This is a genomic window from Thalassobacillus sp. B23F22_16 (assembly GCF_043496955.1).
Classification (GTDB): domain Bacteria; phylum Bacillota; class Bacilli; order Bacillales; family Halobacillaceae; genus Thalassobacillus; species Thalassobacillus devorans_A.
The window spans coordinates 1-56507 of record NZ_JBIEKD010000007.1; the positions used below are offsets into that span (position 1 = coordinate 1).

Genomic DNA, 56507 nt, shown 5'->3' on the forward strand with positions numbered 1-56507 from the left:
TTATCGATTATTATCCAGAGGTAAAGAAAGCGGTAAAGCTATTACTGCAGTGGCTAGAGAATTAGCTGGTTTTGTTTGGGCGATCACTCAAGAGTTAGAAGATGTTTCAAACATTTGAAATGTAGAGTTTTAACTGAATTCATTATAAGCTTCATTTAAATTAGATAGATGGATGAGAATAGGGCTCGAAGGCAAAGAGTAATACCGGAAAGGAAAACCCACGTGCCTCCTCTGTGCTATTTCTATAAGGATAACGCACGTCTCGAGTTAGTGGATTAGTCCTTTATACGGAAAGATAAATTGTGAAAACCCACGGATATCAGAATGCAAACCGCAGTAGAGATTTTTGCCTTCGTGCCGTGTTCTTACCCTCTATTCAACTGTTTAAAAGGGATAAAAGGAGGGACGAACCGACGTTATCTTTAGCTTTAAAGTAGGGTCTCACCTCGCAGAAGACCAGTCAAGGAATACACTTGACAGCCCTTCTGCGAGGTGAGAGGTAATTGGTAAGCTAAAGGTAAGAGATAATTTAGCCAGAATGGCTAATAAGAGTAACCAAAGAAAGAAGCCAGAACAGCTTCTCTTCTTAAAATTGCCCAAAAATAATTTAAAAAACCTTGGAGAGTGGGAGCCTTGACAGTTTCGTTCATATCAGGAGGCTCATCACTCGCCCACGGAAAGCGAGTTGTTCCCCAACACCTCTTCCCCTCATATAACATCTCGAAATCAAGTCTTCGACTTTTCGGCCTTTTAATTGAATAGGCTGGTGAGTTGATTCAGGAGCGGCGGTTCATGAATCGGTTGACAGCCTGTTTATGTTCTTCTGATTCCCATAGCTGCGCACAGGCACGTACTTCTTCATCCATAACGGGAGACATAGCAAGCATCGATAGTTTTTTATCGTACTGCCTCTTCCATACTTTCATTTGTTCGATGGATTTATCAAGAAAACCGGAGAGCAGCTGTTCCAGGCTCTCAAGCTCTTCACTCTCTATCAGACGATGTGCCCAGCCAATCTCAGCGACACGCTTACTGCTATACATTTCCGCTTCTACCAACCATTGGAAAGCGAATTCGGGGCGGATTTTTTCATATAACAGCGCACCTCCACCCCAGCCAGGGGTGATGCCCAATTTCCCCTGGACAAATCCAAACGAAGCATTTCGGACGACAAAGCGGAAATCACATGCCGTAGCAATTTCACAACCTCCGCCACGAGCCTGTCCATTTAACACCGCAACTGTAGGGACTGGGAAGGATGCAAGTTGATAGAGGACTTCTTTCATTGGATATAAGACCTGGAAGGCTTCACTGGCGTTCAAGTCGCCATGTAAATCTTTTAAGTCTCCTCCAGTACAAAAAGCCCGACCTCCTTCACCGGTAACAACTAGACATTTCAAGCTTTCTTCTTCTCTGGCCTGTTTCAGCACTTCAGAGAGTTCAGCCGTCATCTGCTTAGAAACAGCATTCATTTTGTCTGGACGATTTAATGTAATCTTTGCAAAACCAGACGGAAACTTTTCATATGTAATCGTCTCATAACTCATAGCAATCTCCTCCTGCATACTACTAACATCCATTATATATAAAAAACTTGGCTTCCCGCCAAGTTTTCATCAGAAACTCTATATTTTCAAAGTATTATGTCTTTCTATTTAATCTGTTAACAAAGTTAAACATTGATAAAGGTATAAAAAAGATGTCTGAAATGATATCAGACATCTTTTTCCATGCTTATTGTTCGACAACTTGCTTTCCATCATAATGTCCACAAGATTTGCAAACATGGTGAGGCTTCGTGTATTCTCCACAGTTGGAGCATTCCACCATACCTGGTACGTGAAGTTTTTTGTGGGTACGACGTTGGTTCTTCACTTTTTTAGAAGTTTTACGCTTTGGTACTGCCATGTTCTACACCTCCTTCAATCGATCGAAAATCTCTATAGGGATTTTCTCAGTCTTCTTTTTGGTTATCATTGAGTAATGATTGCAGTTTAGCCATTCGAGGATCCACTTTTTTCTCCTTGGCTTCCTCTGTGACCAGTTGCCAGCCTTGACCTTCCTGTGGTGCCTGATCATATGCTTCCTGTTTTTCGGAAAACACGCGAAAAGGAACCTCCAAGAGTACATTTTCCTTTATATAAGGCGTCAAGTCAAGAACTTCTCCATCAACTGGATGAATTTCTGATTCATCTTCTTCCTCATAAAAAGGTGACGTGGAAAAGACTTCTATGGCATCCACGTGAAATGGATATTCAACATCTACCAGTGTGCGGGCACATGGGAGGATCATCGTTCCATCAATGGTAAATTGAAAAGTAATCTCTTCCCCTTGCATCGTCGCCTGCCCTTTGACTTGGACTGGCGGCAGCTGCCGAATATCATTTTTCATTTCTTCTAATTCACTAATATCTACATCATCTTCAAATACAAACGGCTCATCACCAGCTTGCTTGAGCTTTTGTAGCGGAAATTTCATTAATATCACCTCATGGCAACAAGAGTAATTGTAAATATAATTTAACCTTTTGTCAACATATTTTCTTTACACACACGAAAAGCGGAAGTGCCTGGATTTCTGCCCCGCATTTATATCATGTTTTACTAAAATAACACATCTGAAACCTTATTGGCGAATCATTGCACTACATGGCCTGGATATTTTTGCTACAATAAGTCTAAACAGTCAATAATACGGAATACATACTATTGTAAGGAAAGGAACGGTTATGATGAAAGCATGTGGACTGGTGGTTGAATATAACCCTTTTCATTATGGACATCTTCACCATCTGGAACAATCCAAAAAAGAAACAGGCGCTGCATGTATGATTGCTGTCATGAGCGGGCCATTTCTGCAGCGTGGTGAGCCGGCTATCATAGATAAGTGGTCAAGAGCCAGGGCCGCACTGGAATCAGGAGTCGACCTGGTAGTGGAACTTCCTTCCCTGTTTGCTGTGGAGCATAGTGACTTATTCAGCAAGGGGGCTGTTCTGACCTTAAAAGAGCTTGGTATTGACGCCTTATGCTTCGGGAGTGAACATGGAAATATCACGAGCTTCACAGAAGCTGCTGAAGTATACGCATCCTCTCAAAAAGAATTTGACAGTAAGCTGCATGAATTGTTATCCTCCGGGCTATCTTTTCCGGAGGCGGCAAGACACGCTTACCAGTCTATCGGACTGACCGAGGGAGAAGTCGATTTAGCCAAACCGAATAATATACTTGGTTTTAGTTATGTCAAACAATTGCTCAAATATGCTCCAGAAGTAAAAGCAGCGACAATCCAGAGAATCAGTAGTGACTACCATGATGAAACCATCACCGGCGAAATCGCAAGTGCCACAAGTATTCGTAAGGAGCTTTTGTCTGCCAGATCCATCACGGATATAGCTGAACAAGCCCTCCCTGTAACAACAAGAACTGTGCTGAGCGACTATAAGCGAAAAACACACCAGTGGCATGATTGGGAATTATATTTTCCCTTTTTGCATTATCGTATCCTAACCATGAGTGCGACAGAGTTAAGGAACATCCATACGGTTGAAGAGGGACTGGAAAACAGAATGAAACGGGTTGCCAAACAAGCCGGAACTTTCCGGGAACTGATGGAAGGTATGAAAACAAAACGGTACACCTGGACCAGGCTGCAACGGATGTTCACCCATATCTTATGCAACACAAAAAAAGATGAAGCAGAGGCCTTGCTTTCACTTGAAAAAATGCCTTATGTGCGGATTCTCGGCATGAATGCAACAGGGCAGTCCTATTTGAAAGAAGTACGTAAAGATGCTGACGTACCATACATCAATCAAATCCAGCAAATGGACGACCCGCTATTAAAGATAGATGAACGAGCTTCGAACGCCTACTACAGTATCTTTCCAGCTCGACTGAAACAATATATGCTGCAACAGGAATTACAGCCCCCGCTCCGGGTACATGCCATCCAAGATAAATGAAAAATGACCTGGCATACATAGCTGCCAGGTCTTTTTTCGTTTATGCTTTCGGTTCTAATTGTTCCAGGTAGTCGAGGGCTTCCTGGAAGGTATCAACCGGAACAACTTTCATGGAAGTATCAATCTTTTCTGCTGTCCTCTTTGCTATGTCGTAATTTGATCCTTCTTTGCCACCTTCATTAGGAGCAAAGAAAATATCAACGCCTTCTCTGTCTGCGGCCAATACTTTTTTATCAATCCCGCCAATCCTTCCTACTTCCCCTTCATAGGAAATCTCACCCGTACCAGCAACCATATAACCTTTTGTTATATCCTCATCAGTCAGCTGATCATAAATTTCCAGGGAGAACATCAGACCGGCACTAGGACCGCCTATTTCCCCGCTCTTGAATTGAACTTTAGGATTGACCTCCACACTCCGGTCCGTAACAAGGGTAATACCGACGCCTACTTTTTCTTTCTGATCCGGGAAAGGAGCCAATTCGATTTCTTTGACCATTTCTTCGCCTTCCCTTTCAAGCGTAAGTTCTACAGAATCTCCTGCACCCATTTTTTCTACGTATTCCACCAGGTCACTGGATTCGTTTATTTTCGTATCATCCACTTGAATGATTCTGTCTCCCGGCTTCAATTCCTTTTCGGCTGGCATACCTTTAAGTAAGTTCATCACATAGACGCCTTCATACTGAATGTCGATATCTTTGTCTGCCGCTTGATAGGCCACTACCTGGGCAGCTTCCTGTGAGGTCTCCATCATCTGCAGCTGGGCATGATAATATTCGCTTTCAGAAATGCCTTCCGGCCGGATATCTTCTATCGGATAAATTTGATGATAAGATCTTACCTTTGCCAGTAAGTACTGGATCGGTGTCGCCTGTCCTCCTCTTACTGTCACCAGGTGCATTTCTCCTGAGCTGTCATACGCGCCTTCCACCTGGACGACAGGGTTGAGTTCTTCCGCTCCTCCCGGTTTATAAATATAAAATGGCAGCCGGTAACCACCTAGAAACAATGCTAATAAGATCGTTATGATTGCTGTTATAATATAACGCCTGCTTAACTTCATGCTATGACTCCTTCCAATTTGCCAACAGTCCCTTGATCTTGCTGATTTGGTCTACTGCTGCTTTCTCTCCCTCTGCTACAATCTCTTCAATATCCGTAAATGCTCGTGTACTGAACCTGGAGACATCAGGACGAATCATGATATCTGCTGAAACACCTAAATGACTGACGAGTTCATCCTGCATAATATCAATACTTTGGGTTATTACATCATAGATCGAATGTATTTCAGCATCTCCGCTGAAATGGGCACAGTCTACAGCTATCACCATATCCGCTCCCATGTCCTTTGCGACGGAAGCAGGTACCCGGTCAATGACACCGCCATCTATGTACAATCGACCTTCAATTTTTTCCGGCACAAAAATACCCGGAATGCTAATACTGGCACGTACCGCATTACTCGCATTTCCCTTCGTGAATACTTTCTTGCTTCCTGCATACAGGTCAGTGGCCACCACTCCCATCGGAACAACGAAGTCCTCGATATTCTTGTTGTACGTGAATAGTCTTATATATTCTTTGATTCTTTTCCCTTGAATGAAACCCATTTTCGGGACAGTGAAATCAAGGTAATACTTCCGTTTGAACGTTGCTGCCAACTTATATAAGTCATCAATTTTCTGACCAGCTGCATAAAATGCACCTACAAGTGCCCCCATGCTGCTCCCGGCAATTATATCGATCGGAACATTGTTATCATGAAGAGCCTTCAACACTCCCAGGTGGGCAAAGCCTCTCGCTCCACCTGAACCTAATGCCAGACCAATTTTTGGACGTTTCACTCCTGATCTCTCCCTGGTGTCGTTATTTTACTTCTATTTTATGGCATATCAGAAGGCACTATGTGCATATCTTTAAAAGACGAACGTATGCTTGTCTTAATTGTAAACATTCTACTATGGATAAAAATAGAAGTACAGAAATCTGAACGTTTTTCTTGAGGAGGCGGACATGAAGTCACAAATCAAATCTTTCATACTCGCCCTTATAACGATTCTTTTTGCTATTCTGCTAATTCAATACCCCGACCAGGCTTTATCTGCCAGCATCCGTGGTCTGAATATGTGGTGGGAAATTGTCTTTCCTTCTCTGCTCCCTTTCTTTATCATTTCAGAATTGATGATCGGGTTTGGTGTAGTGACCTTTATCGGTGTCTTATTCGAACCGATCATGCGGCCGCTGTTCAATGTCCCCGGTGCCGGGAGCTTCGTATGGGCAATGGGCATGGCCAGCGGGTACCCTTCCGGAGCTAAAATCACCGCCCGTCTCAGACAGGAAAAACAATTAACCCGAATTGAAGCAGAGCGTTTGGTTTCCTTTACAAACGCTTCGAATCCATTGTTCATTTTTGGGGCGATAGCTGTTGGTTTTTTTAATGATCCTGTATTAGGAATGCTCCTCGCGGTAAGCCATTATGGCGGCAACACGATGGTCGGAATAGTCATGCGCTATTACCACCGTAAAGATAAAAGCTCCAAAGCTAATCATGAGCGTTTCTCGATCAAACGGGCATTCCGGGAGCTGCACGAAACTAGGATAAAGGACGAGCGTCCCTTTGGAAAACTATTCGGTGATGCTGTATTGTCCTCGATTCAGACATTATTGATGATTGGCGGGTTCATCATCATTTTTTCTGTATTAAATAAACTGTTGTTCGTTACAGGAGTCACCGAAATAATTGCGGCCAGCTTTACTTTTTTATTAACTTTCCTGCATTTGCCGGAAGTATTAAGTATCCCGATTTTCTCTGGCTTGATGGAAATTACCATGGGTTCTCAAATGATTTCCCAATCAGGAGTCGAAATGCTGTTTGCAGCTGTCGCTGTCAGCTTTATCCTTGGCTTCAATGGTTTTTCCGTCCAGGCTCAAGTCGCAAGCATCCTGGCGGAGACAGATATACGTTTTTATCCATATTTCCTGGGCCGCCTGATGCATGGCCTCTTCGCGAGTGTATTATGTATTTTACTATTCCAGCCGCTATATGCCTCCCAAACCGAGGGATCGTCAGGTGCTATACCAGTGCTTTCAAAAATTAAAGAATCTGGGTGGCCGATGCATGTCCTGGAACAGCTCTCGCATTACGGTCCTATCATTACCATTGCCAGCCTGATGGCCGGTTGTCTCATCCTTTGGAAACAGCGTAAAACAAGTCATTTCTTTAAATAATCAAGGAAAACCTGCCAATCGTTGACGGCAGGTTTTTTCATTATCAAGAATATTTATTCTTTAACGCGGCTTCTACTGGAGGCGGCACGAGATCAGAAACGGACGCCTGATACTTTGCTACCTCTTTGACTATGCTCGAGCTCAGGAACGAGTATTGATTATTTGTCATCATAAAAAAGGTTTCAATCTCTTCATTCAGTTTCCTGTTCATCGAGGTGATTTGCATTTCGTATTCAAAATCACTGACGGCTCTCAGCCCGCGAAGAATCGCCTGTGCGTTCTTGCTTTGGGCGTATTCCATCAATAGCCCCCCACAGGAATCAACGGAAACGTTTTCAATGTCTTTAGTCACTTCTTCAATCAATGCCTTTCGTTCTTCCACATCGAAAAGCGGGGCTTTTGACTGGTTATTAAATACGGCTACAATGACATGATCAAAAACTTTGGCACCTCTTTGGATGATATCGAGATGTCCATATGTAATCGGGTCGAAACTGCCAGGACAAATGGCTAGACGTGTCATACTATATCCTCCTCATCGGTATATGCTGATGGCAATCGTGCCACCATAGACTTCATGTTTCATTAAAGGTACACCAGCCAGCTCATCAGGCAAGTGTTCATCGGCATCATGTTCACATATGATGATACCTTCGTCTTTCAACAGATCATGTTCCCTGATCGCTTCCACCAGTTTTTCATAGGATACTTGCTGATAGGGAGGGTCAAGGAAAATGATATCGAACTTCAAGCCACGTTTACCGGCAGCTTTCATAGCACGGAAAGCATCTGTTCGGAATACCTCTGCCTGCTCTTCTATATTAAGCGACTTCAAATTCTCGTATATCGTCTGAATTGCTTTTGGATGTTTATCGACGAAAACACAATGGTCCAACCCCCGACTCAATGCTTCGATGCCAAGACCGCCACTTCCTGCGAATAAATCAAGTGCCTGGCCGCCTTCGAAAAAAGGACCAATGATTTGGAATAATGCTTCCTTAACTTTGTCCGTTGTCGGACGAGTAAGGCGGTTAGGGACCGGACGCAGCTGTCTTCCTTTATGTTCTCCAGCAATCACTCTCACAAGATATCCTCCTTATGTAGAACAGTTATCAGCTAATTTCTTTTTTTAAAATAACCTGGAACAAGGATTGGTGATGCCAAGTCATTCTACATTATCCTACCACAAACTTTCTTCTTCGTGAAACTTCTCCCATTGCTAATAAAAATAAGGAAAAATTTTTGTATAAATTCCTGTTGTAGCGTTCATAATAACCAATGAAGCAGGAAGCAATGGCTTACTGCTTTAGAAGACGGAGAAGGCTTACATCCCCATAAGCCTTCCTCCGGTTTCTCCTCTCCCTTTGCTTTTTGTTTCTCCAAGTCAGAAACAAAAAGACGGGCTGTCCGTTTACCGGGCAGCCCTATTTTTGTTTTTCCTCGAAGGTAAGTCGTTGCTATACTTAACCGTTCACAACTTCTGTATTACATGCTAAAGTAAATGCGGGACACATTACATAAAATGAGGTGGCATATACATGAATCAAAAATTCATTGAACTGGGAGAAGGAACCGCTGACTTGTATGAACTGATTGAAATCGGGGACCGGATGGCTGACCGCATTAAACACCTGATGACATTTGCTACAATTAAGAATGGACAGCCTGTCGTTTCACTCGCTGTCGTTCTCCATCCATCAGGCGATGATAAATTCCAGCCGATTTATATCTGCCGGGAAGGTATTCCGGATCCTGAAGAAAAGAAAACACAACGTTATCAAATGTTTGAACAGCTCGCAGTCCGTCTGGATAAGTCTATCATTCCTCTTACAGTGAAGTCTTCCGATCAATTTTATGAGACAGCTCTTTATTATCAGCATCTGATCGGTATCCTAAGGATGAATCGTTATATTGCACCATTAACTTAGATTCATAGTCTACATTTACCGGCCTTTTCATGGCTTGTCCGCATCAAAAAACTGAGTAATCCAGGCCAATAACAAAGCCAGTCTCACCTATAGCAGGCAGACTGGCTTTTTTGATGTCTAGGAAATTATAAAATTTTCTTTTTGTGGATAACTTTACGTGGTTGGTCCCATCCAGCTCCAGCGCCTACCCCCTCGAGGTCTTAAGCCAATCCTCTCTGTGACAAAAAACGTCACGGCGAGGATTGGCTTAAGCTTGTCGGGGGTGAGCAAGGCGCTTGCGCTTTTGTTCTTATATTCCCATTTTGTAATCGTATTGTTTAGCTTTATCTGGCTTTGCGTTTTCGTAGTTTGTTTTTACCTCCGGCTTATAGGAAGGAACCACTCTCGAGACGAACGGAAAACGTTCGAGTTTTTCCATCGTATCTTCGTGTTGCTCTTTATCTACGTATAAAATGGCATACTTGCTCTTTTTGGAAGCATAGATCAAATGACCATGCTTTTTTATTTGTCTTAAGTTCTTCATATGCTGAAAATAAATGACCATACCTTGTCGCTCGACGTTCATAGTTTTTCCTCGCTTTTATAGGCATTTACAGCAAGTGTATCAGAATTATAATTTTCAGGCAATTATTGTGGCATAGGATTTGCTTGTTATTGAAAAACGCAGGTGGGAAAGATAGGATAGAATAAACGCGGTGCAGGAATGGAGAGATGGGAATGACGGATCACGAACGTGCATGGGAGAAATTTATCAACTATATGAAAGAAGCAGAAAGCATCCGTACCTTTGAAGTGAAATCCTTTACCGGCCTCCCTTTCATTTATATCCAACCCCGGCCGGAAACCTCGCAGCAGGAATTGGAAGAGCTCCTGAAACGCTCTGCAGCAGGTGCTATGAAAGGAAAACGCCTGACTCTTGCGATGAGTTTCGTTCGCAAAAGCCAAGCGTTCTATGTGTATAGGGTCCGATTTCTGGTCCCTCAGCGTAAAATGTTCTGTTGCGGAAACCTTTGTGATGACTGCATCCGTTTCACTGATCCCTTATGAATCAGGAGGCGCACCCACAGCCTCCGCCAGTACCGCATCCACAGCCGCTGTCAGTTAGGGCCATGCCATCACGAGGTACCTTGATATTTTCTGAAACACTGAAGGCCACAAGTTGACTCACTTCATCAAGAAGCTTCTGGAGTGCCCGTTCTTTCATCTTGAAAGCGGCAACTTTATCATTCATGTCCATTTCCCGTTTTACGGATCGGACCTCTTTCATTATACGGTAGTAATCAGGATGGTAGCGGCCAAACCGCTCCACATCTTCATATTGATCTTTGATTTGTTGAAAGTCATGAATCAGCCGTTGTGCCTGATCGTCTTCTTCCAGCTGCTTTTTTGCGGATTGGTAGTCCTCCATGACCTCTGATTGCAAAATCATTTGCCCGATTTGCTCAGAGGAATCCAACAAATCGACGATTTCCATCGTGGCCAGCATTTGTTTCACCTCCACTACTATCATATCAAATATGATAGTAGAAAGAAATGCACCAGGTTATTCATCTTTCATAGCTCTGGCCATCTGAACCAGCATATTCATCATTTGCAGCTGGTTCCCGATTTTTTCCACGCGCTGAATCGGTGTCCGTCCAAAGAACCGTTTCATCTCTTTATCAAAGACTGTCTGCTGTCCTGGGTCTCTTGTCAACTTTCTGTACCATTCAGGATTCATGCGAATGAAAGCCAGGCGTTCCTCATTCTCCTGTAAAAAACGATAGTTTTCTGCTTGCAATTCAGATCAGTCCTTTAAAAACGGAAAATTGTTGTTACCTGGGCCTTTAGGGGAGCTTTTCATTTCCTGAAACTGCTTTACCAGTGTCTGCAGATTTCCAAGCGCGCCATTCAAGTGATGGATATGGCCATTGATATTTTCCCAATTGACCTGGTCGACCATGTGTACAAACTGGTTCATCCATTCCTTTTTATCTGTTGACTTCTTCTCTTGTGATTGATCGTGATGGTCATCGCTTCGATAATCATCAAAGAAAGGGTCATCTTCTCCTAATAGAAGCCACTTTTCATAATAGTGTTGGAGATTTTCACGATTACTGCGCAGCTCTTTTTTCAGTTTCGGGTGATTATTTACGAATTCTCGGAACTGTTCAACACTTGGATGAAGCTTGTTGCTTACCATATGCTGCACCTCTTTTACTCAAGGATTACCTGTTATCAGCCTATGCCCACGCCTATAAAATGTGCGGGGAGGACGAGGAGGATTTATATGTTCATTGCATCCGTAGTGGTTCCTATCCTTATTTTTTATTTTTATCTGCGTACAAAAAGAGAACGGGAAAAATATGAACAGGAATGGCGAACATACGGAAAAGTTACATCCGGTGCTATTCTGGAGGGGAGAATCCTCCGAACCGTCTCTTATAAAGAAAAGTTTTACCAGGACCTTTATCTGCTGGTTACGGAATTGTGGGTCGATAGTAAGCAAGGAAGAGTGAAAGCGATAAAAAAAGAACCCGCATCCTCTGACCATGAGAAGGCTGGGTTCCGTACCGGGGAACATGTCCGGTTATCTGGCGAATGGCATCATTCTACATTTTATTTTTAACGAGGCACCAGGAAGTTTTGCGTATAGTAGTCTTTGTAGACGCCGACGCCAAGATGGGAATAGTTATCATGAAGCAGGGCTTCCCGGTGACCTTCACTATTCAACCATCCTTCCATAGCTGCAGCAGCATCCGGATATTGGGCGGCTATATTTTCACCAGCACGCGAGTAGGTCACTCCATCAGCCTGTAACCGTTCCTGCAGCCCAACGCCGTCCGGTGTATAATGAGAGAAATAATTATTATCCCTCATATCCTTACTGTGCTTGAAAGCCACTTCTGCTACAGGCTCCGACCACTCCAACGCACCTTTACCAAACCGGTGCCGGTAGCGGTTGGTTATATCAAAGATTTGTCGCTCCCTCGCTTCTTCAATTGCTTCCCAGTCTTCCTCCAATACTGTTTCCTTGGGCAGTTTTCCCCGATAAGAAATCTGATATGGCTGTTGTTTTAACAGAACTTCATAATTCATGACGCGAATAGATGAAAGCTGTTCAGTAAAGGTGTCGAAATAAAGCTGGGCATAAACACTGTGACTTAATTGTACCAGCGGCCGGGTCTTCAAATCATCCTCGGATAATTGAAAAGTGTATTGTTCCACACCTTTTTTATAAGAGACTTCTTTTTCAAAATCATGCTGGGATTGAACCGCTTGATACTCATCACCAATGGTAAGTGGATCAGCGTTCGTCTCGTCTCCTGTCAGAAACCAGGTCACAATCTTTTCCTCATCGATTCCGAATTGTAAATACTTATCGGAATCCTGATTATAAACCCACCAAGTATAGCCATAAGCGGTTGGGTCTTTTCGCTCCGGCTCTCCGTACTCCTCGATCAAGGATTGTTCGTCTTTACCGATCCATTTATACATATCCCCTTCAATAGACAAGCTTTCCTCTTCTTCGCTTGTATCAGGTGGTTCTTGTGATTGATCTTCTTCTAACATTTCAGCAAGCTTTACTGCAGCATCCTTTCCTTTCTGCAGCCCTTTTTCAAGTTTTCCATCAGCGAAATCTCCTGTAACTGCCAGGTAGATTCCCCCAGCTATCAAAACCAGCAGGACGAGGCGTATCAGATTCATGTCTTCTCTCCCTTATTTTAAATCATGTGGATTCTATCACAGATGCTACTATATTTTTACCATCAGTATAGTCGAACCTGCAACTATTTATGACTATCCTAACCGCATCAGAAACAGTTCTTTATTACCATAACTCTGTTTGCTATTGATATTACCCACGGAAAGCGATCCGTTTTCCCAGCCACCATAATCGCTATCTAAAGTCTCGAAACTGAGCCTTCCATTAAAGGGAGCTTAAATGGAAAATCAACTCTGTAATTTAACATAGCTAGGCACAAAAAAACACGAACCCGCATCACAGGCTCGTGTTTAAGAGATTAATGCACTTCTGGACGTTCGGAGATTTCTTCTAAGGCTTTTCCTGCCGCTTGATCGGACATATCATCCAGTGACAAGTCGCCTAAAGAAAGAATTCCTACAAGTTTACCTTGTTCGACTACCGGCAGTCGACGTACCTGGTGGTCTGCCATTACTTCACTTGCTTCCTGCAAAGTGGCATCTGGCGTAACATGATAAAGCTTGTCACTCATTACTTCCTGGATCGGGGTAGAACCAGGCTTTTTATTGGCATAGCCACGAATGACTAAGTCGCGGTCCGTCACCATACCAAGCAGCTCCTGATTGCTTCCTACTACAGGCACAGCACCTACATTTCTTTCTTTCATCAATGTTGCTGCATCGAATAAGTGATCATCTGCTGTACAGGATGAAATTTCTGAAGTCATCACTTCACGAACTGATTTCATTATTTGTACCCTCCTTCTAATAAAAAGACAGTCATAACTGTCCATTCATCAGGTAGTTTATCCAAAACGAAAGAAAGTTTGCATGCAACGTTAAACGATTTATAGTATAATGAATTGCAACGTGCTCAATTTCATACTATGATAATCTTAACTACATACAATTTTTGAGAGGTGTTTGGAATGAAACTAGAAGGTACTGGTATCGAAGGTTTAGTCATTAAACAAAAAGCTCTTCATCATGTCATGAACAAAGCCGGCTTTATCCGTGGCGGGCAATGGGATTACGAACGCGTCACCTATGATTACAAAATCGGCTCACCTGAAAAGAATATTACTTATTATGTGCGTGTACAGGGTTATGCAATTGAAGGAGATGTAGATGCAGGAAACGCTGTCTTCAAAATGCTGACACCTTTACTAGGCCGCCACTACTATCCTCACGGGGTTGAATATGGAGAGCAGGAAGGCTTTTCTAAGGACTTGATGGACCGTGCAGCTAAGTTAGTCGAAAGAGCTGCCGGGGATATCAAGAATCATCAAGAAGTGGTTTAAGCAATAACTGATACCGCATCCTAACTAACTAGTCAGGTTGCGGTTTTTTAACATCTTACACTCATTAACTGTTCAAACACTCAAGACTTTGCTATATTTTGAATTATAGGTGTTATTTAGGAAAGGAGATACATAAACAAATTGTTCCACTACCTTACAAAACGTCAATGGATCTTGATTGTAATTACCTTACTCTTCATCATTGCGGCTTATTTCCTACTGCCAGTATCTGTCCCTTTAATTATGGCTTTCGTGACCGCTTTGTTTCTTAATCCGGCCATCCGGATGATGCAATTCCGTTTCCGCATGAAGCGGAAATTGGCGGTCATCATCACCTTTCTTCTCTTTTTATTACTGATCAGTATACTCGGTACATTTGTAGTCACCAAAACAGTAACCCAAGTAGCGCATGTGGCAGAAAATGCACCGACATATGTGAAACAGATCAACCAGATGGTACAGAATTGGGAAGAAAGCATCGACCGCTATGCCCAAGACCTGCCGGATGAGTTTGTAACAGAAATCACTGCAGGTATGCAAAGCAATGTGAGAAATCTCAGTGAAACCATAACAGATACGCTTACCATCGAAAACATAACGAAAGTATTTGCTAAAATTCCAGAGTATCTCGTAAGTTTTATCGTCTATTTAATCGCGTTATTCCTGTTCATGCTTGAAATGCCAAGGCTGAAAGAAAATACGTACGAATTTATGACAGAAGAAACATCCGAAAAAGTGAAATTCATGAATGCTCGTTTATCTTATGTGGTATTCGGTTTTTTAAAAGCCCAATTTCTTGTAAGTATCATCATTTTTATAGTAACCTTAATCGGCTTATTGTTTATCTCACCCGAGGTTGCCGTAGTCATGGCTCTAATCATATGGGCTATTGACTTCATCCCGATCATCGGTTCGATTGTCATCTTAGCTCCTTGGTCATTGTATATGTACCTTGCCGGGGACGCAGTGGCAGGTACGAAACTTGCTATCTTAGCCGTGCTGCTCCTTGCCATCCGCCGTACTGTAGAACCGAAAGTGATGGGAAGACATATCGGTCTGTCTCCACTGGCGACATTGGTTGCCATGTTTCTCGGTCTTCAATTGATGGGGATTATGGGTTTCATTCTCGGACCATTAATTTTAATTGCCTTTAATTCAGCCAAAGAAGCTGGCATTATCCGCTGGAACTTCAAAATATGATATAACAGAATATTACTGGGTATAAAAAAAAGCTGATCCAATAAGTCTGTAATAAGACAAAATGGTTCAGCTTTTTTTATCGGTTTAGAAAAAATCAAGAAATGCCGGGTTATTTTTTGGAAGCCAGTTCGTCAGCAGCGTCAAACTGTCTGATGCCCCTGACAATTTGTTCATAAAAGCGGCTTTCTCTACAGAAAGACTTCCTAGGACAACAGCGGAGAGAGTCCGGATGTCCATTTCTATATCCGCACCACCTGTTGTCTTCTCAACCTCCATGTTGCCATCAGTAAGTGTGCATACCCATACCCCTTCATTCCATGGTGCATAGCGGTCTGTGACCTTCAACTTAAGTGAACCGTTCCCCTGTTTCACAAAAGGGTACTCCTCAAAGAATTTAACCACATCTACAATTCTTGCCATAAAGTATGGTTTTCTTACTTCCTTGAAAGAAGGATTGGCAAAATGAAACGCGTCCAAATCACCTGGAAGCATAGAGAGTTCGATATCGCCTGTTATGGAATCATGATTCTTCATCCATTGCAATAGACCTGTGAATGCCTCGTTACTTTGGTAAATGAACTCTTCGATCACCAGGCGGTCTCTTTTCATTTCCGCCAGCAGGTAACCTTCTATTTTTCCATATGCTTCGTAAGCGATGATCTGGGTATTTTCCGAGATGACCCGCCGCTCCCACCACCATGGTTCCCGCTTTAGCATCAGCATATAGTCTGATGCTGCCTGTTCATAAACAGGATTCAACAGGCGGGCTGCATCTTCCTTATGTATTCGCTTCAACTTTCCCTTCTCAGGGGTCTTCCCTGAAATAAGATGTTCCAGTTTCCCTTTATATGTGTAAGTATGTTGCGTGAGCTCAAAGCCATAATTCCGATAAAACGGTATAGAAAATGGATGAAGCATGGAAAGGGATGTTCCCTGTTCGTACATTGTAAGCAAAGCATGCTTCATCAGTGCTCCGACATATCCTTTCCTCCTGTCTTCCGGCCATGTTGCCACACCGGCAATACCACCCATTTTAATCATCTGTTCATTTAATGTTACATGTAACGAATGAAGATGAAGTTTAGCAGCCAGTTTTTCTTCATCAAATATTCCATAAATATCCTGCTTATCCATCTGCCATTTCCTGTCTTCTATTTGAGTTTGCGTCAATGTATAATTAAAAGCGTTCTCACCTAACCTCAAACAATCATCATAGTTCGTGTCTGTGATTTTTTTCAGTTCACTCATCTACTGTTCCTCACTTTCTTAAAAAATAATATGGTATCCTCACGACCATAAATTTTAAAACCTGTGTTCTTTAGTACTCGTAACGAAGGAAGGTTGGATTGATCACATTGAGCAGTAATAACAGCGACTTTTCGCGTGAAGACCCAATCAGATACTGCTGCTACCGCTTCTTGGGCAAAGCCCTTTCCCCTTGCAGATGGAACAATCGTATAGCCTATCTCCACTTGCTCTCCCTTATCTGCACTCTTCAAGTTAACATTACCGATTACTTTCCTGATTGGTTTCTCAATCAAATACCAGGGACCGAAGCCGGCTTCCAGTTCTTTTGCTTCCACGGCTTCTGTATAAAAAGGAAGCAGAGCGAGCAGACCATTACCTGGCCACTCAGTGGTTTTAATCAAGTGATTTTCCTGAAAAAACCTATTCCTTTCATTGATCAGCCATTGTGCATCCTGCTGAGTCATCGCATGAGCCTGAAGCCTTTTTGTTTCTAAAAACAAATGAACCTTCTCCTCTCTTCGTTTCCGGTATTCATTGTTTACTTTACCTAAAGAATAAAAAAATCGCATGAAACCGTTTTGGACTCCATGCGACTCTCCTGATTAGAAACCGAAAATTGCTCGAAAAACATTCGTTGTTTCGCCGGGTTCGTAGATGATGTATAGAAGGAAAAATACAATGACACCGGTAACAGCTGAGAAAAACCAAATCACACTGGTGACTGGCCCTAGTTTACGGTGCTTAGAGATATTACGCTTCAAAGCAAGCCTCAGTGTTACTAAGCCGAAGATCGCACCTGTGGTAGCCAATATGATATGGAAAATCATATAGATGGTATAGTACGTCTCTACCCCTTCAGGTCCGCCGAAGCTTGTATTTCCAACTAAAATAGTTCTAGTTAAGTAAATAATAAAAAATAATAGGGCACTGATGGCCGCGGACAACATCACTTGCCGGTGACGGCGACGGTGTCCTTTAGCAATCAGCACCCATCCAATCGCTACAAGCGTACCGCTTATAGCAATAAATAATGTGCTGATTGTTGGCAGTAAAGGCATAGACGGTCATTCCCTTCAAGCAAAATCCTGATACTCTTTCATACTAATAAAGATAAGTAAAATGCACAAGTTTGTTAAATAACTCCAGAAAATCGCAGAACATTATCATCGTACCGGTTAAGACAACCTTCAGCTTTTCATAAAGTATGAAAAAAAGCTTTCCTGACAAGTCAGGAAAGCTTTCCAGGCTATCAAGAATCTTGGGTTATATGTGCTGGCACCGGATCGATGATGTCCCGCTCTTTGTTGAACCAGGTGAAGAAGATCTTTGCGATAATAGCCCCGAAAATGATCTCCTGGGCAACTTTCATAATAATGCCTGCACTCTGCTGATCATCTAATAAAGATAACGGAGAGAACAGCTCAGGCCCGCTCATTTTCAGTCCAGCCATCCCATTTAATACATCTTGAGGAACACATAGGCTCAAAGCTTGCACCCATGGTCCTCCTTCCGTAAATGTCGCGTATAATGGAGCGTCTGCAAATATGATCAAAGCACATGCCGGTGTAATCAATACGCCATTGGCAAAGATATAACCAATTTTCAATAGCTCACTGAGGCGATCCAATTCTTCCAGTGGAGGAAAAACGGACATCCACATCAAAAAGGCAGTAAACAAAATACCAAGGGTTATGCCTGCATGAGCAAACTCCCCGGTTTTCGCGTAATCGAATACCGATGGCAGGTGATAAAGTGAAAATGAAGCATTGAATAATAACAAGGCAATCAACGGCTTAGAAAGGAGCAATAAAATCGGACGAACTACCGGGATATGGAATAATTTCTTCCACATCCATTTAGGAATCCCTTTAATGATTAATATTGGGAACAATAAGTAATAAAGAGCCATTTGCGTCATATGTGCCGTAAAAATGATGTGGGCAAGCAAATCAATTGGCGATCCTTTGATAATATACAAGACGATTAAACCCGTATAGAACAAGGCCTGCTGCTTCCCAGTCGGGCGCCCTTCATCCGTGAAGTGATGGCGGCCTGGACCGGTAATGTAATAGTAAAGCCCGGCCAATAGCAATATAAATAAAAAATAGTAAGGACTCCACAGTGCCCGGAACCCGAATATCTGTAATTCTAACCACATAATGTTCACTCCATATTGGTCTGTTGTTATAACCCTATTTTAACTAAATCCGCTGAAATTCTCGACTATTTTTACCTGATCGCTGAAATGTTCACAAAAAAGACAAAATCTTTCCCTAATTGAAGAAAGAGATCGGAACAAATTGTCCCGATCTCATAAAGCTTATTCTTACCACCAAATAATCGTTGTGAATGTAAGAATTGTCATGAACGCTACCGCGATTCCTCCATAAATCATCAATGCCGGCATTTCATGGTCTTTATTTTTCATATGCATGAAATAATAAAGCTGGAATACGACCTGGACTACTGCCAACAGCAGAATGATTGGTATCGTGAAATATTTACTGACATCACTGACCACTAACGCAAAAGCTGCGATAGTAAAAATGATCATCATGACAAAACTGATTACCTGATGCTGCATCTCTTGTTTATGTTCTGCTTTTTCAAACTCGTTATGAGTGGAATTGGTGTCTTTTGCCATTGATTAACCCACCTTTCCCATCAGGTATACAACTGTAAAGATGAATACCCAAACGACGTCGATGAAGTGCCAGTACAAGCTGGCAATATAAAACTTTGGAGCATTGTACAGGTTCAAACCACGCTTGGCGTTCCTGCCCATTAATGTAAGAATCCAAAGAAGACCGAATAGTACGTGGCCCCCGTGGAAACCGACGAGTGTATAGAAAGCTGACCCTAACGCAGAAGACCGGAAAGTAAATTCATATTCATGAATATAGTGATAGAATTCATAAATCTCAAATCCAAGGAAAGTAAAACCTAGAGCAACTGTTACTCCAAGCCAGACCATCATCTTGGAAAAGTTATTATTTTTCATGTGATACATGGCATAGACACTTGTCAAAGAACTTGTCAATAACAGCATGGTCATGACAAATACGAGCTCCAGGCCAAACAATTCCTCCGTACCTGGCCCACCAGCAGTAGAATCATTCAATGCCAGATAGGTACCGAATAGACTTGCGAATAAAACTGTTTCTCCCCCAAGGAAAAACCAGAATCCCAGGAATTTATTTTTACCTTCAAGGGTGGCTTTTTCCGGTTCGTGGGGCATTTGTTTCGGATTTAAAATATCTTCGTTACTCATACCTGGCCATCCCCCTTTTCCAGATCTTCTTTATGGATATGATAACCAAGGTCGTCTTTTACAGAACGGACGAACATGGAACCAAGTGTAATACCCATACCAATGAATACAAGAGACAACCAGACAGGATTATCGACTTGGTAGATGAAACCGAAACCTGCAATGAACAGCCCGAAGGACATCACAAAAGGAATGATGGAACCGTAAGGCATATGGATATCTCCAAGCGGCTCAGCTGGTGTCATTGCTTTCTTACCTTCCGACTTCTCAATCCATAACGCATCCAGACCACGTACCAAAGGTGTCTGTTTAAAGTTATAAAATGGAGGCGGTGAAGGAATAGACCATTCCAGTGTACGTCCATCAAATGGATCGGCAGATGCTTTCGGCTCTTTCATAGCTGTATAGATGACATTCCATAGGAAGATGATGACACCAAGCGCCATGAAGAAAGCACCAATCGTACTGATCAGGTTTCCAGTATCAAGCCCTTGCCCATCAAGGAACTTCCAGTAACGTCTAGGCATACCCATCAGACCAAGGAAGTGCTGGATGAAGAATGTCAAATGGAAACCGATGAAAAATGGCCAGAATGCCCATTTTCCAAGCTTTTCGTTCAGAACTTTACCGAACATTTTCGGCCACCAGTAATGCAAAGCAGCGAAAATACCGAATACAACCCCACCTACGATGACGTAGTGGAAGTGAGCAACAACGAAATACGTATCGTGGTACTGATAGTCAGCAGCAGCTGCTGCAAGCATGACACCAGTCATACCACCGATAGTAAATGTCGGAATAAATGCTACCGACCAAAGCATTGCTGTTGTCATTCGAATTGTTCCGCCCCACATGGTAAATAACCAGTTAAAGATTTTAATACCTGTCGGAACAGCGATCGCCATTGTAGTTACAGCGAAAATAGAGTTGGCAACCGGCCCCATACCTGTTGTGAACATGTGGTGAGCCCAAACCATGAACCCTAGGAAACCGATCAACACAGTTGCAAACACCATGGCGGAATACCCAAACAGACGTTTTTTGGAAAATGTAGAGAACACTTCACTGAAGACACCGAACACAGGAAGAATCAAAATGTAAACTTCCGGGTGACCGAAAATCCAGAATAAATGCTCCCAGATAATGACGTTACCGCCGGATGCGACATCAAAGAAGACGGACCCGAACATACGGTCAAACATCATCAAGAACAAACCGACTGTCAAAGCCGGGAATGCAAACAGAATCAATGTACTTGTGACAAATACTGTCCAGGTGAACAGTGGCATACGCATATAGCTCATACCTGGCGCACGCATATTGACGATTGTCACCAGGAAGTTGATACCACCGATCAATGTACCGGCACCTGAAATCTGAAGACCCATCACATAGAAGTCTACCCCATGTGTAGGGGAAGTTGTGGATAATGGAGCATAAGCTGTCCACCCGGCATCAGGCGCTCCACCCATAAACCAGGAAAAGTTAAGGATCAGACCGCCAAAAAAGAACAGCCAGAAACCTAATGAGTTAAGAAACGGGAATGCTACATCTCGTGCCCCAATTTGAAGTGGAACCACGGCATTCATTAATGCGAATAGTAATGGCATCGCTGCCAAAAAGATCATGGTTGTACCATGCATCGTAATCATTTCGTTGTATAAACCTGCACTGATGAATTCATTGTCCGGTTTAATCAGCTGAATCCGGATAATCATAGCTTCCAGGCCGCCCAATAGGAAAAACAAACCACCGGCGACAAGATAAAGATGCGCAATCTTTTTATGGTCGACCGTCGTTAAGTAATCCCACATAAAAGCGCCGAAGCCTTTCTTTTGCGCTACTGCAGTACTCACGCTTTTAACCTCCCTCTAAACTAAATACCTATATCACATAGCTTTTAAATTATTGTGCACTTTCCGGTGTTACCTCTGAAGGCTTCAATTGCATCAAGTATTCAGCCACCTTACCTGCTTCTTCTTCGTTTACAAGGTTTGGAGGCATGGTGTTGCCTGGCTTGATTTCATTAGGATGCAGGATCCAATTTACAATGTTTTCTTTTGTCGGTTCCAGAATCCCTGCCACTTTGGCACGATCACCGAAGTTTGTCAGGTTAGGACCGACACCTTTTGGCTGAGAACCGATGGCGTGACAGCTTAAGCAGTTGTTTTCGAAGATTTCTTTACCTTCTTGTGCAACCTCTGTCTCAGGCTCAGCTTCAGGGTCTGCATTTTGCATATCGCTTACCCACTGTTCATACTCTTCCGGACTAACAACAACGACACGGAAGTCCATCAAGGAGTGGGAAGGACCGCAAAGTTCAGTACATTGTCCCCAATAGACGCCTTCTTCTGTTGCTTCCAGGTACATTGTATTTTCGTTATCCCCCGGGTTCGTATCGATTTTACCTGCAATCGATGGCACCCAGAAGGAATGGATGACGTCAGCTGACTTCATCGTTAAGTATACGCGTTCCCCTTTAGGGATGTATAAATCCTGGCTGGTTGAAATTTCTTCGCCAGCATAATCGAACTGCCACCAGAATTGTGCGGAGGTGACATCAATTCGTATGTCTGCTTCATCTGATGACTCTTCTGCCAAGTCAAAGACAGCCGTCACTGTTGGTACTGCAAGCACTAACAATAGAATAATCGGAATGACTGTCCAGATGATTTCAAGCATTTTGTTACCTTCGGTTTGTTTAGGAATATAATCCTCTTGCCCTTTTTTCTGACGGTAACGAATCAGAACAAATGTGTAAATGGCCATAACGACGATGAATACAAAGATCATAATGGCAATACTCAGAATCATCAAATCGTATAGTAGTTCCGCTCCATACCCTTCAGGTTTAAGTGCGCTGACTTTATCAACTCCACAGCCTGACAGGATCAAGGAGAGCGATCCGAGCAAGAACAAAGCACGGAATTTTCCCATCCATCCTTTCATGAATACAACCTCTCTTTCTCTTTTTAGCTTTACTTTTATTTCATAATCAGATGATGGCTTCTATGCCATCATCTGATTTGATTAATAAGGCAGTGTGACAATAACCATCAATGGGAATAGGATGGTCAGGTATAACAAGGAATAAAGGAACATCCATGTTGCCCATTTAATGTCATCTTTCATCTTGAAACCGGCCAGTGCCAATACCAGCCAGCCTGCTGTCAACAAACCACTGATAATCATAAAAGTGATCCCCAGTGAAGCTAAATAGATAGGCAGTGGCAACAGACATGCCACATAGACGACCATTTGACGTTTCGTGATGCCGAAGCCGTGGACGACTGGCAACATCGGAATATTAGCCGCTTTATACTCATCTTTCTTCTTCATAGCTAGTGCTAAGAAGTGAGGCGGCTGCCAAATGAACATGATCAAAAATAGGATGAGCGCTTCAAGGCGAAGGCCTGGTTCAATCGCAGCCCAGCCGATAAGCGGAGGAACCGCTCCAGAAAAGCTCCCGATGACCGTATTGATCGTATACCTTCTCTTTGACCACATCGTGTACAAAATTACATAGACAAACCACCCAAAAGCACCGAGAAGTGCAGCTTCAACAGTTGTAAATAACAATAATAAGAATCCAACGATGGATACGACGATGCCCATTGTCTTCACATTGGAAAGTGAGATCGTACCAGTGACAGTAGCACGTGTCTGCGTTCGTGACATAACAGGATCGATGTCCCGATCATACCAGTTATTAAGGATACAACCTCCCGCTATAATGAAAGCGGTTCCGACCATCGTAAGCAAAAATGTCGGCCAATGAGCTATGAAGGATGACCCGGTAAAATGCAGGGCCAGCCAAAAGCCTGCAAAGGTCGTAATCAAATTGGAATTGATGATTCCTATCTTGATCAGACTCATGATATCAGCCCAAAGTGATGATTTGCTGACAGTCGAATGGTTGATGGCTTGTGACGATGCCGTCTCGACTGTTCTCGTATTGTTCATCAGTTTATCTTCCTCCTTCAACCTCCCTCACAAAACAATGGTTCGACATAAAATGGAAGCTGTTTTTTTAGGGTGGGGTTTCAAAAAAATCATGGAAGGGGCAAGAACCCTCTCAAATAGCCCTTGGGGCATCAAAGCCATTGTATCACGGAATACCTTTTCAATCTATTTAATCACATTATTTTTGTAAGATGTGACAAATTTGTGAAAACATGCCCCCATAATAAAATAAAAGGCAATCCAGCCTTTCTCCATGTTTTACTATTGACTTGGAAATGCCTTCAGATCAAGGTTTTTACGTTTATTCCGTTTCAATATCCCCTATATATTTCTAGCAAACAACAGCTTCATTTGCAAGTGTTTTTTACATTTCCATGCTGTTAACAATACAAAATAAACAAAAATGTGACAAAGAGATTTCCATTAAAAAAGGCTGGCCTGTTTGATGAGGCCAGCCCTTAGTGTTACCACTTATTCAAATTCAATCAATAGATCCCCTACGTGAATTGCCTCGTTGTTCTTAACATATATATCTTTAATTTGACCGGAAAACGGAGCCTGGACGGTTGTTTCCATCTTCATCGCTTCCGTAATCATCAAGTGATCACCTTTCTCTACTTTCTCACCCTTTTCAGACAACACTTGGATGACGGTGCCCGGCATACTTGCACCAATATGCTTATCGTTGGATTTATCCGCCTTCGGTCGTTCCTGGACAGCTGATTTTATGCTATTGTCCTTGACGACCACTTCCCGTGGCTGGCCGTTCAGTTCGAAGTAAACCGTTCTTGTTGCATCGGCTTGTGCTTCACCAATAGAAACAAGTTTAACGATCAGCGTTTTCCCCTGCTCGATTTCCACTTCGATTTCTTCACCCAGTCTCATGCCATAGAAAAACGTCGGAGTATCCAATACAGACATATCTCCGTATTGTTCATAGAAGCGGTGATGATCCATGAATACTTTCGGATAGAGTGCATACGTAATCATATCAAAACTTGTAACTTGACGATCCAGTGAATGGAATAAGGTGTCCCGTAATTCCTTGAAATCCACCGGTGGCAGCAGTTCCCCCGGACGGACCTGAATCGGTTTCCTGCCTTTCAATACGATACGCTGCAATTCAGCAGGAAAGCCTTGATACGGCTGCCCTAAATACCCTTCAAAGAACTCGACGACGGAATCAGGAAATGCTAGTGAATCTCCTTTTTCATAGACATCGTCTTCTGTGAGATCATTCTGTACCATAAACAATGCCATATCCCCGACTACTTTGGAGGAAGGTGTCACTTTAACAACATCTCCGAACATATCGTTTACTTTCCGGTACATCTTCTTTACTTCATCCCAGCGACTTGCGAGACCGACAGCCTTGGCCTGCTGCTGAAGGTTGCTGTATTGCCCGCCAGGCATTTCATGCTCATAAACTTCCGTATGCGGTGATTTCATTCCGCTTTCAAAGTCAGCGTAATAATTTCGGATGTCTTCCCAGTAATGGCCTAGCTCTTCATATGCTTTAATGTCCATGTTCGGTTTGCGGTTATTGCCTTCTAAAGCATAATATAGACTGCTCGCACTAGGCTGGGAGGTGAGTCCTGCCATTGGGCCAGCTGCCACGTCCACGACATCCACTCCTGCCTCAACGGCGCGGGCATAGGTGAAAATACCATTCCCGCTCGTATCATGTGTATGAAGATGAATCGGGATTTCGATCGAATCTTTCAAACTGGATACAAGCTGATAAGCAGCTTCAGGCTTCAAGAGTCCCGCCATGTCTTTAATTCCAAGAATATGGGCTCCGGCATTCTGCAATTCTTTTGCCATTCGGACGTAGTAATCCAAGTCGTATTTAGGACGGGAGGAATCGAGAATATCCCCTGTATAACAAAGGGCTGCTTCTGCAACCTTATCGTTTTCCCTGACGGAATCGATGGCCAGCTTCATGCCATCAATCCAGTTAAGACTGTCAAAGATACGGAAGACATCGATGCCCGCTGTAGCGCTCTTTTCAACAAACTCACGGATCAGGTTATCCGGATAGTTTTTATAACCTACCGCATTACTCGCACGTAAAAGCATCTGGAATAGTACATTCGGCATCTTTTCACGCAGCTTCAACAAACGCTGCCATGGGTCTTCTTTCAGGAAACGTGACGCCACATCAAATGTCGCTCCTCCCCACATTTCCACAGAAAACAACTCAGGCAAAAGACGTGCAGTAGGTTCAGCTATTGTCTCCAAATCTTTTGTACGAACCCTCGTCGCCAGCAAGGACTGATGGGCGTCCCGGAACGTAGTATCTGTCAGCAATACCTCATTCCGTTCTTTCAGCCAGTTCGCCAGGCCATCCGGACCCTGCTGGTCCAATATTTGCTTGGTCCCTTCCTGTATCGGTTCAGAATATTTCACTTTAGGGATTCTTGGCTTGGCATACACCGGTTTTTTCTTATTTTCTAACCCTTCAAAACCATTGACCGTCCGGTCTGCAATATAATTAAGCATTTTTGTACCACGGTCTTTTCGTTTCGGAAAGACGAATAACTCAGGGGAGCGGTCAATGAATGTTGTATCATACTCCCCAGACAGGAACTGATTGTGCTGGATGACGTTCTCCAGAAACGGAATGTTCGTCTTGATACCGCGAATACGGAATTCCCGAAGGTTACGCACCATCTTCTTGGCTGCCTGATCAAATGTAAGCGCCCAAGTGGAAACCTTGACAAGTAACGAATCATAAAACGGGGAAATGACAGCTCCCTGGAAGCCGTTACCTGCATCAAGCCGCACTCCGAAACCGCCGCCGGAACGGTAAGCCATGATTTTTCCTGTATCCGGCATGAAATTATTCAATGGATCTTCTGTAGTAACACGGGACTGGATGGCATATCCATGGGTCCGTATCTCGGATTGCTGAGGTATGGCGATCTGTTCTTCATGGAGGTTATACCCTTCCGAGATCCGGATTTGCGTCTGTACGATGTCGACCCCGGTAATCAATTCGGTGATCGTATGCTCTACCTGCACTCGTGGGTTGACTTCAATAAAGAAATATTCATTATCGGTCACCAGGAATTCTACTGTCCCGGCGTTGATATAATTCACATTTTTCATCAGCTTTACTGCTGCTTCACAAATCTCTTCTCTTAAAGTTACTGTAAGTGACACACTCGGGGCTACTTCGACCACTTTCTGGTGGCGACGCTGCACCGAGCAGTCACGTTCATACAAGTGGACGATATTCTGGTCTACGTCCCCGAGAATTTGAACTTCAATATGTTTCGGCTGTTCGATTAACCGCTCGACATAAACCTCATCACTGCCAAATGCCGCCTTGGCTTCTGATTTGGCACGATCATAGGCTTCGTGGACGTTATCAGCGCTTCTGACAATACGCATGCCTCGGCCGCCGCCTCCTAAAGCTGCCTTAATGATGATAGGATATCCATGTTTCTCCCCAAATTCTTTCACTTCATCAAAGCTCGAAACCGGTCCGTCTGTTCCCGGAATAACGGGTATACCTGCCTGGACAGCCTGATCCCTGGCTTTTACTTTATCTCCAAACATATTCAAATGCTCACTGGAAGGCCCGATAAAAATGATTCCTTCTTCTTCACAGCGACGGGCGAAATGAATGTTTTCAGATAAAAAGCCATAACCTGGATGGATCGCATCTACTCCTACGTTTTTTGCAATTTCAATAATCCCTTCGATATCCAAATAGGCATCAATCGGCTTTTTACCTTCACCGACAAGATAGGCTTCATCCGCTTTATAACGGTGGAAAGCACCAGTGTCTTCTTTTGAATAAACCGCCACCGTACGAATATTCATTTCTGTACAGGCACGGAAAACACGGATAGCGATTTCGCCTCGGTTTGCTACTAAAACTTTATTGATTTTTCTAGTTTCAGTCATGATCTCACTCCTTGTCGTTCTGGTTGATTAGTGTTTTGAATCGTAGTACTTTTACCGGCCGGCACTGGCCGACGATCTTTTGTCTGTTCTTCTTTTACATGGACGGTGAGTGCGACATTATTCAAGATACCGACAGAGAGCATCATAATCAATAAGGAGGAACCGCCATAGCTTACAAATGGCAACGGCACACCGGTGATTGGCAGCATACCGGACATGGCACCAAGATTGATGAATGCCTGGATACCGATCATCGCTGAAATTCCGAGTGCAAGCAGGGAACCGAACGTATCCTTGCACTGTCTGGATATGTATAATCCTCTCAGTACGAGTCCCCCCAGCAGTCCTACAACAATAATGACACCAATGAAGCCTAATTCTTCCGCAATGACTGCCATGATGAAATCGGTATGCGGCTCAGGAAGGAAGCCTAACTTCTGCACACCTTGTCCCAGGCCTTCACCAAATAACCCGCCTGTTCCGATTGCTACATAGGATTGGATTAAATGATAGCCGTCCCCATCTGGTGTTTCAAACGGCTGGAATGCCCCTGTAAAACGGGATAACCGTTCGTCTGTAACCATTTGCGGAGCCAGCAGCAATACGAATACCAGTGTAACCCCGATCAATAAAGCTATATGTTTACCTTTAATCCCGGAGCTCGCGATGACAAAGCTGGCAATCAATCCTATGATTGCAGCAGTACCAATATCAGGTTGCAATACAATTAAACCCAGAATCAAGCTTGTCAAAATCAAAGGCGGAAGGACGGCTTTACCGAATTCATCTATATAACGCTGTTTTTTCGCATAAATTGCAGACAGGTATATAATCAATCCGATTTTAACAAATTCAGCTGGCTGAAAACTCATGAATTTTAAGTCATACCAGGAAGTCGCATTGTTGACATTCTTACCGAAAAAGAAAAGTCCCACCAGCATGAATATCATTAATAATACAATCAGTTTAGTCATGCGCTGCAAATGTCTATATGGAAAAATAGTGAAAAAGAACAGAAGGCCTATGCCGATTACTCCCCACATCAGCTGTTTTTGCAAAAAGTGAAAACTGGAGGTATCCATCATCACGGGGGCATAAACCATGCTGGCGCTATAGATCATTACGGCACCAAAACCGGTTAAAATAATCGGTATGATAAACAATGTAAAGTCGATATTTTTCAATTTTTGTCGCATTACGTTCCATCCCTCTATAATATTTTACTAGATTCGTCGCAAAATTCCTTCTTTTTATAACCAAGTATTTTTATAGCTGTCGTGTTATGTATGATATAGAAATTAGAAAAGCCCTGGTGTGACGCCAAAGGTTTACATTACGTAATTTAAATGCTTGGCTTATCGCCAGGTCCTTATCGAAAAAGCCTTCGTATCTCTTCTAAAATAATCCTTTCTCAAAGTATAAAAAAACCCAAATCACAACATTAGCTGTCGCAATTTGAGCTTATATATCAAGATTTCTGTGCAGCTTCATGTAATACATTCAACTGTTGTTCCAAGTTATCCAGCAAAGCTTTGCCTTCCTCCTCGGTTATTAGATCGAGTCGTACCGCGAAATCGATTTCACGTGACAGCCCGAACATTTGTGTATCTAAAACTTCTTCATATAAAGGACATTGTGGCATTGTCAGATTATCCATTTGAACCTTGATTAACTTCAAGATCTTATCTGCATCAGCCTTGAGAAGGGCGTAGGCTTTTTCGCGATGATCTACAGCCAAATCAGATAACATCAAAAATCCCCTCCAATAACAGACTTCTATCTACTATATTATCGTCTGTCCCGCCAAATTGCAATATAAGATATATGTCAAACTTCAAAACCTATCCCTTTTATCCTTTTTCTCGTGCCTGAATGCTATAATATTGTCTTTTAAAAAATGGCTCTGTTAAACTTTGTTTTTCGTGCATAGCTCACTCTTGGTTTGAAGAACGATATACCGATGCTTCCGTTTCTCTCATAAACGCAAGGAGGTCCGGGAAATTGCGAGACTCCTCGAAAATGCTACGCATTTCCTTCGTGCGGTGTTTTTTCAAGAAGCTTATTCAAAGTCCAGTGGGATGAACATGAGCGGTGAGATCCCGCAAGGCGAAGCCTGAGGAAGCTCACCACATGCCCACGGAAAGCAAGTGATTTCCCGGACCTCCACACCGTTACTACCGTAACGGATAACAGAACCTAAAAAATAGATAAATCATAGCGGTTGGCGAGGAGTTCCAATAGCTTTAAGCCGACAACGCTGTTTCCTTTCTCGTCGAGAGCTGCCCCGTATACGGCGATCCCGCCAAAGCCGTTAACCGAACCAACCACTGCTCCGGATACACCACTTTTCGCTGGTATTCCTACCCGGATGGCAAAAGAACCAGAAGCATCGTACATGCCACACGTCACCATGAATGTTTTACATATACGGGCCAAATGCCTTGGAATGATTTGCCTTCCAGACTCTAGGTCTTTGCCATCATTGGCAAAAATAGCACCGATACGGGCGAGGTGATGGATGTTTACTTCAATTGCACACTGTTTCGTATAAGCATCCAGGTTTTCTTCCACACTTCCCTCAATTACGCCATGCTGTTTCATATAGTAGCAAAGGGAGCGATTCAAGTATGCTGTCTGGAATTCAGACACCGCCACGTCTTCGTTATACCGAATAGACTGGTCATCTGTCATTTCATGAATGAAGCTGAGCAGTCTCCCTACTTTTTCATCAGGCGTTGCCCCGTGAATCATATTGGTTACAGCCAGGGCGCCGGCATTAATCATCGGGTTCAGGGGTTTTGAAGGTGCATGCTGCTCCAGTCGATAAATCGAGTGGAATGGGTCTCCGGTCGGCTCCATGCCAACACGGTCGAAGACATATTCTTCTCCATTGTCCATTAAAGCTAAAGCAAGGGAAAATACTTTGGAGATACTTTGCAGTGTAAAACAACAGACAAGGTTCCCGGCGCTGACACATTCTCCATTCAGATCATAGACAGCGACTGCCAGTTCGTCGGGGTCCTGCTTCGCTAATGCAGGTATATAGTCTGCGACCTTTCCATCTCTCGCTAAGGGTCTTACGTTTTCCAGCCAATCTTCTAATACTTCTTTCGTTAAATTTTTGGCCACTTTTATTACCTCCTTCGGGTGCAATGATTACAATTTTTTGCTATTCTGAATTATGGTGATTATTTTATTGAAAGGTGGCCCTTGCCATGATTGTCCAAATAGCAGGAAATGTGAACTATCCAATTACTCTGGATCCGACCGTCTGGATCTTTGATGATCGGAAGGTAACTATGGAAGAAGCATTCGGTACGGTTGATAAAGAAAATACGGAGGAAGATGAACTCCAGAAAGCTTCCATGCGTTGGGATCGTGAAATTTACCAACAAAAAATCGACCCACCCGTTAATAGGAGTATTTCCCGTTTTGAGAAAGAAAAAATCCTAAAAGAGACATATTTAATGGATTTAAAACCTTTTATTAAGACAAGCGAACCTGCCAATGATTCGAAAGGCGTTACGTTAGAAACAACAAAAGGCAACAAAGAAGTGTCAATCGAAGACATGAGGCAGGCACTTGCGTTGTTTTCTGTTGAAGGCCGTCCCCTTAAAGAAGACGGGCCAATTCATCTCTATTGGGCAGACGGAAGCAACAAAAACGAGCCGGTCACAGGCGTTAAGAAAATCATCTTCAACTAATTTGCACCCATACAAATTAAGCTGGCTGGCAGGTTTGCTCAAGTCTCCTGCCTGCCAGCTTATTATTTATCGTATCTTTACAAGAAGTCGGCTGCGAGCTGGGCGAGTGGTGAACGTTCCCCTTTTATCAGCTTCACATGTCCGCTCAAATTATGATGCTTGAATTTCTCCACCACATGCATAAGCCCATTATTATATTCGTCTAAATAAGGATGGTCGATCTGCTGAGTGTCTCCAAGAAGGACAATTTTGCTTCCCTCCCCGATTCGTGTCAGGATTGTTTTTACTTCATGGCGGGTAAGGTTCTGCGCTTCATCAATTAGTATGAGCTGATCAGGTATACTTCTGCCCCTGATGTAAGTCAATGCTTCTACTTGTATCGAACCAAGACCTGATAAAATGCCGTCCAGCTCACCCGGCTTTTTCACATTGAATAAATGCTCCAGGTTATCATATATCGGCTGGACCCACGGTCTCAGCTTTTCATCTTTCTCTCCTGGAAGATAACCTAAATCTTTCCCCAGTGGTACAATCGGACGTGCTACTAACATCTTTTTATACAATCCTAAATCTTCAATTTGCATTAATCCGGCGGCCAGTGCCAGCAGCGTTTTGCCTGTCCCAGCTTTCCCCGTCATCGTCACTAATGGTATGTCCCGTCTTAGCAGCAGTTCCATCGCCATTATCTGCTGCGCATTTCTTGGTTTAATTCCCCACACATGTTCATTGGAAAATTGGCAGGGTTTTAAAAATCCCTGTTGGTTTACCATTCCCATTGCTGATTGGGACGGGTTGTTCCGGTTTTTTAAAATAAAAAATTCATTCGGGTAATAAGACCGTGTCAATTCCTGGATGGGAAGCTGTCCATCTTTGTAAAAGCGGTCCAGGACTTCTTTTTCAGCATAAAGTTCGGAAAAGCCTGGGTATATTTCATCTTTGTGTATGGCCCGTTCATTTAGAAAGTCTTCAGCTGGTATCCCCATCGCATCCGCTTTCACCCGCATCAACATATCTTTCGAAACAAGTATCACCTGTTTGCCGTCTTTCTTTTGTTTTTCTTCTTCGTGCAAATTCAGCGCTACTGCCAAGATCCGGTTATCATTTGTTTTTTCTACAAATATTTCTTCCATTTTTTGATAAGATCGGTGGTTCAATTCGATTTTCAATTTACCTCCATTGCGAAGCAGAATCCCTTTGTGCAGTTCACCTTTCACGCGAAGCCTATCAATGATACGCGACACCTGCCTTGCATTGCGGCCTATTTCCTCCATGATTCTTTTCTTCGTATCCACTTCTTCTAATACGACGGCTGGAATGATGACTTCATTATCCTCAAAAGTATAAATTGCGTTTGGATCCTGAAGCAGGACGTTCGTATCCAAGACATAAATTTTTTTCAAACAGTACGCCTCCTATATATCAGGTTGAAGGGTTTCATGGGTTCTTACCTCATTTATATGTTCCGATGCATAAGGATAGACGACCTGACAAACGCTAGTAAAAAAAGAAGGTGAACTTACAATGAAAAAACATATGCTTAACGCCTTGATATTGACTGCTTTATTCGCTTTGACGGCTTGTCAGAACGACGATCCGGAAACATTACAGCAAGAGCGTGATGGAACAGAACCGTTGATGGTAAAAGATTCAGATCCTATAGAAAAGGAAGATCGTTCCAACCAGGAGATTGCGCAACACTTAGCTAAACTGGCAACAGAAGTCCCAAATGTGCATGATGCTACTGCGATTGTGCTAGGTCCTTATGTTGTGGTGGGCATAGACGTTGATAAGGAATTAGATCGGTCCCGGGTGGGCACGATTAAATATTCTGTAGGAGAATCATTGAAACATGACCCATACGGAAAACAAGCAGTTGTTGTTGCCGATGCAGATGGTGTAGAACGCATCAGGCAATTGAACAACAAACTGCAGGAAGGCCATCCGATTCAGGCCATTAGTGAAGAATTAAGTGCCATTGTCGGCCGTTACATGCCGGAAATGCCAATTGATGACGACCGCCCGGAAGAGCCTGATCCGAATAAAGAATCTGTTCCTGAAAGAGAAGAACAGAAGCTGGATGAAATCGAAGAAGAGCAATCCAACGAACATTTGAACAAAGAAAATAATTAAACCAAAAAAAGAACAGCTAAATCCTTTGCAGGATTTAGCTGTTTGCTTTTTCAAGTATTTCTCGTTCTTTTTCGGTCAGTTCATTATAATACTGGACCCCGAATTGAGAACCTTCGGACACCATCTTAGTATTTTCGTGATTGTCTTCCTGCGGATTTCCAGCTGCTTCTACTGGTAAATCACTGCCATTAGACTTGGTGAAAAGTGACTGCGCTTTCCCTTTCCATTGACCCCGGCGTTCTTCGTCCTTCAGCAAGTATGCTAAAGTACCTGCGCCTAGTGCACCTACCGTTGAAAAAATCCATCTTTTCCTCAAAGAAATCATCCTTTCTTGGTCTTCTGTACATACACTTCCCGAAATGTATTTATTTGAAACAGTATTTTTCTGGTTAATCCTTTAAGGAGGTCATAACCTGGCGATCCAGCTTGGCCGCAGCTTTCTCATCATATGTTTTATCATAGTCAGGTCCTTTAGAAATTTTCGCTCCGTAAAACATGACATCCCTTACTTCTTCAATGTCCACTTCAATTTTGGCAAGCTTCAATGGAATTTCTTCGATTCGTTCGGTCAGCACCTTTCCCTCTCCTTTAATGGAATAAGTGGAGTCTGCATCAATTAAAGTCAACACGATTTTGGGGGCGGATTTGATATTCCGGACAATGACCGAACGATTATCAACTGCGAATACAAGGGTTCTTCTGTCTTTGGCATATACCCAGCTGATCGCATTCACCATCGGAGAACGCGTCTCTTCATGATAAGTGGATAACAACATAAATGTTTCTTGTTGCAGCAGTTCATATTGCTTCTCGTTTAAAGCTTGTTCTACTTGATTCGCCATTCTTATTCCTCCTTTATGTTTAAACCAGCCTTGAGGTATAACTGATAAACCTTTGCTTTAATGCGTGTCTATATACGGTATGTTATACTTTTACTATAGGCTTTCAAGCTAATAGGTGAACTACTATAAATAAAAGCCCTCGTGAAAATCAGGCTTTGTCTTTTGGATGAGCCTGTATCAGAAAGAAACCAATGATTAACTGAGGTGAAATTATGCGAGTAAAATGTGTCATTTGTGATGATATAAACAATATCGACAGTAACTGCCTACAGGCAAAACGGCTGAGAAACCGACGCCTCACTACGTACATGTGTCCAAGCTGCCATGATCGTATTGAGGAAAAAACTAAACAAAGATTGGCAACTGGCGACTTCCGCATCTACAAAGAGCGGAAAACAGAAAAATATCTTAGTTAGAAAAAGGGCTGACCGGAGAGATTCACTTCTCTATCTAGGTCAGCCTTTGTTGTACATGAAGAATGTTTTACTTTATTAAGTCATAGTGACGACTTGGCGACAACCCAAGTTCTTCTAGTATTAATGATAATTTTTAAATTTATGTGGCTCTTCTTCAATCTGGTTAAGGATCAGTTCAATTAGTTCAGTCGGAAAGCGGAACTTGCGCACTTCTTCCTCTGTCTTGCATTCCACTTGGTACATTTCTTCATCCCGATGGATTTCTATGTCTGTCAAGTTATGATCTTCCTTCAGCATTTCGTAAAAAAAATCGGCTGTTTCGTTTGCAGACAGGTCGTCGGGACGGTTTTCGGCAACTACTTTGATGGTAAGCCAATTATAAACAGCATCCTGCAGTGAGCGCATTCCTTCACTCTCCTTAAGTTATCCTTCGTTTCTTCCACTTCGTTCCCTATGGAGCCGGAGTCGGTAAATCCCTAATACGACTGCAGAAGCAAGCAGACTTTCCGCAATCGGGAGGTTTAAGCCCAGAATCAGCGTCAAAAAGAAAGTACCAATAATTAATACAGCATATACAATAATGTTCTGTATTAAAGGAAGTTTCCTTGCAAAACCAAGCTTGAAAGTAACGATCGCCAGGATGACGACGGTCAAATACAATAAAAAGAAGCCACGGAAAAGCAAGGCTACTTCATTTTCATTATTCATATTCACTTCTGTACCCAAGCCCTGGAAGAAGAAATCTGCTATCGGCCATAAATCATTGGGTACATTTAAAACATTATCCTCGTTCATGATGTTCCCCCTTGTTCTCTCTTGTCTCCATCATACTAAACAAATGCAGCTGGCGCTAGAAGAAATTATCAGGACTCCCCTTAGGATTCGACCATTTTCAACAAACGATAACTCAGCTATACTTGAATAGTACATATAAAAGAGGTGATAGTTATGGGAAAAATAGACTGGAAAAGGATGTTTACCGCTTTTTTAGCGATCCTTTGTTTTGTATTTGTAGGATTCGCCCTGGGTATGAAGAACTTCTGGCTAGCCGGACTGTTTCTTTTGCTTGGCTTTGGGGTTATGGGTTTTGGCATAGCTGCTAAACGAAAAAAACGATCGTGACTACAGAGTCACGATCGTTTTTATTTGTTATTTCTTCAATTCGATATACTCACTGACAATTTCTTTGTGGATGTCCTTATGAGACGTCAGGATGGAGTTTTTCTCGAGCATATTGACTGGCTCTCCATCAGCCTGGGTGGTTATTCCTCCGGCTTCATCAACGATGACAATTCCTGCCGCTATATCCCACGGCATCAGACTCATCGTCAAATAACCATCAATAATACCTTCCGCAACATATGCAAATTCCAGTGCTGCTGAACCAAAGGAACGTGTCCCTCTTACTGTTTCAACAAGTCGGTGAATTCCTTCTTCACTCACCCGTTTATTGCGTAACGCCCAGAACGAGTTGATACATAAAATCGAACTTTCCAATGATTGAGGCTTACTCAGAGAGTCCAGTCGCTTTCCGTTCTTATAAGCACCTTCTCCCCGAATCCCTGTATAAAGGACGTCAGCCATGACATCATATATGATTCCAATTTCTCCCACTCCGTCTTGATAAATCCCGACTGATATAGCGAAGTTCCGCTTTTGATGAACGAAATTCATGGTACCGTCAATGGGATCGACGATCCATACGGTTCCATCAAGAGTCTTTATTTCATCCCCGAACCCTTCTTCTCCAAACAGCTTATGATCCGGGTATGTGGAGTTTATTTTCTCAACAAAGAATTTTTCTGTTTCTTTGTCTAGTTCTGTCACAAGATCATTGGGACCCGCTTTGGTCTCCACCTTAAATGGCTGCTCCATCTGCTGACGAATGTTTTCCCCTGCTTCCAGCACCCATGATCTCGCCTGTTCGAATAGTTTTTGCTTTGTTTGTGTTTCCATGACAAGAACTCCTTTAACGTTTTAGCGTAAAAATACTGTATGATTAGCCTAACAAATATCTACCATATCATACACTTATTTCTTTTACTCATTATATATTAGAAAAATTTGACTTGTCGCCTATTACTTATGCGAAAGCCTCCATGTTTTCTTATACTTTAATCCTTTACACTTTCTTAAAGTACAAAAAAAGAGCAACTAATAAGCTGCCCTGTTTATGCCATCCATTGAAGTAGCTCGGAACGCAGTTCATTCAATCGTTGCTTGCTTATGGCTATTTGCTCTTCATCCTCCTCCATCATCGCATCATATAAAGTCATTAGTTCATAATCTATTTCCAGACGGATGACGGGAAGTTTCTCTTCAGCCTCTCTTTGCCACAACGCTTCCATAACACGCTTCATTGTTTACCCTCCCTTTGTCGAAACCCTCTTTTGTCTATTTATATGAGCAGTTTGCTTATTCGGTATGTGTTTTTATTTACTTTTATTTAACCAATCTCACCGGGTTTCAAACCAATAGAACGTATTATTTAGCAGTTTGGCTATACTATGGTAAACTTTCAATTAGCAAAATTGTTTAGGAGTTGATGGTACATGGAGCGTTTTAACGGGTTTACCGATAAGGACTTTGATGTATTCACGATACCTGGTCTCGAGGAACGAATGGAAGTGCTCCGGTCACAAGTTTCACCGAAACTCGAAGCGATTGCCACTGAGCTCGCACCGGATGTAACGGCTCTGACCGGAGATGAAATGTTTGTTCACGTCGCCAAACATGCCCGACGTACGAAAAATCCACCGGAAGATACATGGGCAGCGCTTGCTAACAATAACCGGGGGTATAAAAAACTTCCTCATTTCCAAATCGGATTATGGGAAACACATGTATTTGTCTGGTTCGCAGTCATTTACGAAAGTCCCGTAAAACAGGACTTTGCTAAAGCAATCAAGAAAGAAGATTACCAAATCCGAAAAGAAATACCCGAAGACTTTGTATGGTCGATCGATCACACGAAGCCGGATGTCCTTCCTCAAAAAGAATTGACGGATGAAAAATTCAGTGAGATAGTCGATCGGCTGGAAAATGTCAAGAAGGCTGAGCTGCTTTGTGGTCTGAATATCGATCGTAATGACCCGGTTTTGAAAGATGCTGATAAGTTTCTTGCCCGCTGCAAGGGCGCATTCGAAACACTCGAACCTCTGTACCGCATGGCAAAACAAGCCTGATCGCATGCCCATGCAGAGTTGATCAGCAAGATAAGCGACTCACTTTTATTAAAAAAGTCTGACCTTAGCCAAAATGGCATTAGGGTCAGACTTTTTATTAGGACATGCTTACTTTATCTCCGTTTTTCAATTCTTTTGCTTTTTTCACCGTTCGGTAGCAGGAGTAACCGGATTCTTTCTCGAACTTACCGCATAATTGCTTTTCTTCACTCTTGGAAGGTACAATCTGTTTGAAGCGTGTATAGGCAAGCATCAGCTCGTCCCTTTTTACACTTTTCTCATATGCCTGCTCTACTAACGAATAAAAATTGACGACATCGATAATTTCCTGTTTGGACCAGGTTTCATCGATAGGATAGGTATAATTCATACTGGAATCCCCTTTCTTCTATGTGCTCCACTTCTTACGGATATTTTCCGCTTCATTGATCATGTTATCTATTAAAGCTTTTACTGTAGGGACATCCTTTATTCTTCCGGCAACCTGTCCTGCCCAGGCAAAACCTTCTTCAACTTCTCCCTGATAGATATATCGTTTATTGGCTTCCCCGCTGATATAGTTCTTCAAACCTTCATAGCCCTGGTTCGTCGCTTCCAGAGCAAGAATTTCATCTGTCCATGTATTTTTCAGCGCACGTGCCGGTGCTTTCAAGGAACGTTTGATCACCGTGGTACTCATTTCGTCCGCATCTACTAAGGCCTTTTTATAACTTTCATGAGCGTGGACACATTCTTTCGTGGCGATGAATCGGGTGCCCATTTCGATGCCTTCCGCCCCAAGACTAAGCGCAGCCATCAATCCTCTTCCGTCTCCGATACCGCCGGACGCGATGACAGGAATGGACACGGAGTCTACTACCTGAGGAGTGAGAACAAATGTGCCAATATCATCGCGGCCGATGTGTCCCCCTCCTTCCTGACCAACAACCATGACGGCATCGGCACCGAGTTGTTCCGCTTTTTCTGCCTGCCTTCTGGCTGCGACAAGTACCAACTTTTTAATAGCAGTCCCTTCTACCATTTCTAAGACGGGTTTAGGGTTCCCACCTGTAACAGAAATGACAGGGACATTTTCGTTCACAGCAACTTCCACCATATGTTCGAACGGCCGGCCATGCTGACCGATAGCAAAGTTGACGCCAAACGGTTTATCGGTCATGGCTCTGACACGTCTGATTTCTTCTTTCAATTGCTCAGGTCCATCCATACTCATAGCCGTAATCTGGCCGAGCCCTCCCGATTCAGAAACGGCTGCGGCAAGTTCGGAATAAGCGAGGTGAGCCAGACCACCCTGGATAATCGGATATGTAATACCTAATAGCTCCGTTACTTTCGTTTCCCAATTCATGTTCCCATCCTCCTTTTTTTCATTCTATCATGATTGACTCACAAGGCATCAACTAATAACCACGATTAAAAAAAGCTAGCCACAATGCCTGCCATCTGCTATAATTCATTTGTTTTATATGATTACATGAAGAGGTGTATCGATTGTCTCAAGACAGAACTCCATTATTCTCGGGCCTCATTGCTCATGCAGAGAAGGACCCGATTCAATTTCATATACCAGGTCATAAAAAAGGAAAAGGGATGGATAAAGAATTTCGTGAATTTATCGGAGAAAATACTTTATCCATCGATATGATCAATATTGAACCGCTGGATGACCTCCATCACCCACAGGGCATTATTAAAGAAGCACAAGATTTGGCGGCAGAAGCCTTTGGTGCCGACTATACTTTTTTTTCCGTCCAGGGCACCAGTGGAGCCATCATGACGATGGTCATGAGTGTCTGCCAGCCAGGCGACAAAATCATCGTCCCCCGGAATGTCCATAAGTCCGTAACTTCTGCGATTATTTTTTCAGGGGCGACACCGATTTTCATTCATCCGGAGCTTGATGGTCAGCTCGGCATTTCCCATGGGATTACGCCCGAAGCAGTAAACCGGGCGCTTCAAGCTCATCCGGATGCCAAAGGAGTACTCGTTATTAATCCGACCTACTTCGGGATAGCGGCTGACTTAAAGAAAATCGTCGAAGTAGCTCATGATTTTCATGTGCCTGTACTGGTCGATGAAGCCCACGGCGTCCATATCCATTTCCATGAGCACCTTCCTCTTTCAGCCATGCAGGCAGGAGCAGACCTTGCTGCAACCAGTGTCCATAAACTGGGCGGCTCCATGACGCAAAGCTCTGTATTGAACTTGAGAGAGGGACTTGTGTCTCATGAACGAGTGCAGGCCGTTTTATCGATGCTTACCACCACTTCCACTTCTTATGTGCTGCTGGCATCGCTGGATACGGCACGAAGGCAGCTGGCCATCAAGGGAAAAGAAATGCTCGAGCGCACGATCATCTTAGCACAAGAAACACGTTTGGCAATCAATGAAATACCAGGCCTATATTGTGTCGGCAAAGAAATACTAGGCAGTGATGCCACTTATGATTACGACCCAACCAAGCTGATCGTTTCAGTAAAAGAACTAGCCATGACAGGCTATGATGTGGAGGTTTGGCTGAGGGAGCACTACCGGATTGAAGTAGAGTTATCCGACTTATATAATATCCTCTGTCTGGTAACACCGGGAGATACCAGCGAGGAAACGGAAAGTCTTGTCCAAGCGTTGAAAGAACTTGCTGCCTTACAAACGGATCGTGCGGCAAGACAACCCGTCAAGGTAAAGGTTCCGGAAATTCCACTGCTCGCCTTGTCACCAAGGGAAGCTTTTTATTCAGAAACAGAGGTTGTACCTTTAGATGAAGGAATTGGAAGAATCAGTGCCGAGTCGTTGATGATTTACCCCCCTGGAATACCTATTTTCATTCCGGGCGAAATTATTACTGAAGATAATGTAGCCTATATACGAGATAATCTCGACGCTGGCCTTCCTGTCCAAGGGCCTGAGGATGAAACTCTGGCAACCATCCGTGTCATAAAAGAACATCGCGCTTTCAAATAATGAGACATACTTTTTTCATTATGTAGCATTTTTAAAAAATAAACCCCACCGGGATGGCCGGTGGGGTTTTCGTATGTGCATATAATGACTATTTCTTTTTTGGGTTGCACGACGGACAAGTACTATAAAGAGTGGAAACCTTCTCATCTTCATAATGCTCAATGATCTTCTGGCAATCTTGACATACAATTGTACCCATCTGAATATCCAGCTCCTTTACAAGTAATTTGTAATCGTTTTCAGGTTATGGTCTTATTTTAATATGACACATTTAAAAAATCAAGCCCAAAAAGTATGTCACATTTATTTTTTTCTTTCCCAATTAAGATAACCTGTAAACGAGCTGAAAGAAATTATTCGTAAGAGGCTTCCATCAACTCTGCCGGAGGAACAACCTCGTTTAGAAAATCAGCGAGATCCATCGCAACCATTTTATCCGGAAGTCGGAATTTTTTCTGCAGGAAATCCAGATCCTTTACATCCGAACTGTCAAGCAGCGAAGATTGGCCTGTTTGCATACATACAACGAGGGGCTTTCCGAAAAATTGACTGGTGTACACAATACCAAAGTCATACCTTCCTTCTTTCGTAGTGAATCCAACAAACCTGACATTAGACTGCTCCATTTCATCATACAATTTTTCCATATACATAATGTTTACCTCCTTAATATTTTAAGCCTGATTGGCTTTTTGGTAGAAATAAATGCCAGCTTTTATTCCGGAAACGTGACAAATGTTATTGAGCTACCTTTATGGGAAGTGCTAACATAAGATTAGAAACCTATGACAGGAGTTGGAAAAATGGGTAAAAGTGCATTCATTCATTTAGTAGAAGAAAGTGTCCAACAAACGATTTCTTTGAAAGAGGTACATGATTTACTCAACTATTATCAGGAAATCACTTCAAAAACCGGAGAACAGCTAGATTGGAGTTACAACAGCCACGCTTTTCCTTACTTAGTGACAGAGAAAAACGACGATAATGGCAACTACCTGCATTTAAGGGGCACGGATCCAAATTATCAACATTTACTGGTTGGAGTAGGAAATACAAAAGGATCGACAGACGAACAGGAACAATTTTTCATTCAAATAACCCTGCCTGAAGCCGCTACACATGGAGATAAAAACAAAGGGAATGAGCTGGCAAAATTCTTTGCGAAGAAATTAGAAGGAAAGTTACATTTATTCAACGATCGTATTATGTATTATTATAAACGAAAACTATCGTAATTAGAATAATAATGCACGGGAATGTATTTCTTTTTCTCAGAAAATGGGGACAACCCAGTCAAGCAGCGGCCTGGTTGAACTTTTATATTGTATAAGAGACATTGGATCAATAATCGAGACAACCACGTTTTAAGTGAGAACGGAGACATTGGATGAGTGAAAATTTTTCGATTATGAGAGACAAATTTAAAATTAAACGAGACAAAAACTAAAAAAAGAGAGCCTCTATCCTCTTTAATGAGACAAAACACCACCCCGCCAAGGGTGGTGTTTTATATTATGGGCGCTTGATCAAAAGCGGGTCCAGTATTTCAAAGCCTTTTTCTTCTAGCCCTATGACAATATCTTCAAGACCTTCTGCAGTCCATTCCCGATCATGCATTAGCAGATTGGCGCCGTCCGCTAATAAAGGAGATTCAACCATAATGTCGGCAATCGCCGATGCTGTCTGGTAATCCTGTTCCCAATCATAGCCATATGTCCAATTCATCAATAGCATACCTTCTTCCTCCACTAACTGTTTGGAGTAATCGGTATTCTGTCCAAACGGTGCGCGGAAAAACACCGGCCGCTCACCTATGATTTCTTCGATCCGGTCATTTAACCCGACAATTTCTTCATATTGTTCCTCTTCTGTCAAACTAGGCAAAGAAGCATGGTTGAAGGTATGGTTTCCGATTGGAAAGCCTAATTCGTGGATTTGTTTCAGCTTCTCCTCTTCTTCCGGTGTGTCAAGGAAATGGCCGTTTACAAAGAATATGGCAGGCGCCTCTAGCTCTTTCAACGTTTTCGCCATGTCGACACTAAATTTATCAGGCGCATCATCAATCGTGACGAGCGCTACCTTTTCGTTTGCCTGGTCATCAATCGGCTTCACAGCCCAGTTTCCAGATAACTCATATAATGGCTCACTCACTTGCTGATAGGCCTCTTCTTCCTGTGGTTCATCTTCCTTTTCTCCTGCTTCAGCAGTCTTTTTATCCTCTTCGGAATTCTCCTCCGGCTGCTCGACTGGATTGTCTTTTTCTTCTGCATTAACAGAATCTTGTTCTGCTTTTACATCTTCTTCCATACTGCATGCTCCTAACACCATCACCAACAACAGCAGCAACAAACCTTTTCTCATTTCATAATGGCCCCCAGATGTTATTTTTTTCTATGTATTTCCAACAATTTCATTATACCTGATTTTTTATAGTTTTTACTATGGTTTCTTATTAATTTATACTATAATAAGAAATCGTGGCTGGAGCCTAAGGAAATGTAGGGTGAATCTATATGATGGAACGTCTACGGCAATTCAAACTTTTTGGAAGCAGGACACTAAAAACCGGCATCTCGGTCTTTATAACCGCACTGATCTGCGGTTATTTTGGTTGGCCGGTTATTTTTGCTGTCATAACAGCGATTGTCACAATCGAACACACGGCAGCAGATTCTATCCGGAAGGCAGCCATAAGGTTTCCCGCCTCGGCAATAGGAGCACTAATTGCTACCACCTTATATGGAGTGTTTGGAAAAGGAGCACTCACCTATGCATTGGTAGCTATGCTTACCATCGCGATATGCCATAAGCTCAAGCTTCAGGACGGGATACTCGTAGCGACGATTACGGCAACTGCTATGATCCCTGATTTCCAGGAAAATTACATTGTTTCGTTCTTCATAAGATTGGGTACTACATCTATTGGTATAGTAGTTTCTTCCCTAGTCAACTTTTTTTTGCTGCCGCCGAATTATTTTACGAGTATTCACCGCAGTATCGACCGGCTGTATGGACAAGCAGCTGACTTGCTGGAATTGATATTAAAAGAAGTGATTGGAGAGCGTCATGCAAAGAAGGGCCTTATTAATAGAAGGTATCAAGAGCTTACAAAACATATTGAACAGACTCACCAGCTTTCTCAATATCAAAGGGAAGAATGGTCCTATCATAAGCACACCAATTTCGATATGCGTGCCTTTCAATTTGCTCAAAAAAAGCTGGACTTATTGCAGCAGATCATCTATCACTTGGGAAATTTGCAGTATATCCACACAGATGCAGGTGATTTCAATCACCGTGAAAAACATCTGCTCGGAAGAATGATTCCTTCATTTGTGGCAATATTAAGAGCACCTAAGCATGAAATTCCAGAAGAGCATTTCATGCAAATCGAAGAACTGGATCATGTGTTTTGGGACTGGAAACAAGAACATATCGAACACGAATCAAGATACCGTCACCATTTACCGCCGCAGACGGTATTGCTTTATGAATTGCTTTGTTTGCATGACGTGATGGAAGAGTTGAAGGAACTCTCCACTTCCAAACACGCAGCTATTTATTATCAATATGTAAAAAAACAGCAAGGGATGAGCTGATAACCTTAAACAGTAGTAATTTCTTACGAAAGGATGATGAAATTGAAACAGGTTACAAAGGTTTTTTATATTTCGGTTGTTATCGCCTTAATCTTCATCATATGGGGAATCATACCGGATTCAACATTACCAACCTGGAACCTTAGCAATGTTACAACCAACATACAAGGTTTTCTAACTGAGAAGTTTGGATGGTTTTATTTACTTTCTGCAACAGGCTTCCTGGCATTTGCTATCTATTTAATCTTTTCCCGATATGGAAAAATTAAATTGGGAAAGCCGGATGACGAACCGGAGTATCCTTACATTACCTGGTTTGCCATGTTATTCAGTGCTGGTATGGGTATTGGACTTGTCTTCTGGGGTGCTGCTGAGCCGCTATCCCATTTCCATGCACCGCCTACTGCTGATCCGGCAACACAGGAATCTGCCCGGGAAGCGATGCGCTACAGCTTTTTCCACTGGGGACTTCATCCTTGGGCTATCTATGCTGTAATCGCATTGGCTCTTGCTTATTTCAAATTCCGTAAAAACGCTCCAGGTGTCTTTAGTGCAGCATTGGTGCCATTGCTTGGTGAAGAACGAATTAAAGGACCAATCGGCACTATAATAGATTCCATTGCCGTATTCGCAACGATTTTCGGGGTAGCTACATCTCTTGGATTTGGAGCCTTGCAGATCTCGAGTGGTCTCGCTTATTTGATTCCAGGATTAAGTGATAATTTCACGCTGCAGTTATCTATTATAGGTGTTGTTACCGTACTGTTCATGCTTTCTGCCATGACAGGATTGAATAAAGGTATCAAATACTTGAGTAATACGAATATTGTATTGGCTCTATTGTTGATGTTCTTCCTGCTATTTGCAGGTCCTACAAACTTTATCATGGATTACTTTACAACCACATTCGGGTCTTATATTTCAAACCTGCCGCAAATGAGTTTGCGTATGACTCCGTTCTCGGAAGAAAGTAACTCCTGGATTCAGGGCTGGACCATCTTCTACTGGGCCTGGTGGATTTCATGGGGACCATTCGTAGGAACGTTTATCGCTCGTGTTTCCCGCGGCCGTACCGTCCGTGAATTCATTCTTGGTGTCCTGCTGGTACCGACTATATTCGGTGCTCTTTGGTTCTCTGTATTCGGCGGTACAACGATTCACCTTGAATTCTTCCAGGGTATGGATATCCAGTCCGCGGTGGATGAACTAGGGACAGAAGTTGCCCTATTTGCAATGTTAGAGAATGTACCACTTGGCATGGTAATGTCAATCATCGGACTGACGTTGATCAGTACGTTCTTTATCACATCAGCTGACTCTGCTACCTTCGTACTTGGAATGCAGACGACAGGCGGAAGCTTGAATCCACGTAACCCGGTTAAGTTTACGTGGGGGCTAATCCAGTCTGGTGCAGCGGCTGTGCTGCTATGGATGGGTGGCTTAGAATCTCTTCAGACGGCAGCCATCATATCCGCCTTCCCGTTTACGATTATTATGATTATGTTATGCATCTCGTTAATACGGACGTTTGCTGAAGAGGATAGAAAAATAGGATTAAAAGCTAAAAAGTAATTAACCTGTTACAGTTTAGGAAAGGCGAGTATGGAACCTCATCGGTTTTATACTCGCCTTTTCATTTTCCTTTTACTGTTAAATTAAAGCTCCCTTTTACTGAAGACTCAGTTTCAAGATATGTTGTTTCCGTTACGGTAGTAACAGTTTGGAGGTCCGGGAAATCACTCGCTTTCGGCCCTTTAATAGAATAAGTCACTTAGAGTAAATAGCAAATCAACGAATAGTGCTTGTCGTTGTGCCATTATTACAATTTAACATTGCGATTAAACAACACTTCGATGGGTTTTCACTTCCATGACATTTCGATAACATTCGCTTTTTTTCGTATCTTCTCTGATAAAATGTAACCAGTTTCTATGATAGAAAGAGAGTGGTATTGCATTGACTAAACTACTTCTGCCAGTCGGTTTGATTTTCATCATGATTTCAGGGTGCTTCCCTGAACAGAAAAAAATAGAAGTCATCAGCGCCAATTCGAATGGATATGAAGTTCAGTTATTGACCGAGGAAGAGGATAAAGACATTGACAAAGCATATATGGATGCCTTTCTCTCTTTTAAAAACCAGCACAACCAGCAGCCAATTGAATTTTTCAAAAGTACTGCATCGTTATATCAGGTGGAGGAACACATTAACAAGCTGCCCGCCTTTCTAATCCGAAAAGACGAAAAAACAGTAGCTACCATTACCGGTGAACGGCAAAGTGAGGAAATCGTCGAGCAGCTAATGGAAATCATAAAATAAATTCAATTATAATAAATGGAGCTGTCTTCGTGTATGCAGCCGACATGCTCCACCCCCTTCTCGAATTTTGCGCTTCTCTTTTAGAAATACTGCTGCCCTTCTCCTGCAGTTTTGTACATATTAGCAAAACTTTGCTTATCGCCAAGTACTTTATTGCGAAAGCCTAAGTGTTTCTTATACTCTATTCCTTGATCAAGGTTAAATTATCTTAAACTATTAAAAATCCTGAACCAATAAGGTTCAGGATTTTTTTGAATGCATTATTATTTGATGTGAATTGGAGTTCCAAGCGCTACTTCAGCTGCTTCCATGCTGATTTCGCCTAAGGATGGGTGAGCATGGATAGTTAGTGCAAGGTCTTCCGCAGTCATACCAGTTTCGATTGCCAGTCCTAGTTCAGCAATGACATCACTGGCATTGGCTCCGGCAACTTGTGCACCGATAACCAGGCCATCATCTTGACGGGTAACCAGTTTTACGAAACCGTCTGTTTCGTTCAAGGACAGCGCACGGCCGTTTGCCGCAAATGGGAACTTGGAAGCTTTGACTTCGTAACCAGCTTCTTTTGCGTCTTTTTCGGTATAGCCGACAGATGCAAGTTCCGGATCAGAGAAGACAACCATTGGGATGCCAAGGTAGTCGATTTCTGATTTTTCACCTGCAATAACTTCTGCAGCAATTTTACCTTCATAAGACGCTTTGTGTGCAAGTGGAGGACCTTCGACAATGTCACCGATCGCAAAGATGTTATCTACGCTTGTACGGCATTGTTTGTCGATCTTGATAAGTCCCTTGTCTGACATTTCAATACCAACTTGCTCCAGGCCGATTTCATCTGTGTTAGGCTTACGTCCAACTGTAACAAGCAGGTAGTCTGCTTCGATCGTTTTCTCTTCGCCTTTCACTTCATACGTGACTTTTACGCCATCTTTTGTTTCTTCAACGCCTTGAGCCATCGCATTCGTTACAACTTCCACGCCTTTTTTCTTCAAACGCTTCTTGACAAGTTGTGTCATTTGCTTCTCGAAGCCGCCAAGAATGTCTTTTGTTCCTTCAAGGATAGTAACTTCTGTATCGAAATCAGCATAGGCAGTACCAAGCTCTGTTCCGATATATCCGCCGCCGATGACAACCATCTTCTTAGGAATTTCTTTCAGGTTCAAGGCACCTGTAGAATCCAGTACACGGTCGGAATATTTGAAGTTAGGCAGTTCAATTGGAGTAGAACCTGTAGCAATGATGCAATTCTTGAACGTGTACGTTTGAGAATTTTTGTCATCCATGACGCGTACCGTGTTTTTATCGACAAAGTAAACTTCACCTTTGACGATATCCACGCTATTTCCTTTTAATAGTCCTTCAACCCCACCAGTAAGTTTATCAACGACTTTTCCTTTCCATTCTTGGACTTTGGAAAAATCGACTGTCGTGTTTTCGGACTGGATGCCCATCTCGTCGGCACCTTTTGCATGTGCGTAACGGTGGCCAGCCTGGATCAGTGCTTTAGAAGGGATACACCCTACGTTCAAGCAGACACCACCAAGTGTTCCTTTGTCTACGATTGTTACCTTTTGACCAGTTTGTGCGGCACGGATGGCAGCTACATAGCCGCCAGGACCCGCACCAACTACTAACGTGTCTAATTCAATTGGAAAATCTCCTACTACCATACTTTACGCCTCCATCATAATAAGTTGTGGATCGTTCAGTAAACGCTTGATGTGGTTCATTGCGTGCTGAGCTGTTGCACCATCGATAATACGGTGGTCAAAGCTCAAGGATACAGCAAGAACTGGAGCGACTACGATCTCACCATCGCGCACAACGGCTTTTTCGCCGATGCGGCCGATTCCAAGAATCGCTACTTCCGGATGGTTGATGACCGGAGTGAACCATTGGCCGCCGGCAGAACCGATATTGGTGATTGTAGTAGAACCGCCCTTCATTTCTTCAGATGACAGTTTACCGTCACGAGCTTTCACAGCAAGTTCATTGATTTCACTTGAGATAGTGAAAATGGATTTGCGGTCAGCATCTTTTACGACTGGTACAAGCAATCCTTTGTCAGTATCTGCTGCGATACCAATATTATAGTAGTGTTTCTGAATAATTTCATCCGTTTCGTCATCAACTTGTGTATTTAGTGCCGGATATTTTCTCAAGGCAGACACAAGTGCTTTGACTACATAAGGAAGGTAAGTCAGTTTGATGTCCTGTTCAGCAGCAACTGCTTTGAACTTCTTACGGTGAGCGACAAGTTCAGTTACATCCACTTCGTCCATCAATGTAACATGCGGTGCTGTGTGCTTGGAGTTGACCATCGCTTTAGCGATCGCTTTACGGATACCGCTCATCTTCTCACGAGTTTCTGGATATTGACCTTCCAGTACAGGCTGTTGTTTTTCAGTAGAAGCCGCAGCTTGCTGGTCTTGTGCTTCTTCTTTCGCTTCGCCAGCTTCTGCCTGTGGCTGCTGATCGCCGCTCAAGTATGCATCAACATCTTCTTTTGTTACACGGCCGTTTTTACCACTGCCTTGAACCTTACGGATGTCGACATCTTTATCACGAGCGTGTTTGCGGACAGATGGCATGGCGATGACACGCTTATCTTCATCTACTTCTTCATCGTCTGCAGCAGGAGCTTCTTCTTTAGCTGCGCCTTTGTCTTCAGCAGCCGGCTCTTCAGATTTAGCTTCTTCTTCAGGAGCTTCTTCCTGTTTATCGTCTTCGCTGTCGTCAGACTCATATCCTTCAGCATCAAATGTGATGATTGTGGTACCAACTGTAGTGGTAGCACCTTCTTCCACTAATACATCTTTGACAGTACCTTCAACAGGAGATGGGATTTCTACGACTGCTTTATCATTTTGCACTTCGCAAAGGACATCGTCTTCTTTTACTTCGTCACCGGCTTTGACAAACCATTTTACAATTTCACCTTCATGGATGCCTTCACCGATGTCCGGTAGTTTAAATTCGAAAGCCACGAATATTGCCTCCCTTTTCTAGGTTTCAATTAAAAGTTCATTACTTTATTGACTTTCTCTACAACGTCGTTATGGTTTGGAAGCCACACTGTTTCTGCTTGTGAGAAAGGATAAACTGTATCTGGAGCAGCTACGCGCAGTACTGGTGCTTCCAAATGCAGGATCGCTTTTTCCTGAATTTCAGAAACCACACTAGCAGCGATACCAGCCTGCTTTTGTGCTTCCTGAAGTACGACAGCACGATTCGTCTTCTTGACTGATTCAAGAATTGTTTCATAATCAACCGGAGCAACGGTACGTAAGTCGATGACTTCTGCAGAAACTCCGTTTTCTTCCAGTTCATCAGCAGCTTTCAATGCAGTATGGACCATCGCACCGTAAGCCACTAGCGTTACATCCTTGCCTTCACGTTTCACTTCGGCTTTACCCAATTCAAGTGTATATTCTTCTTCAGGTACTTCTTCACGGAAAGAACGATAAAGTTTCATATGCTCAAGGAAGATAACCGGATCGTTATCACGGATGGATTGAATCAACAACCCTTTCGCATCGTACGGGTTGGATGGAATGACTACTTTCAGACCAGGCTGTTGAGCCATCAATCCTTCCAGACTGTCCGCGTGCAGTTCTGGTGTGTGTACGCCGCCCCCGAAAGGAGAACGAACTGTGATTGGCATGGTACGGGTACCACCGGAACGGTAGCGGTAACGAGCCATTTGCCCGCTGATCGCATCCATCGTTTCAAAAACGAAACCAAAGAATTGGATTTCAGGTACCGGACGGAATCCTTGAAGGGCAAGCCCGATTGACATACCGCCGATTCCTGATTCTGCTAACGGTGTATCGAATACGCGATCTTCACCGAACTCTTTTTGTAAGCCTTCTGTAGCACGGAAAACACCGCCGTTTTGGCCAACGTCTTCACCGAAGACTAGCACATTTTCGTCATTTTTTAATTCTGTCCGCATCGCATCAGTGATGGCTTGGATCATTGTCATTTGTGCCATGGTTTATTTCGACTCCTTTGCCTCGTATTCTTCCCGTTGCTCTTGAAGGCTGGCAGGAAGTTCTTCGTACATGATATCCATCAGTTCTGTAACTTTCTGTTTTGGCTGCTCGTCTGCTTTTTTGATGGCAGCTTTAACTTCTTCTTTCGCTTGTTCGATTACTTCATTTTCTTCTTCTTCAGACCATAGGCCTTTGTTTTCAAGGAACGTACGGAAACGGACGATAGGATCTTTTGCTTCCCATTCATTGTCAGTTTCTTCTGTACGGTAACGTGTCGGGTCGTCACCAGCCATCGTATGAGGTCCATAACGGTATGTCATTGTTTCGATCAATGTCGGACCTTCACCGTTTATTGCACGGTCACGCGCATCTTTGGTTGCTGCATAGACAGCCAAAACGTCCATGCCGTCTACCTGGATGCCTTCGATACCAGCAGCGACCGCTTTTTGTGCGATTGTTTTCGCAGCGGATTGCTTTTCTACTGGAACGGAAATTGCATAACGGTTGTTTTGGACTACGAATACTGCTTGTGCGTTGAATGCACCAGCAAAGTTAATACCTTCGTAGAAGTCACCCTGGGAGGCACCGCCGTCCCCTGTGTAAGTAATTGCGATTGCGTCTTTGCCGCGTTTCTTCATACCAATACCGACACCAGCAGCTTGTGTGATCTGTGCACCGATAATGATTTGCGGGCTGACTGCATTCACACCTTCTGGCATCTGGTTACCGTGAAAGTGTCCACGGGAGAATAGGAATGCCTGGTACAGCGGCAGACCATGCCAGATCAATTGAGGTACATCACGGTACCCTGGAAGAATAAAGTCTTCTTTCTCTAGTGCATAATGACTGCCTAGCTGGGAAGCTTCCTGTCCTGCTGTCGGAGCATAGAATCCCAGGCGGCCTTGACGGTTCAAGGCAATGGAACGTTGGTCTAAGATACGTGTGTAAACCATGCGGCGCATGATCTCTTTCAAATCATCGTCTGAAAGGTCAGGCATTGCATCTTCGTTTACGATTTCGCCTTTTTCATTCAGAATTTGAAACATTTCGAACTGATTTTCAATGTTTTCAAGTGAGCGTTTCAAACTGATTCACCTCTTCCTTCCTATTAAAAAAATGGATACTTTCCTTAGCTTTCCCAAAAGCTGAAAAAACCTGTACCGATTTGCTCTTATTCTTTTACCCTTTAGCCATTTATATTAATCATAAGCCTTACACAATGGAAACTGTTACAATAAGAACACAAAAATAACTGGTACAATGAAATGTTCTGTTTGTAGTTTAGCTTATCTTACTAGGAAACGTCAAACAGTTTGTATCATTTTTGATGGAGGTTTTTTAATAACAGCTGGGGCATCAAGGATGAAACAGGCTGGACGGCATGTAGCGTTAGAAGTCTGTTTCAGTAAAATGGCACCCCTGTATCAGTTACGGCTCCGTAAAAAATAGATCTTCTGTTATTTTGAATGATTAATCTCCTAGATGCTCAACAAAAAAAGACCGCCAAGGGCGGCCTTTTTATTCCTGGTCTGTATCTTCTTCCTCTGAATCGGGGTTATCTTCTTTCTCCTGCTCATTTGATTCCGATTCGGAAGCTCCATTTTCTTGTTCGCTGTATTCCACATTCAAATCTGTCGCTTCATAGAAAGTTTTCTTCTGCTCGTTGTATTGTTCCGTATACTGATTGAATTCCTCATTCGCTTCAATGACCTTATCATAACTGTCATTGATTTTGTCGATTTGATTCTGCAATGTTTCTTCTTCTAAGTCCTCCTGCTGAAGCAGCTCGTATAATTCTTTATCCAGTTCAATCGCTGACTGGTAACTTTGATACAATTGCTGGTAAGCCTCGTAACGATTATTCATCGTTTCCACCAATTTTTGTGCTTCTTCCTTGGCTTCTTCCTGTTCTTCTTCATCTAAATCATCAATAATCGGTTCGATTTTATCAAATTCTTCTTTAGCTGCATCGATGCTTTCTTTTTCACGGTCAATCTTTTCCTGACGCTCTTCCACTAAAGATGCAGCTTCCTGGGAATACTCCTGAATCTGGTCGAACTCATCCATACTCAGGTTAATGATTTTGTTATACAGTTCCTGTTCCTTACGTTCCAATTCAACGATCGGCTCTTGTTGTTCCCGGAATTCTTCCTCCAGCGAAACAGCTTCTTCAAGATGTTCATAGATCTGTTCCTCAGGAGCCGGCCCATTATTGCAGGCTGCTAACATAACTAGGATAAGTGTTAATGGTATGAATAGCTTTCTTAAAAACACGAAACTTCCCCCTTAAAGAAGTATGGATTTTTCCATACTTTTCATCATAATTTACATACTATAATAAAAAAAATTAAATTGGAAGGATATTTTATCCAATATTGTAGTAGAATGGGGATTTCTCTTATCCCCCTTCTGATGTCATCTATGTTAAACTATATGAAGATATTTGAAGACAGAGATAGAGAGAAAGGATGGACATTGGTATGATTACAATGAAAGATATCGTCCGGGAGGGTCATCCGGTACTTCGTGAAGTGGCTGAAGAGGTGGAAATGCCCCCGAGCGAGGAAGAGAAAGAAACCCTGGAAGAGATGCTGCAATATTTAATAAACAGTCAGGACGAACAAATCTGTGACCGTTACAGCTTAAGACCGGGTGTAGGATTGGCCGCTCCTCAAATTGGGGTATCCAAGCGGATGCTTGCGGTCCATTTTGCGGATTTCAATGATAAATTATATAGCTATGGCTTGTTTAATCCGAAAATTGTCAGTCATTCCGTTGAAAAAGCTTATTTGACGAGCGGTGAAGGGTGCCTGTCAGTAGATCGGGAAGTGCCTGGATATGTTCCGCGGTATGCACGCGTCACAATCAAAGCTGTTGATTTGGAAGGTAACGAAGTCAAATTACGTTTGCGTAATTTTGCGGCGATCGTCTTCCAGCATGAAATCGACCATTTGAATGGCGTGATGTTCTACGACCATATCGATCCGGATAATCCATTCAAAGAACCAGAAAACGCCAAAGCCCTTGATCATTAAACACAACTTTTCATTTCATAACATAGTAAAAAGCATAGAGCCCTCGTGGCTCTATGCTTTTTACTATGGTCCCATTCAATTAAAAAACCGAAAAGTCGAAGACTTGATTTCGAGATAATGTTGGGCATTAAGGGGCGTTGGGGAAGGATTCGCTTTCCTGCGGGGACCTGGCAAGCTTCCTCGGGCTGCGCCCTGCGGGATCTTGCCTTGCTCCTTCTCCCGCGGGAGTCTCACCCTTCCCCCCCGCCCTTTGCCATATAAGAGACTCGAAATCGTTCTTGGAAAGTCCAGACCTATTTAGTGAAGAGAATCCTATTACAATGCTAAGTTGATCGGTATTTTCTGTTCCAAAAGCAGGCTATTTTTGATAGCAGTTTCGAGACACTAACAAACGTATGGCGGCCGGAAAAACGGTGAGACTCCTGTGGGATGAACATGAGCGGTGAGATCCCGCAAGGCGAAGCCTGAGGAAGCTCACCACATGCCCACGGAAAGCGATCCGTTTTTCCGGCCGCCATAATCGCAATTAAAAGTCTCGAAACATTAAAGGGAGCTTTGCCATAGAAACCGTGCACTACTATACTGGAACCGATTACTATATGGCTGTTAGTTTTCTAGAAGGCCGACTTCGTGGATGGCTTTGACTAGTCCGCCTTCGTCAACATCATCGGTTACATAATCAGCAAGGGGTTTAAGCTCTGGAATTGAGTTCCCCATCGCTACGGCTGTTCCGACCACTTCCATCATTTCCTTATCGTTCGGTCCATCACCAAATCCGTAGGAGTCTTCAATGCTCAGACCGCTTGCCTCAATCATTTTTTTAATTCCTTCCGCTTTAGAACCACCGCCAGGCAAGACATCACAGGCTTTCGGATGCCAGCGGATAAAATCAAAAGCGTCGTGCTCTCCACGATATTCTTCAATTTCATCCCCTTCACAGAAAATCAAGGATTGATATATATTCCTGCCATCATAAAAAGCATCGTCGATATCCGGGTAATCAAAATGTAAGCTCCCCATACTTTCCGAAATTTGCTCATGTCCAGACTCTGTCGCCTTCATTTCTTCATGATTCATAAATACCATCGGGTGGCCGGTTTCTTGTGCATGTTCAAAGAGAGTGGTTAGCCTTTCTGTTGAAAGAGGGTTCTCATAAATGACCTCCCCTTCAAATACCACATACTGGCCATTAAAACTTACAAACGATTCGATCCCAAGCGTTTTTCTAATATCCTCGAACATGAATGGAGCTCTGCCAGTCGCAATGGCGCAGTAGACTCCTTCTTCCTGAAGGCGTTTGATTGTCAGAATCGTCTCTTCCGGCAGTTCTTTATTATGATTTAGCAAAGTTCCATCAATATCAAAAAAAGCAATCTTCTTATTCATTTTTACATCCTCCTGCTGTTCCGTTATTATCTGTTTATTTCTTTTCAGTTATTTTTAATCAATGAATACACCATAGCATGACTGAAACAAGATGAGAAGGGAAAAACTATGGGATAACTACAGGAATTTCAAGCGCCAATTTAGGGTATCGTTGGATAATAAATCCTCTCAGATGATAGTTCTTTGTTTCATTATTTCTCAAACCGTATTATACTAAGAGTAACGGGATTGGGTCGGTTGAACGTTTTTAGTTGTTTTCTTCATCACCTTGAAAGGAGATGAGTGCTATGCTGAAGCGCTTAAGAAGAAAGCTGAAAAAACGTTGGAAAGATTTTTGGAAGCGTAAAACGTTAGCCTGAGACAGTTTTCTCCTACGAATTAGGAGTAGCAAAAAACATCCGATAAACTATGCGCTATTATTATTGCTAGGAAAAAATGGAAAACATTAGCAGTTAGGAGAGATATTAGAAAATGGTATATAAAGTGTTATATCAGGAACTTCCTGCCGAAGTTCCTGTTAGAGAACGTACAAAAGCTCTGTATGTAGAAGCAGAGACAGAAAGAAAAGTTCGTGAACATCTGTCTGATCGTGGGATTAATATTGAATTTATTCAGGGGTTAGATGAGGAACACCTGAATTATGAAAAACAAACGGTTGAAAACCTTGAAGTGGAGAACGGCTGATCATGAAATTCGTAAAAAATGATCAAACCGCTGTTTTCGCACTAGGCGGCTTAGGTGAAATCGGTAAAAATACGTATGGCGTCCAGTTCCAGGACGAAATCATCTTGATTGATGCGGGTATCAAATTCCCGGAAGATGAATTACTTGGAATTGATTATGTCATTCCGGATTACACCTATCTCGTGCAAAACCAGGACAAAATTAAAGGTCTTTTCATCACCCACGGACACGAAGACCACATAGGCGGCATTCCTTATCTTCTACGTGAAATCAATGTGCCTATCTATGCAGGAAAGTTAGCGATCGGACTACTTAAAAACAAATTAGACGAACACGGTTTATTGCGGAATGCGAAACTGAACACGATTCAGGAAGAGGATGTTATCAAATTCCGCAAAACATCGGTGACATTCTTTAAAACTACACACAGTATTCCGGATTCTTTTGGTGTCGTTGTGAAAACACCACCAGGGAATGTTGTGCATACTGGTGATTTCAAATTTGATTTCACCCCGGTTGGAGAGCCAGCAAACCTAGCAAAAATG

64 protein-coding genes (1 of these 64 running past the window's edge) are annotated in these 56507 nt (G+C 42.9%); 20 read left to right on the top strand and 44 right to left on the bottom strand.

Going from position 1 to position 56507, the window contains the following annotated elements; genetic code table 11:
- Positions 1-776 precede the first annotated feature (776 nt).
- The 3 genes from ACGTNI_RS07330 to ACGTNI_RS07340 all read right to left on the bottom strand — a co-directional run bounded on the left by ACGTNI_RS07330 (position 777) and on the right by ACGTNI_RS07340 (position 2479).
- Positions 777-1547, bottom strand: a complete 771-nt coding sequence (locus ACGTNI_RS07330; RefSeq protein ID WP_394461175.1) for an enoyl-CoA hydratase/isomerase family protein — start codon at positions 1545-1547, stop codon at positions 777-779.
- 187 nt (positions 1548-1734) lie between these two features.
- Positions 1735-1908 carry a 50S ribosomal protein L32 gene (gene rpmF / locus ACGTNI_RS07335; RefSeq protein WP_028782672.1) on the bottom strand — a complete coding sequence of 58 codons (174 nt, stop codon included), beginning with the start codon at positions 1906-1908 and terminating at the stop codon, positions 1735-1737.
- A gap of 46 nt (positions 1909-1954) precedes the next feature.
- Positions 1955-2479, bottom strand: a complete 525-nt coding sequence (locus ACGTNI_RS07340) for a YceD family protein (protein ID WP_394461178.1) — start codon at positions 2477-2479, stop codon at positions 1955-1957.
- A gap of 250 nt (positions 2480-2729) precedes the next feature.
- Here ACGTNI_RS07340 and ACGTNI_RS07345 point away from each other — a divergent pair, with 250 nt between their 5' ends.
- Complete coding sequence (locus ACGTNI_RS07345) at positions 2730-3962, top strand: nucleotidyltransferase (RefSeq protein WP_394461180.1); 1233 nt, start codon at positions 2730-2732, stop codon at positions 3960-3962.
- Between the two features lie 40 nt (positions 3963-4002).
- On the opposite strand, the gene ACGTNI_RS07350 is transcribed toward ACGTNI_RS07345, so the two are convergent.
- Together ACGTNI_RS07350 and ACGTNI_RS07355 are read right to left on the bottom strand one after the other, a co-directional pair.
- Positions 4003-5028: a SepM family pheromone-processing serine protease gene (locus tag ACGTNI_RS07350; protein WP_394461182.1), complete on the bottom strand. Its 1026-nt coding sequence runs from the start codon at positions 5026-5028 to the stop codon at positions 4003-4005.
- A 1-nt stretch (position 5029) separates the two neighbouring features.
- Positions 5030-5812, bottom strand: a complete 783-nt coding sequence (locus ACGTNI_RS07355) for a patatin-like phospholipase family protein (RefSeq protein WP_394461184.1) — start codon at positions 5810-5812, stop codon at positions 5030-5032.
- A gap of 169 nt (positions 5813-5981) precedes the next feature.
- On the opposite strand from ACGTNI_RS07355, the gene spoVV reads away from it, so the two are divergent.
- Entirely contained in the window at positions 5982-7196 is a 1215-nt protein-coding gene (spoVV, locus tag ACGTNI_RS07360; protein WP_394461186.1) for a dipicolinic acid transporter SpoVV, read from the top strand.
- A gap of 43 nt (positions 7197-7239) precedes the next feature.
- Here spoVV and coaD read toward each other — a convergent pair whose 3' ends face one another.
- Both coaD and rsmD read right to left on the bottom strand, forming a co-directional pair.
- On the bottom strand, positions 7240-7719 hold the full coding sequence (gene coaD / locus ACGTNI_RS07365) for a pantetheine-phosphate adenylyltransferase (protein WP_394461189.1): 480 nt from the start codon (positions 7717-7719) through the stop codon (positions 7240-7242).
- Positions 7720-7731: 12 nt separating this feature from the next.
- Positions 7732-8280, bottom strand: coding sequence for a 16S rRNA (guanine(966)-N(2))-methyltransferase RsmD (gene rsmD / locus ACGTNI_RS07370; RefSeq protein WP_394461191.1), 549 nt, complete (start codon positions 8278-8280; stop codon positions 7732-7734).
- A 454-nt stretch (positions 8281-8734) separates the two neighbouring features.
- On the opposite strand from rsmD, the gene ACGTNI_RS07375 reads away from it, so the two are divergent.
- Positions 8735-9124: a DUF7147 family protein gene (locus tag ACGTNI_RS07375; protein WP_394461193.1), complete on the top strand. Its 390-nt coding sequence runs from the start codon at positions 8735-8737 to the stop codon at positions 9122-9124.
- 289 nt (positions 9125-9413) lie between these two features.
- On the opposite strand, the gene ACGTNI_RS07380 is transcribed toward ACGTNI_RS07375, so the two are convergent.
- On the bottom strand, positions 9414-9689 hold the full coding sequence (locus tag ACGTNI_RS07380) for a YlbG family protein (RefSeq protein WP_085508035.1): 276 nt from the start codon (positions 9687-9689) through the stop codon (positions 9414-9416).
- A 152-nt stretch (positions 9690-9841) separates the two neighbouring features.
- On the opposite strand from ACGTNI_RS07380, the gene ACGTNI_RS07385 reads away from it, so the two are divergent.
- On the top strand, positions 9842-10171 hold the full coding sequence (locus ACGTNI_RS07385; RefSeq protein WP_085508033.1) for a hypothetical protein: 330 nt from the start codon (positions 9842-9844) through the stop codon (positions 10169-10171).
- Position 10172: 1 nt separating this feature from the next.
- On the opposite strand, the gene ACGTNI_RS07390 is transcribed toward ACGTNI_RS07385, so the two are convergent.
- Genes ACGTNI_RS07390 through ylbD form a run of 3 tightly spaced genes read right to left on the bottom strand, consistent with a single transcriptional unit; the run spans position 10173 to position 11306 of the window.
- Complete coding sequence (locus tag ACGTNI_RS07390) at positions 10173-10610, bottom strand: YlbF/YmcA family competence regulator (protein ID WP_085508031.1); 438 nt, start codon at positions 10608-10610, stop codon at positions 10173-10175.
- 57 nt (positions 10611-10667) lie between these two features.
- Positions 10668-10904 (bottom strand): YlbE-like family protein, encoded by a 237-nt coding sequence (locus ACGTNI_RS07395; RefSeq protein ID WP_062445697.1) that lies wholly within the window; start codon positions 10902-10904, stop codon positions 10668-10670.
- A gap of 6 nt (positions 10905-10910) precedes the next feature.
- Positions 10911-11306, bottom strand: coding sequence for a spore coat protein YlbD (gene ylbD, locus ACGTNI_RS07400; protein ID WP_394461196.1), 396 nt, complete (start codon positions 11304-11306; stop codon positions 10911-10913).
- A gap of 87 nt (positions 11307-11393) precedes the next feature.
- On the opposite strand from ylbD, the gene ACGTNI_RS07405 reads away from it, so the two are divergent.
- On the top strand, positions 11394-11732 hold the full coding sequence (locus ACGTNI_RS07405; protein WP_085508027.1) for a hypothetical protein: 339 nt from the start codon (positions 11394-11396) through the stop codon (positions 11730-11732).
- Here the strand turns inward: ACGTNI_RS07405 and ACGTNI_RS07410 are convergent.
- Together ACGTNI_RS07410 and ACGTNI_RS07415 are read right to left on the bottom strand one after the other, a co-directional pair.
- Complete coding sequence (locus tag ACGTNI_RS07410; protein WP_394461198.1) at positions 11729-12811, bottom strand: CAP domain-containing protein; 1083 nt, start codon at positions 12809-12811, stop codon at positions 11729-11731. The genes ACGTNI_RS07405 and ACGTNI_RS07410 overlap by 4 nt on opposite strands.
- A gap of 317 nt (positions 12812-13128) precedes the next feature.
- Positions 13129-13557: a CBS domain-containing protein gene (locus ACGTNI_RS07415; protein ID WP_085508023.1), complete on the bottom strand. Its 429-nt coding sequence runs from the start codon at positions 13555-13557 to the stop codon at positions 13129-13131.
- Positions 13558-13737: 180 nt separating this feature from the next.
- Here ACGTNI_RS07415 and ACGTNI_RS07420 point away from each other — a divergent pair, with 180 nt between their 5' ends.
- Both ACGTNI_RS07420 and ytvI read left to right on the top strand, forming a co-directional pair.
- A complete protein-coding gene (locus tag ACGTNI_RS07420) occupies positions 13738-14109 on the top strand; it encodes a YugN family protein (RefSeq protein ID WP_394461201.1) in 372 nt (123 codons plus the stop codon).
- Between the two features lie 141 nt (positions 14110-14250).
- Positions 14251-15309 carry a sporulation integral membrane protein YtvI gene (gene ytvI, locus ACGTNI_RS07425; protein ID WP_394461203.1) on the top strand — a complete coding sequence of 353 codons (1059 nt, stop codon included), beginning with the start codon at positions 14251-14253 and terminating at the stop codon, positions 15307-15309.
- An 84-nt stretch (positions 15310-15393) separates the two neighbouring features.
- On the opposite strand, the gene ACGTNI_RS07430 is transcribed toward ytvI, so the two are convergent.
- The 13 genes from ACGTNI_RS07430 to glsA form a co-directional block, all read right to left on the bottom strand.
- Positions 15394-16557, bottom strand: a complete 1164-nt coding sequence (locus tag ACGTNI_RS07430) for a GNAT family N-acetyltransferase (RefSeq protein ID WP_394461204.1) — start codon at positions 16555-16557, stop codon at positions 15394-15396.
- Positions 16554-17057, bottom strand: coding sequence for a GNAT family N-acetyltransferase (locus ACGTNI_RS07435; protein ID WP_394461206.1), 504 nt, complete (start codon positions 17055-17057; stop codon positions 16554-16556). Before ACGTNI_RS07435 ends, ACGTNI_RS07430 begins: the two co-directional genes overlap by 4 nt.
- A 102-nt stretch (positions 17058-17159) precedes the next feature.
- Positions 17160-17615 (bottom strand): DUF420 domain-containing protein, encoded by a 456-nt coding sequence (locus ACGTNI_RS07440; RefSeq protein WP_085508013.1) that lies wholly within the window; start codon positions 17613-17615, stop codon positions 17160-17162.
- Between the two features lie 191 nt (positions 17616-17806).
- Complete coding sequence (gene ctaG, locus ACGTNI_RS07445) at positions 17807-18715, bottom strand: cytochrome c oxidase assembly factor CtaG (protein WP_394461208.1); 909 nt, start codon at positions 18713-18715, stop codon at positions 17807-17809.
- A 168-nt stretch (positions 18716-18883) separates the two neighbouring features.
- Positions 18884-19201, bottom strand: a complete 318-nt coding sequence (ctaF, locus tag ACGTNI_RS07450; protein ID WP_085508007.1) for a cytochrome c oxidase subunit IVB — start codon at positions 19199-19201, stop codon at positions 18884-18886.
- Positions 19202-19204: 3 nt separating this feature from the next.
- Positions 19205-19828: a cytochrome (ubi)quinol oxidase subunit III gene (locus ACGTNI_RS07455; RefSeq protein WP_085508005.1), complete on the bottom strand. Its 624-nt coding sequence runs from the start codon at positions 19826-19828 to the stop codon at positions 19205-19207.
- Positions 19825-21684, bottom strand: coding sequence for a cytochrome c oxidase subunit I (gene ctaD / locus ACGTNI_RS07460; RefSeq protein ID WP_085508003.1), 1860 nt, complete (start codon positions 21682-21684; stop codon positions 19825-19827). Before ctaD ends, ACGTNI_RS07455 begins: the two co-directional genes overlap by 4 nt.
- 49 nt (positions 21685-21733) lie before the next feature.
- Positions 21734-22777 (bottom strand): cytochrome c oxidase subunit II, encoded by a 1044-nt coding sequence (coxB, locus tag ACGTNI_RS07465; RefSeq protein ID WP_085508000.1) that lies wholly within the window; start codon positions 22775-22777, stop codon positions 21734-21736.
- Positions 22778-22858: 81 nt separating this feature from the next.
- Positions 22859-23791, bottom strand: coding sequence for a heme o synthase (gene cyoE, locus ACGTNI_RS07470; protein ID WP_394461212.1), 933 nt, complete (start codon positions 23789-23791; stop codon positions 22859-22861).
- A gap of 471 nt (positions 23792-24262) precedes the next feature.
- Positions 24263-27706 carry a pyruvate carboxylase gene (gene pyc, locus ACGTNI_RS07475; RefSeq protein WP_394461214.1) on the bottom strand — a complete coding sequence of 1148 codons (3444 nt, stop codon included), beginning with the start codon at positions 27704-27706 and terminating at the stop codon, positions 24263-24265.
- Positions 27703-28902: a putative lipid II flippase FtsW gene (gene ftsW, locus ACGTNI_RS07480; RefSeq protein ID WP_394461216.1), complete on the bottom strand. Its 1200-nt coding sequence runs from the start codon at positions 28900-28902 to the stop codon at positions 27703-27705. The genes pyc and ftsW overlap by 4 nt, the downstream gene beginning before the upstream one ends.
- 272 nt (positions 28903-29174) lie before the next feature.
- Positions 29175-29456, bottom strand: a complete 282-nt coding sequence (locus ACGTNI_RS07485; RefSeq protein WP_085507993.1) for an Fpa/YlaN family protein — start codon at positions 29454-29456, stop codon at positions 29175-29177.
- Between the two features lie 446 nt (positions 29457-29902).
- Positions 29903-30835: a glutaminase A gene (glsA, locus tag ACGTNI_RS07490; protein WP_394461218.1), complete on the bottom strand. Its 933-nt coding sequence runs from the start codon at positions 30833-30835 to the stop codon at positions 29903-29905.
- Positions 30836-30921: 86 nt separating this feature from the next.
- Between glsA and ACGTNI_RS07495 the strand changes: the two genes are divergently transcribed.
- On the top strand, positions 30922-31410 hold the full coding sequence (locus tag ACGTNI_RS07495) for a hypothetical protein (protein ID WP_394461220.1): 489 nt from the start codon (positions 30922-30924) through the stop codon (positions 31408-31410).
- A gap of 77 nt (positions 31411-31487) precedes the next feature.
- Here the strand turns inward: ACGTNI_RS07495 and ACGTNI_RS07500 are convergent, their stop codons facing one another.
- Positions 31488-32810 (bottom strand): PhoH family protein, encoded by a 1323-nt coding sequence (locus ACGTNI_RS07500; protein ID WP_394461222.1) that lies wholly within the window; start codon positions 32808-32810, stop codon positions 31488-31490.
- 121 nt (positions 32811-32931) lie between these two features.
- Here ACGTNI_RS07500 and ACGTNI_RS07505 point away from each other — a divergent pair, with 121 nt between their 5' ends.
- Complete coding sequence (locus ACGTNI_RS07505; RefSeq protein ID WP_139823823.1) at positions 32932-33540, top strand: YhcN/YlaJ family sporulation lipoprotein; 609 nt, start codon at positions 32932-32934, stop codon at positions 33538-33540.
- Between the two features lie 34 nt (positions 33541-33574).
- Here the strand turns inward: ACGTNI_RS07505 and ACGTNI_RS07510 are convergent, their stop codons facing one another.
- Complete coding sequence (locus ACGTNI_RS07510; protein WP_062445655.1) at positions 33575-33856, bottom strand: YbyB family protein; 282 nt, start codon at positions 33854-33856, stop codon at positions 33575-33577.
- Between the two features lie 73 nt (positions 33857-33929).
- On the bottom strand, positions 33930-34382 hold the full coding sequence (locus ACGTNI_RS07515; protein ID WP_394461226.1) for a pyridoxamine 5'-phosphate oxidase family protein: 453 nt from the start codon (positions 34380-34382) through the stop codon (positions 33930-33932).
- Between the two features lie 212 nt (positions 34383-34594).
- Between ACGTNI_RS07515 and ACGTNI_RS07520 the strand changes: the two genes are divergently transcribed.
- Complete coding sequence (locus ACGTNI_RS07520; protein ID WP_085507980.1) at positions 34595-34798, top strand: YlaI family protein; 204 nt, start codon at positions 34595-34597, stop codon at positions 34796-34798.
- A 120-nt stretch (positions 34799-34918) separates the two neighbouring features.
- On the opposite strand, the gene ACGTNI_RS07525 is transcribed toward ACGTNI_RS07520, so the two are convergent.
- On the bottom strand, positions 34919-35203 hold the full coding sequence (locus ACGTNI_RS07525) for a hypothetical protein (protein WP_394461229.1): 285 nt from the start codon (positions 35201-35203) through the stop codon (positions 34919-34921).
- Positions 35204-35221: 18 nt separating this feature from the next.
- Positions 35222-35593 (bottom strand): YlaH-like family protein, encoded by a 372-nt coding sequence (locus tag ACGTNI_RS07530; protein WP_394461231.1) that lies wholly within the window; start codon positions 35591-35593, stop codon positions 35222-35224.
- Positions 35594-35746: 153 nt separating this feature from the next.
- Here ACGTNI_RS07530 and ACGTNI_RS07535 point away from each other — a divergent pair, with 153 nt between their 5' ends.
- Positions 35747-35920 carry a DUF5325 family protein gene (locus ACGTNI_RS07535; RefSeq protein WP_166761358.1) on the top strand — a complete coding sequence of 58 codons (174 nt, stop codon included), beginning with the start codon at positions 35747-35749 and terminating at the stop codon, positions 35918-35920.
- A 27-nt stretch (positions 35921-35947) separates the two neighbouring features.
- Here the strand turns inward: ACGTNI_RS07535 and ACGTNI_RS07540 are convergent, their stop codons facing one another.
- Positions 35948-36754 carry an inositol monophosphatase family protein gene (locus tag ACGTNI_RS07540; protein ID WP_394461233.1) on the bottom strand — a complete coding sequence of 269 codons (807 nt, stop codon included), beginning with the start codon at positions 36752-36754 and terminating at the stop codon, positions 35948-35950.
- A gap of 215 nt (positions 36755-36969) precedes the next feature.
- Entirely contained in the window at positions 36970-37158 is a 189-nt protein-coding gene (locus ACGTNI_RS07545; RefSeq protein ID WP_394461235.1) for a YkzI domain-containing protein, read from the bottom strand.
- A gap of 192 nt (positions 37159-37350) precedes the next feature.
- Between ACGTNI_RS07545 and ACGTNI_RS07550 the strand changes: the two genes are divergently transcribed.
- Complete coding sequence (locus ACGTNI_RS07550; protein WP_394461237.1) at positions 37351-37983, top strand: YktB family protein; 633 nt, start codon at positions 37351-37353, stop codon at positions 37981-37983.
- A 97-nt stretch (positions 37984-38080) separates the two neighbouring features.
- Here the strand turns inward: ACGTNI_RS07550 and ACGTNI_RS07555 are convergent, their stop codons facing one another.
- Positions 38081-38353, bottom strand: coding sequence for a UPF0223 family protein (locus tag ACGTNI_RS07555; RefSeq protein ID WP_394461239.1), 273 nt, complete (start codon positions 38351-38353; stop codon positions 38081-38083).
- Positions 38354-38371: 18 nt separating this feature from the next.
- A complete protein-coding gene (locus ACGTNI_RS07560) occupies positions 38372-39331 on the bottom strand; it encodes an NAD(P)H-dependent flavin oxidoreductase (RefSeq protein WP_394461241.1) in 960 nt (319 codons plus the stop codon).
- A gap of 143 nt (positions 39332-39474) precedes the next feature.
- Here ACGTNI_RS07560 and ACGTNI_RS07565 point away from each other — a divergent pair, with 143 nt between their 5' ends.
- The gene (locus tag ACGTNI_RS07565) at positions 39475-40944 is read left to right on the top strand and encodes an aminotransferase class I/II-fold pyridoxal phosphate-dependent enzyme (RefSeq protein ID WP_394461243.1); all 1470 of its coding nucleotides are present in this window, start codon (positions 39475-39477) and stop codon (positions 40942-40944) included.
- An 88-nt stretch (positions 40945-41032) separates the two neighbouring features.
- On the opposite strand, the gene ACGTNI_RS07570 is transcribed toward ACGTNI_RS07565, so the two are convergent.
- Both ACGTNI_RS07570 and ACGTNI_RS07575 read right to left on the bottom strand, forming a co-directional pair.
- Positions 41033-41143 carry a GapA-binding peptide SR1P gene (locus ACGTNI_RS07570; RefSeq protein WP_082412043.1) on the bottom strand — a complete coding sequence of 37 codons (111 nt, stop codon included), beginning with the start codon at positions 41141-41143 and terminating at the stop codon, positions 41033-41035.
- A gap of 154 nt (positions 41144-41297) precedes the next feature.
- Positions 41298-41600, bottom strand: coding sequence for a DUF3055 domain-containing protein (locus ACGTNI_RS07575; protein WP_394461430.1), 303 nt, complete (start codon positions 41598-41600; stop codon positions 41298-41300).
- A 147-nt stretch (positions 41601-41747) separates the two neighbouring features.
- On the opposite strand from ACGTNI_RS07575, the gene ACGTNI_RS07580 reads away from it, so the two are divergent.
- Positions 41748-42179: a DUF1885 family protein gene (locus ACGTNI_RS07580; RefSeq protein ID WP_394461245.1), complete on the top strand. Its 432-nt coding sequence runs from the start codon at positions 41748-41750 to the stop codon at positions 42177-42179.
- 277 nt (positions 42180-42456) lie between these two features.
- On the opposite strand, the gene ACGTNI_RS07585 is transcribed toward ACGTNI_RS07580, so the two are convergent.
- The gene (locus ACGTNI_RS07585) at positions 42457-43305 is read right to left on the bottom strand and encodes a polysaccharide deacetylase family protein (RefSeq protein ID WP_394461247.1); all 849 of its coding nucleotides are present in this window, start codon (positions 43303-43305) and stop codon (positions 42457-42459) included.
- Positions 43306-43457: 152 nt separating this feature from the next.
- Here ACGTNI_RS07585 and ACGTNI_RS07590 point away from each other — a divergent pair, with 152 nt between their 5' ends.
- The 3 genes from ACGTNI_RS07590 to ACGTNI_RS07600 all read left to right on the top strand — a co-directional run bounded on the left by ACGTNI_RS07590 (position 43458) and on the right by ACGTNI_RS07600 (position 46862).
- Positions 43458-44543 (top strand): FUSC family protein, encoded by a 1086-nt coding sequence (locus tag ACGTNI_RS07590; RefSeq protein ID WP_394461249.1) that lies wholly within the window; start codon positions 43458-43460, stop codon positions 44541-44543.
- Positions 44544-44585: 42 nt separating this feature from the next.
- Positions 44586-46115, top strand: coding sequence for a glycine betaine uptake BCCT transporter (locus ACGTNI_RS07595; RefSeq protein WP_394461251.1), 1530 nt, complete (start codon positions 44586-44588; stop codon positions 46113-46115).
- Between the two features lie 384 nt (positions 46116-46499).
- Positions 46500-46862: a thioredoxin domain-containing protein gene (locus tag ACGTNI_RS07600; RefSeq protein ID WP_394461253.1), complete on the top strand. Its 363-nt coding sequence runs from the start codon at positions 46500-46502 to the stop codon at positions 46860-46862.
- Positions 46863-47125: 263 nt separating this feature from the next.
- Here ACGTNI_RS07600 and lpdA read toward each other — a convergent pair whose 3' ends face one another.
- From lpdA to ACGTNI_RS07625, 5 genes are all read right to left on the bottom strand, one after another.
- Complete coding sequence (lpdA, locus tag ACGTNI_RS07605) at positions 47126-48532, bottom strand: dihydrolipoyl dehydrogenase (RefSeq protein ID WP_394461255.1); 1407 nt, start codon at positions 48530-48532, stop codon at positions 47126-47128.
- Positions 48533-48535: 3 nt separating this feature from the next.
- Entirely contained in the window at positions 48536-49849 is a 1314-nt protein-coding gene (locus ACGTNI_RS07610) for a dihydrolipoamide acetyltransferase family protein (RefSeq protein WP_394461257.1), read from the bottom strand.
- A 29-nt stretch (positions 49850-49878) separates the two neighbouring features.
- The gene (locus tag ACGTNI_RS07615) at positions 49879-50856 is read right to left on the bottom strand and encodes an alpha-ketoacid dehydrogenase subunit beta (RefSeq protein WP_394461258.1); all 978 of its coding nucleotides are present in this window, start codon (positions 50854-50856) and stop codon (positions 49879-49881) included.
- A 3-nt stretch (positions 50857-50859) separates the two neighbouring features.
- On the bottom strand, positions 50860-51903 hold the full coding sequence (gene pdhA / locus ACGTNI_RS07620) for a pyruvate dehydrogenase (acetyl-transferring) E1 component subunit alpha (RefSeq protein WP_394461432.1): 1044 nt from the start codon (positions 51901-51903) through the stop codon (positions 50860-50862).
- A gap of 472 nt (positions 51904-52375) precedes the next feature.
- Positions 52376-53131 carry a YkyA family protein gene (locus tag ACGTNI_RS07625; protein WP_394461260.1) on the bottom strand — a complete coding sequence of 252 codons (756 nt, stop codon included), beginning with the start codon at positions 53129-53131 and terminating at the stop codon, positions 52376-52378.
- 206 nt (positions 53132-53337) lie between these two features.
- Between ACGTNI_RS07625 and def the strand changes: the two genes are divergently transcribed.
- Complete coding sequence (def, locus tag ACGTNI_RS07630; protein WP_394461262.1) at positions 53338-53892, top strand: peptide deformylase; 555 nt, start codon at positions 53338-53340, stop codon at positions 53890-53892.
- A 606-nt stretch (positions 53893-54498) separates the two neighbouring features.
- On the opposite strand, the gene ACGTNI_RS07635 is transcribed toward def, so the two are convergent.
- Positions 54499-55278, bottom strand: coding sequence for a Cof-type HAD-IIB family hydrolase (locus tag ACGTNI_RS07635; protein WP_394461264.1), 780 nt, complete (start codon positions 55276-55278; stop codon positions 54499-54501).
- Between the two features lie 471 nt (positions 55279-55749).
- Between ACGTNI_RS07635 and ACGTNI_RS07640 the strand changes: the two genes are divergently transcribed.
- Both ACGTNI_RS07640 and rnjA read left to right on the top strand, forming a co-directional pair.
- On the top strand, positions 55750-55962 hold the full coding sequence (locus tag ACGTNI_RS07640) for a DNA-dependent RNA polymerase subunit epsilon (RefSeq protein WP_085507937.1): 213 nt from the start codon (positions 55750-55752) through the stop codon (positions 55960-55962).
- A 2-nt stretch (positions 55963-55964) separates the two neighbouring features.
- Positions 55965-56507 carry the 5' end (the start) of a ribonuclease J1 gene (gene rnjA / locus ACGTNI_RS07645; protein ID WP_394461266.1) on the top strand. Its footprint extends 1125 nt past the window's final position, so the window shows 543 of its 1668 coding nt (coding positions 1-543); the start codon lies at positions 55965-55967; the stop codon falls past the right edge of the window.

Bases quoted from the DNA above. Each gene is read 5' to 3' on its own strand.
- ACGTNI_RS07455 (WP_085508005.1), bottom strand. From the start codon at position 19,828: ATGAGTAACGAAGATATTTTAAATCCGAAACAAATGCCCCACGAACCG.
- cyoE (WP_394461212.1), bottom strand. From the start codon at position 23,791: ATGAACAATACGAGAACAGTCGAGACGGCATCGTCACAAGCCATCAAC.
- ACGTNI_RS07375 (WP_394461193.1), top strand. From the start codon at position 8,735: ATGAATCAAAAATTCATTGAACTGGGAGAAGGAACCGCTGACTTGTAT.
- ctaF (WP_085508007.1), bottom strand. From the start codon at position 19,201: ATGGCAAAAGACACCAATTCCACTCATAACGAGTTTGAAAAAGCAGAA.
- ACGTNI_RS07520 (WP_085507980.1), top strand. From the start codon at position 34,595: ATGCGAGTAAAATGTGTCATTTGTGATGATATAAACAATATCGACAGT.
- ACGTNI_RS07585 (WP_394461247.1), bottom strand. From the start codon at position 43,305: ATGAGAAAAGGTTTGTTGCTGCTGTTGTTGGTGATGGTGTTAGGAGCA.
- ACGTNI_RS07535 (WP_166761358.1), top strand. From the start codon at position 35,747: ATGGGAAAAATAGACTGGAAAAGGATGTTTACCGCTTTTTTAGCGATC.
- ftsW (WP_394461216.1), bottom strand. From the start codon at position 28,902: ATGCGACAAAAATTGAAAAATATCGACTTTACATTGTTTATCATACCG.
- def (WP_394461262.1), top strand. From the start codon at position 53,338: ATGATTACAATGAAAGATATCGTCCGGGAGGGTCATCCGGTACTTCGT.
- ACGTNI_RS07380 (WP_085508035.1), bottom strand. From the start codon at position 9,689: ATGAACGTCGAGCGACAAGGTATGGTCATTTATTTTCAGCATATGAAG.
- ACGTNI_RS07330 (WP_394461175.1), bottom strand. From the start codon at position 1,547: ATGAGTTATGAGACGATTACATATGAAAAGTTTCCGTCTGGTTTTGCA.
- ACGTNI_RS07540 (WP_394461233.1), bottom strand. From the start codon at position 36,754: ATGGAAACACAAACAAAGCAAAAACTATTCGAACAGGCGAGATCATGG.
- ACGTNI_RS07550 (WP_394461237.1), top strand. From the start codon at position 37,351: ATGGAGCGTTTTAACGGGTTTACCGATAAGGACTTTGATGTATTCACG.
- ACGTNI_RS07560 (WP_394461241.1), bottom strand. From the start codon at position 39,331: ATGAATTGGGAAACGAAAGTAACGGAGCTATTAGGTATTACATATCCG.
- ACGTNI_RS07410 (WP_394461198.1), bottom strand. From the start codon at position 12,811: ATGAATCTGATACGCCTCGTCCTGCTGGTTTTGATAGCTGGGGGAATC.
- coaD (WP_394461189.1), bottom strand. From the start codon at position 7,719: ATGACACGTCTAGCCATTTGTCCTGGCAGTTTCGACCCGATTACATAT.
- spoVV (WP_394461186.1), top strand. From the start codon at position 5,982: ATGAAGTCACAAATCAAATCTTTCATACTCGCCCTTATAACGATTCTT.
- ACGTNI_RS07340 (WP_394461178.1), bottom strand. From the start codon at position 2,479: ATGAAATTTCCGCTACAAAAGCTCAAGCAAGCTGGTGATGAGCCGTTT.
- ACGTNI_RS07545 (WP_394461235.1), bottom strand. From the start codon at position 37,158: ATGAAGCGTGTTATGGAAGCGTTGTGGCAAAGAGAGGCTGAAGAGAAA.
- ACGTNI_RS07405 (WP_085508027.1), top strand. From the start codon at position 11,394: ATGTTCATTGCATCCGTAGTGGTTCCTATCCTTATTTTTTATTTTTAT.
- ACGTNI_RS07505 (WP_139823823.1), top strand. From the start codon at position 32,932: ATGAAAAAACATATGCTTAACGCCTTGATATTGACTGCTTTATTCGCT.
- pdhA (WP_394461432.1), bottom strand. From the start codon at position 51,903: ATGTTTCAAATTCTGAATGAAAAAGGCGAAATCGTAAACGAAGATGCA.
- ACGTNI_RS07495 (WP_394461220.1), top strand. From the start codon at position 30,922: ATGATTGTCCAAATAGCAGGAAATGTGAACTATCCAATTACTCTGGAT.
- ACGTNI_RS07390 (WP_085508031.1), bottom strand. From the start codon at position 10,610: ATGCTGGCCACGATGGAAATCGTCGATTTGTTGGATTCCTCTGAGCAA.
- coxB (WP_085508000.1), bottom strand. From the start codon at position 22,777: ATGAAAGGATGGATGGGAAAATTCCGTGCTTTGTTCTTGCTCGGATCG.
- ACGTNI_RS07485 (WP_085507993.1), bottom strand. From the start codon at position 29,456: ATGTTATCTGATTTGGCTGTAGATCATCGCGAAAAAGCCTACGCCCTT.
- ACGTNI_RS07635 (WP_394461264.1), bottom strand. From the start codon at position 55,278: ATGAATAAGAAGATTGCTTTTTTTGATATTGATGGAACTTTGCTAAAT.
- ACGTNI_RS07345 (WP_394461180.1), top strand. From the start codon at position 2,730: ATGATGAAAGCATGTGGACTGGTGGTTGAATATAACCCTTTTCATTAT.
- ctaG (WP_394461208.1), bottom strand. From the start codon at position 18,715: ATGTGGTTAGAATTACAGATATTCGGGTTCCGGGCACTGTGGAGTCCT.
- ylbD (WP_394461196.1), bottom strand. From the start codon at position 11,306: ATGGTAAGCAACAAGCTTCATCCAAGTGTTGAACAGTTCCGAGAATTC.
- ACGTNI_RS07615 (WP_394461258.1), bottom strand. From the start codon at position 50,856: ATGGCACAAATGACAATGATCCAAGCCATCACTGATGCGATGCGGACA.
- ACGTNI_RS07530 (WP_394461231.1), bottom strand. From the start codon at position 35,593: ATGAACGAGGATAATGTTTTAAATGTACCCAATGATTTATGGCCGATA.
- ACGTNI_RS07640 (WP_085507937.1), top strand. From the start codon at position 55,750: ATGGTATATAAAGTGTTATATCAGGAACTTCCTGCCGAAGTTCCTGTT.
- ACGTNI_RS07515 (WP_394461226.1), bottom strand. From the start codon at position 34,382: ATGGCGAATCAAGTAGAACAAGCTTTAAACGAGAAGCAATATGAACTG.
- ACGTNI_RS07350 (WP_394461182.1), bottom strand. From the start codon at position 5,028: ATGAAGTTAAGCAGGCGTTATATTATAACAGCAATCATAACGATCTTA.
- ACGTNI_RS07440 (WP_085508013.1), bottom strand. From the start codon at position 17,615: ATGCCTTTACTGCCAACAATCAGCACATTATTTATTGCTATAAGCGGT.
- ACGTNI_RS07525 (WP_394461229.1), bottom strand. From the start codon at position 35,203: ATGCGCTCACTGCAGGATGCTGTTTATAATTGGCTTACCATCAAAGTA.
- ACGTNI_RS07385 (WP_085508033.1), top strand. From the start codon at position 9,842: ATGACGGATCACGAACGTGCATGGGAGAAATTTATCAACTATATGAAA.
- ACGTNI_RS07415 (WP_085508023.1), bottom strand. From the start codon at position 13,557: ATGAAATCAGTTCGTGAAGTGATGACTTCAGAAATTTCATCCTGTACA.
- ACGTNI_RS07420 (WP_394461201.1), top strand. From the start codon at position 13,738: ATGAAACTAGAAGGTACTGGTATCGAAGGTTTAGTCATTAAACAAAAA.
- pyc (WP_394461214.1), bottom strand. From the start codon at position 27,706: ATGACTGAAACTAGAAAAATCAATAAAGTTTTAGTAGCAAACCGAGGC.
- ACGTNI_RS07430 (WP_394461204.1), bottom strand. From the start codon at position 16,557: ATGAGTGAACTGAAAAAAATCACAGACACGAACTATGATGATTGTTTG.
- ACGTNI_RS07590 (WP_394461249.1), top strand. From the start codon at position 43,458: ATGATGGAACGTCTACGGCAATTCAAACTTTTTGGAAGCAGGACACTA.
- lpdA (WP_394461255.1), bottom strand. From the start codon at position 48,532: ATGGTAGTAGGAGATTTTCCAATTGAATTAGACACGTTAGTAGTTGGT.
- ACGTNI_RS07555 (WP_394461239.1), bottom strand. From the start codon at position 38,353: ATGAATTATACCTATCCTATCGATGAAACCTGGTCCAAACAGGAAATT.
- ACGTNI_RS07580 (WP_394461245.1), top strand. From the start codon at position 41,748: ATGGGTAAAAGTGCATTCATTCATTTAGTAGAAGAAAGTGTCCAACAA.
- rpmF (WP_028782672.1), bottom strand. From the start codon at position 1,908: ATGGCAGTACCAAAGCGTAAAACTTCTAAAAAAGTGAAGAACCAACGT.
- ACGTNI_RS07570 (WP_082412043.1), bottom strand. From the start codon at position 41,143: ATGGGTACAATTGTATGTCAAGATTGCCAGAAGATCATTGAGCATTAT.